Here is a 57671-nt window from a genome sequence, read left to right on the forward strand (position 1 = left end):
GTACAGATACAATAAACAGCATCGTCAGCCAAATAGATAAGCATTTAACAACAATGAGTTTAAATTTTGGGGTTAAAAAGTTAGTTGTTATTAATGAGTTTTACGAATTAAAAGATAAACAATCTAAATTCAGAACAATCATTGAAAAAGAGCTTTATAAAAAAAATTGTCATTTTATATTCACCGCTAATGCAGTTGAAAAGGATATAGATTCCGCTGTAGTTTCAAGATGTATTGTCGTAAAAATGAGTCGACCAAGTCCGTGTGTTATCGCTACACAGTTGCATGAAATTGCTTGCGAAAATGAGGCTGACTATATTTCAAAACAAGATTTAGAAAATCTAGCATCAGAAAACCATTGCGACTATCGTAAAACTTTACAGGCACTAGAACGGTCATTACATAATTACAGTTAAACGTCGTGTAACACGACTTTTTAAATCAACTCAACAGCCGCTTTAAGCATGGCATCATTAACGTCAATATAGCGTTGTGTCGTGCTTAAATGCTGGTGTCCTGCCAACGTCATTAATACCTTCGCTGATACGCCTTTATGCGCTAAGTTTGTAATAAAAGTTCTGCGCCCACTATGGCTGCTTGCACCATCAATACCTGCTTGTTCATATAACTTTAAAAATACCTGACATAGTGAATTGCCTGAAAAGCCTTTACCTTTTTGCGAACGAATGAGCGGTAAAGTAATATTTGATTCAGATAGGTTATTTTCTAGATAGAAAAGCTCAAGCAGTGTTACTAGTTTTTTATTAAACACAACAGTTCGACTGTTACTACCCTTTGTTTGATTAGCAGAAAGTGTCACAAAATTATTTACTTTGCCACTGTCATTAAATAGATCACTAATATAAAGTGCTGCAATCTCTTTAACACGCAGACCTGCGTAATATGACAAACTCAAGGCCAATACATTTCTGCTGGCGTGACGGCTTGCACTTACAACAGCAATAACGCGCTTGAACTCTCTTTCACTTAATGTCTTTGCTTGCTTCATAACACCACCTTAAAAATATAATCTTTTGCTGTGTTAAGTATATTTTCTTATGTTATGAATGGGCGACCGAAAAAATGGATTGTTTTCTACACTGTAAATCAATAGGTTAGCGCATAATATAATCTTTCATACATTTGATTATATTTTTAACGATAGAGCGCTTTGTGGTGTGAAGGTGATATGTTGATACTTGAAGCAGAGAAGGAAAAGTCTAAATCCTTAATCTTTCCACTACTCTGGATGCTGTACATGAAAAGGTGCTAGACATTAAATCAGCTGATAACTGCGCAGCAAGATTTTTTATGCTGTGCAGTATAGGCGGTTTATAGTTAACTTCATAAGGGCAGTTTGAAAGCCTTAGCTGCCTTTCCAATTATTTAATATTAGTCTGTAAGGTTTAAGTTTAACTACTCATTTTCTTTATTAAGTTTAGCCCTATATTTGCCCATTTCACTCTCTGGGTAGATATCAGCATACCAAGCCAAACAAGTTTCATCTTTCACTTGTGCTCGAACAATCGATTCCCCCCATTTCTTTCCTTTCCAATGCAGGCACACATCCACTCTCAAGCGTTCGATGTTAGGATCTTCTTTTAAACTCATACATTTCGGAAGAGAGCCAACCAGTCCTATAAGAAGAAACAAACTTAAAATACCTTTTACTGTTTCCATAACTGTCCTTTAAGTCGTTGATAACCATATTACAAATATTCAATAAGAAGTTAAACATACAAAAAATTAAGTATTCATAAAATATTTTCATAATTATTTTAGATAGTAACTATGGAAACACTTCAATTCTTTCATTACCAATATAAACAATAGAAACGTTACTAGATTTATTCACCATTTCTTCAATAGCAGAGTTATGCAATGATTTTTTTCGGCCATCAAGGCATATAAAGTAAGCTTTTAAGTCCTTAGAGCCATTTTTACTTGCCATATTTTGCCAGTTTTGTAACTTGGTAATATCATCAAGGTAAATTTTTAAACGTGCAGAATCGCCTTTTTTATTCATTAAAGCACTTCCTTTTACTTCAAATATTGTATTTATATGAGCCATCTTATGAGCATCATTCGAGCAGTTTTTATTCCCGCCTTTATACAAGTTGAATTTACCGTCAAAATGTTGATTGAATATGACCATGTCGGGTCTGTCGTGCATTCTTGAACCATTGGTTTTAGCGAAAGAAAAGTATGTTTCAAGCGATAGTTGTTGGACACCAAAATTAGCGTCTCTAAATAATTGATAAAGGGCGGCAACAGTATTAGCCTCATGACCATTAATCTTTAGTAACTCGTTGCACATAGTAATAAAAGCAGGATTATCGATATTTAATATTGACTGTACAGGTGTATCGCTCCCGTAAGAATTACTAAGGTTGACCTTTTCATAAGATTCTTTGGTATCAGTAGGAGCGTTAAAAAAAGAATCTTCACCCTGACAGTAATAAGCAAATGATATATGTCTACTTTTACATTGAGCATATATATCAGCAATTCTATTCAGATTGATAGAGCGACCAAGCTCGGGCATATCAATGCAGATAAACCAAGACTCGACCCCTTTTAGAGCCTCTTTTTCTAGTTTGTCCATATCTGCACAGTAACCATTAGAAGATATCTCATCATGCAAGGCATTTCTGTTACCGTATGCCCCTCCCTTAACCTCGATAGCAGCCTTAGGTAAAAGATTTGATTGATAGAATTGCCCGTTTATTTGCTTATCAAATACAACAAGATCAAGTCTGCTTGAAGATATCGGTTGTTCTCTTGCTATTTGGATTGGAAGAATGCCAGAGCCTATTAAGCTACCATAAGTGATTGCGTGTATCACATCCTCCTTCCCACAAAATAGGTTCGTATTACTGAAAATAGATGCCAGAATAGTTCTAGATATCAACATTGTGGTTTCCTTACCTTATTTGATTAAGTGGATGATTTTTTCAAACCTCTTGGATGGGATTATATTCACATATTTTTGATGTATTTTTCCTTTTTTAACTATAGCTTCTTTACTACCAGTATCAGGATTAATTAAAAAGGACTTAATGTTTTGTTTTGCACTAATATTTTGTGACCAGCGTATGTTAAAAGCGGCGTTATTGTTGAAAAAACATATGTCAGTATAATTTGGTATATTTTCATGCAACCACCAAGCTAGAGATGGCCAGTCACCAGCTTTCTGAAAATATGGTAAAAATTTCGGGATAACAACACAAGCACTAGCCCCAATAAAACCTTCATTATCAGCAATATCCCAAATGTGAGCACCAAAATTACTAGCATTTGAGGCGCAATTCATATTGTTTTTATTACCAAATTCATTCACTTTACTAGACCTATAGCCTGAACGAATATATAGCCGCCCCCAGGCTTTTTGAATCGGTTCTAGTACCTGCTCACATAACTGAGTTCCAGCCTCTACAGCTATCGCTAAGTTATCAGGTAAATTGCTAATGTTATTAGCAATGGAAATTTCTGAATATAAAAATTCACGCATGAAAAAGTGTTCAGAAAGCTGAATACGTCCAATTTTTTCTAACTCATTAAATAGAGCCTTGTTCATCATTAACTCCTTTTAAATTGAAGAAATAAGCTTAATATAGCTAGCTTTAGGGGAATAACGGGTTAACTTTATTAACTCACTATACATTAAATGAAAACAATATTTGAATCTAACATAAGCTCATTACATGCCAACTCTAATTTTTTCACGGCTAGTTTATTTATTAGGTTCTTTAATAGGCGCGCGATGCGTAATTATGCCACTCGAACCAACATTAACTTCATCAATATAGTGAATAGCTGACTTTGCTTTATGACCAATATGAGATTTGTATTTGTGCTTAAAAGTTCTAAATTGTGATTCAATTACTTTAGGCACATCTTTACTAAACCCATTTGCCCAATTAGTTAAATGCTCAACACGGGTTAGGTCGTGCAATAACTCTTTAGGTTTGTCGCCTGATTCAAGTAAATCCATCATTTCAGATGAAACATCATCTAGGCCTTGATATTGGTAGCTGTCATTCTCGCCAATATTACTAGCAGGAGCACTAAACATTTCTTTATGAATAGCTTCTAACTGTTCATCACTAGGAGTAAGTATTTTAGTGTTTTTAATATCCAGCTTCTGATCAAAATTAAGCTCTGTCACACCAAGCTCTTTTTGCTTGGCTTCAGTTAACTTTTTACGCTCATAATCATAATAGTTCGATATAAGTACAGAACGTATAACAGGGTCGTCAGCTGGAGGTGCAATATCAACATTTTGTTTATTTGGTGGTTCTTTAATATGACCTTTAAATTGTTCAGCTTTAGTTAAAGATACAGGGTGCTTGTAAAAGTCGCCTAACGCGTTCCATGCGCCACCGTCAAAGGCTAAAGTCATAGGACTTCGATAGGCAACAATAGTGATGTTGTTGATAAAAGTAATAGTGAATTTAACAAGCTTCGCTTTTACCTGTTGGCAAATAACTTGTTTAACAGATAAGCGAACTTTTTCTTTAAGTTGCTGGCGTATCTCATGTTGATGATAATCAAGTACACGCTCGTCAACTTCCCCCCACTCAACTGTTTGAGTTAGTTCAGTAGCTCTATGATTTTTAGATGACTCAATAGATCTAGTTAGTTGCTGAACTTGATCTTCAAGTTCAGCAATTTGTTTTGGAATAGCGGCAGTCGTGACACCTGACATGATAACTTTTACTAAGTTATCTATCTGGACTTGCTTATCTGCGAGGTTTTCTTCAAGTCCTTTAATAGCTAGGTCAATGTCTTTTGATTTATGCAATGGTCTAAATATATGATTAGCCGCAAGTCTAACGACAACATCATCAAGCCATATTGCATTAAAACTCCAAGCGCGGCATTTACCTGTAGCATTTTGACCTGATGCGCACTTATAGCGGAACTTGTCGTATTTACCTTTTTCTTTATTTTCGTTAGTTGTGTGGCTTGTCATTTTAGCGCCACAGTGTCCGCATCTAATAATGTCTCGACCTAAAAACAAATAGACTTTATCTGTATGCTCAGGTTTTATATTACGATTTTGCCTAGCAGCTCTTAATTTATAAAAAGTATCTTCGTCACAGAGTGGAGGGTAATAATCAGTTAGTACATGCTCAACATCGTCAATGTTTACAACCTTCTCACCTAACAAAACACGCTTTTTAAGCATTTGAGAAATACGATTGAGTGTCCAAGTACCATCTTGTTTTTTTGAGCTAGTTAGTACGTCAGGGTATTTGTTGTTGAGAAACTTAACAATGCTATGAGTACCCATGCCTTCGTTAATAGCTAAGTTTATTATTTCTTTGGCTATAGGGAATAGAACAGGGTGGGGCTTAACACTGCCGTCTGAGCAATCAGACCACCACATGTTCGTGCCAACTGACTTAATTGCTATGGCATAACCATCAGCATTGCGTTCACCGTTATTATGTTTTTCAATAATACCTAAAGCATTGCCATAAGTTCGTTTAGATTTTGTTTTTGACTCTTCGTGAGCGCGAGCAAAAAGCATGATTGAATACATTAAATCCATTGGGTTTTCTGTAACAGATTTGCCGCTATAAATCTTTTTATCCATACCTGTAACAACAGTAATACCAAGCTCTAGGAGCTTCATAAACAGTCGCTGCGCGCTTAAAATAGCTTCACGCGATAGACGGTCTAAATTCTCAACAACTAACCAGCTATTATCAGGAATTAGTTTATTTTCTACGGCATCAATAAAACGACCAAGTTCACCGTCTTTGGCATTCTTACCTTTAAATGCACTAATGCCACTGTCTATCATTTCAACAAGCTCTAAATCTTGCTCGAAAGCAATCTCTTGTGCTGTTTTTAACTGGCGTGCAAGTGTGCTTCCGCTTGATTGTTTGTCACTCGACCAACGTATGTAGGAGTAGCATTTTTTCTTATCTGAGGGCATAAACCAGTGGGCATTATTAAAGTTTTTGTATTGCTTTAATGCTCTCATACTTGGCTTAGTTGAACAACGAACTGTTTAAACTTTTATAACGTACAGCAAATAAGTGCCTACCAAAAGAGGATGCACTAATTTTTAACTTTTCACATAACAAATAAAACTCAATAAGGTCGCAACACAGTAGCTTAGCAACAGCATGTGGTTCATCCTGTTCTAATAGTTTAATAGTTATTTGTGGTAACGGTCTAGTTGAGCGAATAGTGTTAATGGTTTGAGTTGATAGTATTAAAGGCATAACTTGGCTTATAGTTGTTAGTGATAAGCATAAGTTACAGTCGAGTTGGTGGTATGAGCAATCTAAATACTATTTTTTACCAAAAAAGTGGTTAGATAATTGCTTTAAAACAAAATGATAATATTTTGACATTAATTATAATAAACTCAGCCGTAATTTTTTTACGGCTCGTCATTTATTATGTTATAGTGCGTTTGTTTTTAATATATGAATAGAAATAAGTTGGAGAATCAACCAAATGTTGACAAGGTTTGAAGTAGCAAACTTTAAAAATTTTGATAAAAAGATAACTTTAGATTTAACAGATACTAATATGTACTTGTTTAATAAAGACTGCGTCAAAGAAGGGGTTGTAAATAAAGCATTAGTTTATGGTCATAATGGCGTTGGTAAATCAAACTTAGGTTTTGCAATCTTTGATATTATCTCACACTTAACAGATAAAAACTCGGCAGCAGAGTGTTATAAGAATTATCTTAATATTTCTAACGACTCTGATATTGCAGAGTTTGTTTTTACATTTCAGTTTGATGGGAATGAAGTGACTTATAGTTATGGAAAGACTGATTTAGAAACTTTAGTTTATGAAGAGATAATGATAAATGGAAATGTATATGCTTCCATTGACCGTAGAGAAAGCTCGGAAGCAATCATAAATGCAATTGGTGCTGAAAGCTTACGTTCAGATCTTGGAGAGTCCAAAATATCACTTGTTTCTTACATCAAGAAAAATTCTGTATTAGAAGATAACTGCGAAAACTTATGTTTCTTTAAGTTTGTAGAGTTCGTTAACGGCATGCTTTTTTTCCGTTCTTTAGATAGTAATAGGTATATAGGCTTCCAACAAGGCTCAAGAAGCCTTGGAAAGGATATTATTGAAAATGGTAATGTAAAACATTTTGAAAAATTTCTAAATAGAGTAGGGATTGAGTGTAGATTAAGTACGATTGAAACTAGTGAGCAAATTGATCTAGCTTTCGACTTTAATGGAAAAAAAGTTTCATTTTTTGAGATTGCTTCTCAAGGTACAAAGTCCTTGGCACTATTTTATTATTGGTACCAAAGGTTAAAAGGCGATTCAAAAGTAACATTTTTATTTGTAGATGAATTTGATGCCTTTTATCATCACGCATTGTCTTCTGCTGTTGTTGAGCTTATACGAGATATAGATGCACAGTCTGTAATTACTACTCATAATACTAGTATTATGAGTAATGAGTTGCTTCGCCCTGATTGTTACTTTTTAATGTATCCAAATAAGATTAGCTCATTAACTAATAATACAAGCAAAGAGTTACGTGAAGCTCATAATATTGAAAAAATGTATAAAGCTGGGGCGTTTAGTGGCTAATCACATTTTATTGGTATTTGAAGGAGAGAAGACAGAAAAGTTAGTTTTTCAAAGCTTTAAAGAACACTTTTTGAATGAAAGCGAAAATACTGTTGTATATGGTGTTTATTGTTCTGAAATATATAGCCTTTATCACAGGCTACATAAAGATCCAGACCTAGATTTTTTCTTTTATTTAAAAGAAAAACCTCAAAACACTGATTTATTGAAAGATGTTAAGTCTTCAGATGTATCAGAAATATACTTGTTTTTCGATTTTGATGGGCATGCAACAGCAGCTGATGATAAAAAACTACAAGCTATGCTTGAACACTTTGATGAAGAAACTGAAAATGGAAAACTGTATATTAGTTATCCGATGGTAGAAGCAATTAGACATTTATCAACGTCTGTAGAATTTCAAAACGTTGTCGTAAATGCTCGGAATAATATTAAGTATAAAGGATTAGTTCATAAAGAAGGAGATCAGTTATTAAGAGACTTGTCGGCTTTATCTTTTAGTCAATGGCAATATATTATTGATGAGCATTGCAAAAAATTAAACTATTTAGTTAATGATGTTTTTAGCCTCCCAACAGATTATATTTCTCAATCGTCTATATTTGAGATACAGCAAAAAAAATACTTAAATAGTCAAAGTAGTGTAGCTGTGTTAAGTGCGTTTCCCATTTTTATTGCTGATTATTACGGTTATAAGAAAATAAATGAGATATTAAAGAAATAGGATTGTCGGCTATTTTTTAATATCAATAACAGAATTGTAAAAATACCACTCAATAAATCTTTCCTGTATAATCCCGCGCATTAAACAACAGCCTCAGCAATGACATTGAAATTGCAATAAAGGCTGTTAAACCACCACTTATGATGCTTTAACCTATCGGTTTGAGTTTAGTTAGATCAGCAGAGCACAATATGACCGTAGAACAATTCGATCCACAAAACCCATCTAAATTAGCCACTAAAGCAAGCGATAACATTGCCAAGCAAACAACAACGCTTGAAACTCCAGCTAAGGTTTTAACAGAGCAAAGCAATGCTCAGCAAAATTCAGAACGCGCTGCAAAGGTAGGCTTCGTGAGTCTGGGGTGCCCTAAAAATCTAGTTGATTCAGAGCGAATTTTAACGCAACTTCGTACAGAAGGTTACGATGTAGTCAATTCGTATGATGATGCAGAAATGGTGATTGTTAACACTTGCGGTTTTATTGACTCTGCTGTTCAAGAGTCTCTTGATACTATTGGAGAAGCTCTGGCTGAGAATGGTAAGGTGTTGGTCACTGGCTGTTTAGGTGCAAAGAAAGATGAAATCATTGAGCTTCATCCTAATGTGTTGGGTGTTACAGGCCCACATGCGTACGATGAAGTTCTTTCACAAGTACATGAACACGTGGCAAAACCTGAGCATAATCCGTTAATTGATTTAGTACCTGATCATGGCGTTAAACTTACGCCTAAACATTATGCCTATTTGAAAATATCAGAAGGGTGCAACCACCGTTGTACATTTTGTATTATTCCGTCAATGCGTGGTGATTTAGATTCGCGCCCTGTGGGTGATGTGATTGGTGAAGCAAAGCGATTAGTAAATGCTGGCGTTAAAGAGTTATTGGTTATTTCTCAAGATACATCAGCATATGGTGTTGATGTAAAACATAAACTAGATTTTTACGAAGGTATGCCTGTTAAAACGCACATGCAGCAGCTTTGTGAAGAATTAGCAAAACAGGGCGTATGGGTTCGTTTGCACTATGTATATCCGTACCCGCATGTTGATAATATTATTCCATTAATGGCTGAAGGAAAAATTCTTCCTTATCTAGATATTCCTTTTCAACATGCTAATAAGCGTATTCTTAAGTTGATGAAACGTCCTGGTAGTTCGGAGCGGGTATTAGAGCGCATTGCTAAATGGCGTGAAATCTGTCCTGAATTAGTGATTCGTTCGACGTTTATTGTTGGTTTCCCGGGTGAAACAGAAGAAGAATTCCAAGAGTTATTAGACTTTTTAGAAGAAGCTCAGCTTGATCGTGTTGGTTGTTTTAAATATTCACCCGTTGAAGGTGCTACAGCAAATGAATTACCAGATCATGTACCAGATGACGTGATGGAAGATAGGCTGCAGCGTTTTATGGCAGTTCAAGCAAAAATTAGTGCTGATAAGCTTCAGGCGCGCATTGGACAAGAGTACCTTATTTTAGTTGATGAAGTGAATGAACTAGGCATAGTAGGCCGCTCATACATGGATGCGCCAGAAGTGGATGGTAAAGTATATTTATCTGATGACTATGACGCTAAACCGGGTGATCAACTTTGGGTACAAATTATCCATGCAGATGAGCATGACGTTTGGGGTGTAAGAGTAGAAGACTAGCTGGAATATAAGTAAATTATATCGATGATAAGTAAAGTTGGCCTGCACTAACGTAGGTAGGCCAACTGTTTGCTTGAACTGATTTAAAGGGCTTGGGTTAATATTTTTCGGCTTATCGCTAAAGAAATATCACCTTGTTCACCCAGTGCTATCATGCCATGGCTTTCTAACCTTGCAATAAGTAAATCAATATCACTTTCACTGATGTCAACATCTGATAAACGTGTTGGTACTTGCATTTGAATAAAGAACTGTTCAGTTAATTTAATCGCTTGATCAATACGTTCATTCTCATCTCCAGATTCAACTTGCCACACTCGTTTTGCGTATTGCAGTAACTTCGCTCTTTTTTGTTCTTTACGAACTTTCATTACCGCAGGTAATACGATTGACAATGTGCGAGCATGATCAATATTAAAGGCACCTGTTAATTCATGGCCGATCATATGGGTCGACCAGTCTTGAGGTACACCTGCGCCAATTAGCCCATTTAGAGCCATAGTTGCAGACCACATGATGTTTGCTCTAACATCTACATCTTCCTTTGTTTCAGGCTGTAATGCTTTTGGTCCTTCTTCAATTAATGTTTGTAATAAGCCTTCACTAAAACGATCTTGCACTTTACCGTTTACATCGTAAGTTAGGTATTGCTCGATGATATGAACAAAAGCATCAACGACCCCATTACTAATTTGTCTGTCAGATAGCGAAAGCGTGACATTAGGATCTAATACGGCGAATAAAGGTCTAACTAGCGGACTAGAAAATGGTAATTTATTACCATCGCGGGTGACTACTGAATTCCCGTTACTTTCAGAGCCTGTCGCAGGTAATGTTAATACTGCTCCTAAGGGTACTGCTTTTGTAACAGGTTCTTGCTTGGCTAAAATATTCCAAGGATCTTCTCCTTGATAATGTGCAGCTGCTGCTATGAACTTAGCACCATCTATTACAGAGCCACCACCTACTGCTAAAATATAGTCAATGTTATGTTTCTCGATTATAGCTTGAGCTTTCATTAATGTGTCATAGGTAGGGTTAGGCTCAATGCCAGAAAACTCAAACCAAGTATGATTACTTAAAGCATCAACAACTTGATCGTAAACACCATTACTTTTTATTGAACCTCCGCCGTACACAACGAGTACCTTAGCTTTTAATGGTATTTCAGTCGACAGTACTTGAATTTGTTTACTACCAAAATGAATATGTGTTGTATTTTGAAAATTAAAATTTAACATGAGTTCTCCGTTAAGTCTGTTGGCTTTGCCTTTAACAAATCAAGCAGATAATTGTGCTAATAATTTTTGTGCAGCAAGTTCTGAACTTGCAGGGTTTTGTCCGGTAATAATCAAGCCATCTTGTACAACAAACGCATGCCAGTCATCTGTTTTTTGATAGTCTGCTCCACGTTTGATGAGCTCATTCTCAAGTAGAAAAGGTACAACTTCAGTTAATTGAACAGCTTCTTCTTCAGAATTAGTAAAGCCTGTAATAGCTTTGCCATTGATGAGGTATTCGCCAGATGCTGATTTTACATTAAGTAATGCAGCACTAGCATGACAAACCGCTCCTACAACTTTATTTTCGTTAATGAACGCTTCAATTAATGCGATAGATGCATGGTTTTCTGTTAAATCCCATAAAGGGCCGTGGCCACCAGGATAAAAAATAGCGTCAAAATCAGCAGCTTTCACAGAAGATAATACTCCCGTGTTGGCAACTTTGCCCTGTGTCGCTTTATCATTATCAAAACGTTCTGTTGCCGGTGTTTTAAAGTCGTCAAGCTTACTATTTGGATCAATAGGTGCTTGACCGCCTTGTGGGCTTACTATCGTAACGTTAAAACCAGCATCAATAAACGTATAATATGGAGATGCAAACTCTTCAACCCAAAAGCCTGTTTTACTTCCCGTGTTACCGAGTTCACTGTGAGATGTTAATACCATTAAAATGTTTTTAGCCATGAGTTACTGTCCTAATTGAAGTTTTATAAACAGTATAGGGTGATATTTTCTCCTGAACAATGCAGATGTTTTGGATAACTTTGTATTAATTTTTGATACAATTAAAGCGTTAGAAAACTGAAGGAGAATTTTATGGATGTTTCTTTTGATCAACTAAAAAGTATGGTGGTGTTTGCTCAAGTTATTGAACAAGGTAGTTTAAGTGCTGCGGCTAAACATCTTGGCTTATCTAGGGCTGTAGTAAGTTATCATTTAAAGAAACTTGAAGCTCAACTTGAAGTTAAATTACTTAATCGCTCAACGCGATCAATTAAACTCACAGAGGCAGGTATAGCCTATTATGAGCGTTGTCGTGTTATTGCTGAACAAGCTAGCGCAGCAAACCAACAAATTGAAAACTTTAAAAATGAACCCGAAGGTTTATTAAAAATTACTTGCCCAGTTAATATGGGCCTACAAACTGTTATTCCTGCTTTGAATAATTTTAAGAGTGTATATCCGAAAATTGCGCTTGACGTGATCTTAACTGATGAAGTTGTGAATATTATGAAAGAAGGGATGGATCTAGCTATTCGAGGGGCTCCTTTACCTGATAGTGGCTTACAAGCTATTAAGCTTGCTACGCTAAGCACATGTATATGTGCTTCTCCACAGTATTTTAAACAGTTTGGACGACCTAAATCACCGTCTGATTTAAGTCATCATGAATGGGTTACTTATAAATTAACTTCTGGGGAATTAACTCTTAATAAAGCAGGGCGTTCATATACTGTTAAAACTCAAGGAAGTATAAGTACAAACAATGCCGCAGCGCGTACCTCATTTGTTGAGGCTGGGCACGGGTTAGGAAGAATTCCTATCTATGATGCATGGCCTAAAATAAAAGCCGGCTTACTTGATACTGTGCTGGATGATTATACCCTTGCTGATATAAATGTATTTGGTGTTTTCCCTCCAGGTGCGGCAAATTCTAAAAAACTACGCTTGTTAATTGATTATTTAAAAGAGTACTTTAGTAGTCGTGCTACATTAAATTATCTTCAAAAACCTTGAATTAAATTATGATTATCTGCTTTACATTGTTGATAATTTAATAATAACAATAGGAATAACCCGATAAATGTTCTAAATTAAAGTAAGGGATGATGAATAGATGACTCAAAAAAACGTAGGGATGAAATAAAGTATTAGAGAGAGAGTATGTCTAATAACACCCTCAAAAAATTTGGCAAGTCTAAACTATTTTATCGATGGATAGTTTTTCTTAATGTCATCATTGTGTGTTTAGCGCTATTGCTTGCTTATTGGGCTGTTGAACAAAACTACCAAAGCACACAAAAAAATTGGCAATCTAACTTATCGACAATTCGTGCAACGACTCAAGAAGTACTTGATATTTGGGGCTCAAATCAAAAACAAAAAATTAAAAGTATTGCTTCTGATCCTAAAATTCATCAATTAGCGCAAGACCAACTTGGTTTGTATATGGCAGGTAGAGATATAACGAATAGTTTTGAATTGCATGAATTACGTAAAATTTTCAAAAGATTACAAGATGTTAGCCAGCATAAGGGGTTTTTTCTTATTGCCCCCGATGGTACCAATATTGGCTCTATGCGAGATAGTAACCTCGCGCTTAAAAATTTAGTTTACTTAACTCGTAATGAAAACTTTAAACAGGCCCTTAAAGGAGAAACTGTTTTTGTATTGCCGATGGTATCAGATGTTATTATTGCCAATACACCCAATATAAGTGGTCAAAATTTTCCTTCGACCATGTTCATTTTAACACCGTTAATTGTCGATGGTGGCAATGTTGTAGGTGTACTTGCAGAACGTTTAGATCCACTTGGAGAGTTCAGTAAAATTTTAACTCTTGGTCGTATTGGTGATTCAGGTGAGACTTATGTTGTGAATACTCACGGAAAAATGATTTCAGATTCTCGTTTTTCAAAACAATTGACTGCTTTAAATATGATTCAACCTGTATCGCAAAGTATTTTATCGATTGATATTAAAGATCCTCAAACACATAAGCTGACACATGCTGCGCAACAGGCTTTAAATAAAAAAACGGGAAGTAATGTTCAGGGTTACATAGATTATCGAGGTGTAGAGGTTATTGGAAGCTGGGCTTGGAGTGATAATATTCAAGCGGCAGTTATTACAGAGGTCGATAAAGTAGAAGGTTATCAATCATTTTCCATTGCTCGATTTACGATTTTGTTAATTTTATCGGTATTAGTGCTAGTAAGTATTGGTATTTCATTATTCATTGTCGCAATGAGTAATAAAGCGAACAAGGTCTTAGCCAAGGCAAACAATAGTTTAGAAGCGCGAGTCAAACAAAGAACTCAGCAGTTAGAATTTTCTCAAGAACAGGTTATTGAAAATGAGCGCAAGCTGCAAATTGTTTTAGATAATATTTCTGCTCTTATTTATTTAAAAGATTTACAGGGTGTTTATCTGCTCGTTAACAAAGAGTGGGAGACAACCTTAGGTTTAAAAACAGAAGATGTTGTAGGTAAAACCGATCTGCAAATATTCCCTGAAGAAATTGCACAAAGCTTCATCTCAACCGATCAAGAAGCAATTCAAAACGTAAATACGGTGCAAATAGAGAATATTGCACCTGATACCCTTGGTAATATAAAAACTTATTGGACTAGTAAAATTCCGATTATCGGAGAAACGGGTCAAGTGACTGGGGTTTTAGGTGTTTCTGTAGATATCACTGCGAGAAAAACTATGGAAGCTGAACTCATTAATGCTAAAGAATTAGCAGAGCAAGCCAATGTGGCTAAAGGTGAGTTTTTAGCGAGTATGAGTCATGAAATTCGTACTCCAATGAACGGTATTTTGGGGATGTTAGGTTTAGTCATCGACAGTGAGCTAAATCAAAATCAGCGTAAGAAATTGGAAATAGCACAAGATAGTGCAAATTCATTGCTGACAATATTAAACGACATATTAGACTTTTCAAAAATTGAAGCGGGTAAAATAGAGATAGAACAAGTTGATTTTGACTTAAGAGAGTTATTTGAAAAAATAATTCGCTCTTTTGCTTTTAGAGCCGAAGATAAGCAAATCGAACTCGTACTTGATTTAAGTAAAGTGAAGCAATCGCGAATAAAGAGTGACCCAACAAGGTTACGCCAAATTGTGACGAATTTATTAGGAAATGCTATAAAATTCACTAATACAGGTGAAGTCGTGTGTAAGGTCTCATTGTCTTCAGTAAACAATAACGCGTTAATATTAGAAGTGGCGATTAAAGATACAGGAATTGGTATACCACAAGAGAAGCTGACTCAATTATTTGAATCGTTTTCACAGGTAGATTCATCAACAACTAGAAAGTATGGTGGCACAGGGTTAGGTCTGGCTATTTGTAAAAGGTTGAGCACATTATTAGGCGGTGATATACACGTTGAAAGTGATTATAAAGTGGGTAGTTGCTTTACCATTAATATTCCCGTTCAGGAAAGTGAAAGTAAGAAGCACTATTTGCCTTATTTAGATATGAACAACTTATCGGTGCTTGTTGTTGATGATAATAATACCAACCGAATGGTTTTTGCTGAGCAACTCGCTGCATGGGGGGCAACTGTTATTCATGCAGTTGACGCCAAAGACGCGCTCGACATAATTCGACAATATGGTCAGCAAATAAATTTAGCCTTAGTTGATATGCATATGCCGAAAATGGACGGCTTGACGCTGTGTCGTAAAATCAGAGCGGAGCAGGAAAATAATCATATTAAATTAATTTTGATGACATCGTTAAGTGAAGTGGAAGATAAATCAAACCTAGTTAATATTGGTATTAATGGCTTTTTTACTAAACCTGTCACCACTTCAGATCTGCTTGATGGCTTGTCAGTTGTTGTTAATGAGGGCAATGATATTCTCAATGAAGGGCAGTTAGTCACATCTTCTTTCTTGAATTCTTACGATCATCATGTTGATGAAGATAAAACTAACATTAATGGCAACGCTAATGAAAAAGTAGTTAAAGGAACTAAAAAAGCTAATATCTTAGTGGTTGAAGATAACCGTGTTAATCAAATGGTTTTAAAAGGGGTCTTAGCTAAACTAGGATTAACATGTGAAATCGCACAGCATGGCATTGATGCGCTAGATAAACTTAATGCATACCCAAACAAGTATTATGATCTTATTATTATGGATTGCCAAATGCCTGAAATGGATGGCTACCAAGCAACTCAAGCAATAAGGCAAGGAGAGGCAGGTGCTCATAATATGGGCATAAATATTGTAGCATTAACGGCTCATGCAATGGCTACAGATAAAGAAAAGTGTATTTCAGCAGGTATGAATGATTATTTAAGAAAACCTGTAGAAAAAGAGGCATTAATTGAAGTGCTAAATAAATACCGAATAAGTACCGGATAAGTTGGCATTAATTCGTTCAATGTATTTAGGTTTTTAGACAAGGAAGAAGGCTCACTGTTCACGGAACGATTATATGTCAGTGGTCTAAAAACACAGTAAGCCTGAGTGAATTTACTTTGATTGTATGGTTAATGCCACTTAAAGAATATCCGTAAGTGCGATACCTAAGCCAAAGCGTGTTTGGTTATAATTATAATCGATTAAACTTTCACCATAGCCACTACTAAATTGCGCATAGCCTTTTAGTTTCCCCCATAATGGGAAAGTGACGCCAACTTCAGCATAACCATTGTGAGTTGCAAAGTTTTCTCTTCCTTTGAATGAAATTTCAAAGTTGGGGCTGTACTTATATATTAAGGTTAATTCAAAGTGTCCCATGTAATCGAGAATGTCTGGGTTGTCATCTCCTTCATCATAAAAATCACTCTTAGTTTCTTCTTTAATTCGATACCAAGGCTTAAAAGAAAGTGCAAAATTTCTTTTTTCATATATGTAATTGAAATAAATTCGGTTCCAACTACGAGAAAGGTGTTGAGAGCGACCATTTGATTGATGCTCCATGCCAAAAGTAAAAGCTGAATTTCCACCAAAAGGGTGTAAATCTAACGGAGCAAAGTAAAAGAATTCAGGTTGATAATTGGTTTCTCTAAAGGGTTTAGAGATATTGTCAGAGTATAGTTGCCACCACGATTGTAACGTAAAAGCAAAGAAAATTTGGTCACCTTCAATCAGCCAGCTACTTTCCATCAGAGGTACTTTAATACTGATTTGAAACTTAGCTTCAGTGTCGGTTAAATTTTCTTCCCAGTTGCCATTATTTTGATAAGCTTCACTGTTAATTTTATTAGTTATATGAACGGGTAAAATATAGTTCATTCTATGAGGAGTAATAACATACGGGTTAAAAGCAGTGCGTCTTTCTTTGATAATTCTATTAGCTACAGCCCCTAATTCAACATCATTTTTCTCTAAATCTTCACTTTCTCGACTGATCATTTCAGTCATTGTTTTTTGTTCGCATAAGTTTTCTAACTCAGCTAATGTGGCGCTTTTTTTGGCACGCTTTATTTCATTAAACATGCATTGCTCAAAGTATTTTTTACCCGGGTCTAAGATGACTTCTTCCTGAGCTTCCTTATCATCAGCAAAGGCTGTGATGCTAGCCGTTAATAAGAAAAAAACGGTGAATGTTTGTGAGAGAAACTTGTTCATATGTAATTGCTTAAATTGAATTTTATCGTTTGGCTTGGATTATAACTTATTCGGTATATAGATAAAATTGCTAAGTGACAAAGTAATTGCGTCACTTCTTGTGAAAGTGTGTCGTTTTATGTCTGACTATTACAAAGAATTTCATCTACGTAATTGGTCGTATTTAAGTTTCGGTTAATCGCAATCAAGCTATCTAATTTGTTATCTAGGCGTATCTTTATAAGCAACTTTTGTATGCTGGTTAAGGAATAACGATGAATTTAACAAAGAGCGCATTAAGAAGCCCTGCGGCGGTAGCTGTTGGCGTTGCGTTAATACTATTGGTGGGAATGCTGAGTTTATTCAAGCTGCCTGTACAACTCTTCCCTGATATTGAAAGACCTCAAATAGCAGTGCAAACGTTTTGGCGTTCAGCATCACCTAAAGAGATAGAGTCTGAAATTATTGAGCCTCAAGAACAAGTACTGCGCGGTATTCCAGGCTTAACCTCTATGAATGCTTTTGCTAACCGAGGCGCGGCTTATATTAATTTGTCTTTTGATGTTGGGACCAATATGGAACAAGTCCTAATTGAAGTGATAAGCCGAATGACTCGAGTTGCTAATTTGCCTAGAGATGCGAGGCCACCGCGCGTTATGCTCGGTGGTTTTGGTGGTAACACACCGGCGTTAACCTTCTTCTTTTTACAGGCATTACCGGGAAACCAACAAGATATTTCAAAGTATATTGATTTTACCAATGATGTTATCCGTCCACGACTCGAAGCGATCGAAGGTGTTGCAGGTGTACAAACCTTTAGTGAGCAAAATCGAGAAGAATTACAAATTCGTTATGATCCGATTAAAGCGGCAGAATACGGTATTCAAATTCCTCAGCTAATTGCGCTAGTAAATGGCAGTGATGATGTTTCAGGCGGGTTTGTTGATGTAGGAAGAAGACAGTACACATTAAGGTATAACGGTAAATATGGAGTTGATGAATTATCACAACTAATGCTGGTTGCTCGTGGCGGCAGTAATATTCGCTTAAGTGATATTGCTAAAGTTGAAGTACGTCGAAATGATCGCCAAGGATTAGCTGTGCAAAATGGTAACCCAGCCTTTTCAATGCGAATTGACAGAGCTAATGGCGCCAATGTGCTTGAGACACTTAATCGAGTTAAATCAGAAGTTGAGTTAATGAATACTGAAATCCTTGCTGATAAAAAGCTGGTTATGGTGCAGTCATTTGACGCCTCAGTATTTATTTATCGCGCCATTAATTTAGTTACTAGTAATTTATTTGCCGGAATTATTTTATCGCTATCGGTTTTGTGGTTCTTTATTAGAAGAATGCGAGCAACTTTAATTATTGCAACGGCTATCCCTGTGAGTTTACTCAGTACCTTTATTGTTTTAGAGATTACTGGTCGCTCGCTTAATGTTATTTCCTTAGCAGGCTTAGCGTTTGCTGTAGGCATGGTATTAGATGCAGCCATTGTGGTACTTGAGAATATTCTTAGGATGCGAGAAAAAGGTCTAAATGAAGAACAAAGTTCAGAGCAGGGTGCCCAACAAGTTTGGGGAGCATTGCTTGCTTCCACTGCAACTACTGTAGCCATATTTTTACCTGTATTCTTTTTAAAAGATATTGAAGGACAGCTATTTGGTGATTTAGCGTTAACAATTGCCATCGCTGTATCTGTTTCTTTGATTGTAGCGGTAGTGCTTTTACCCGTATTAGCGAAATATTTACTGCAACAGCAAAAAGTGAATGACCCCAATTTAAAACTATGGCAACGCATCACTCGCTTTGTGATGAGAGCAACCAATTCTCGAGTTAAGCGTATTTCACTTGCCAGTGCATTGCTGATTTTACCTGTGATTGTCACTATTTTGGCTATGCCAAATTTAGATTACTTACCGCCAGTAAAACGTGATGCAGTCGATGCTAATATTCAGTTTCCACCTGGGGCTAATGTTCAAACTGTTGAAGAAGAAATTATCGCGCCTATTGTTGAACGCTTAAAGCCTTATATGGATGGTACAAAAGAGCCCGCATTAAAAAATTACTACCTTTTTGGCGGTCCTTTTGGCGGAAGTTTAGGCGTGAGAGTTAAAGATCAAAGTCGTGTTGAAGAGTTACTTGAGATTGTAAGAAATGAAATATTGATCGATTTACCTGATACACGGGTTTTTGCAAGACAAGGGAATTTATTTGGCGGTTTTGGTGGTGGTAGACAAGTGCAAATATTTTTGCAGTCTAAAGATACTAAAGCACTACAAAATGTCGCTAGACAGGGTATGGACTGGGTTAAAGAAGCCATAGAAGGCGCCAGTGTTAATGTTAATCCTTCCTTATCTATGTCTGAACCTGAAATACGCCTAACGCCTAATGATCGAAATATTTTAGAGCAGGGGTGGAATCGTCGTGATGTAGGTCGCGTGGTAAGAACTTTAGGTGACGGTTTATATGTGGGTGAATACTTCAACGGTAGCAAGCGTTTAAATATGATTTTAAGGGCTGAAGGGTGGGATGATCCTGACAATTTGGCTGATATTCCTGTTACAACAGGCAACGGCAGTGTGATGCCAATTTCAAGTTTAGTTAACATTGAACGTACTGTTGGACCAAGCAGAATCACACGTATTGATGGTCATAGAACCATAAGTTTAAATATAAACCCGCCTAATGGTTGGTCGTTAGAAGAAACCATCAGCGTACTTAAAAACCAAGTAGAGCCTAAGTTAAAAGATGTTATGCCATCTGACGGTAACATTCTTTATGGCGGCAGTGCTGATCAGCTAGAGAAGGCCGTTAAGGTTATGGGTGAAAACTTTGCTTTTGCACTCGTGATTTTATTCTTATTAATGGCAGCATTATTCAGATCGATAAAAGACAGTTTATTAGTGGTTATCACCATACCACTAGCCACAGTTGGTGGGATTTTAGCGCTTCAATTGCTTAATTTATCTGTATTTCAACCATTAGATTTACTGACCATGATTGGTTTCATTATTTTGCTTGGTTTAGTGGTAAACAATGCCATTTTATTAGTCCATCAAACACGAATAGGGCAGAAAAATGGCTTAGCTCGTGTCGAAGCCATTGAGCAAGCGTTAACACTTCGTTTAAGACCTATTTTTATGAGTACGGCAACAAGCTTTTTTGGCATGTTACCACTACTGTTAATGCCCGGCGCAGGTAGTGTTATTTACCGAGGTTTAGCAGCAGTTATTGTGGGTGGTTTAGCCTCTAGTACTTTATTCACCATAGTGTTATTACCCTGTTTGTTACGGTTAGGAAAAGCTGATTTTGTCCTTAACCTTAAGAAAAACAGTAAAGTAGAACAATTGAAACCGGCAAGAGTTAGCGCTAATAACGTGTAAAAAAATTGCAAAGCAACATAAATTTAAAGAGACAGTTTAAGGAAGAAAAATGAATATAATGAACAATGAAAAAAGCTTAAATAAAGCAACATCTTTATGGTTTAAAGCAACGTTATTTGTATCTATGTCGACATTGCTTTGTTTGCCAGCTCAAGCAAATAATAATGACCAAGACAAAGGGCATCTTGTTAGCGTTGATGTAGTGAAAAAGGAACAAGTTAATCCAAGTATTTGGTTACCAGGTAACGTGATCAGTCGTAAAAATGCGCCTATATCTGCTGAGCAAACAGGTCAGTTATTGTGGCTTGAGGAAGTGGGTGTTGATGTAGAAAAAGGTGATGTTATCGCAAGAATAGATGCACGCCATTTAACCTTACAACTTGCTCGTCAAAAAGCGCAAGTAAAGAAAGCACAAGCCGATGTTGATTATTTACGGGTACAAAAACAACGTATTGCTAAATTAACAGAAAAAAATAACTCGGCGGTCAGCGAGTATGAGAAGGTCACTAAAGATCTCATTGTTGCGGAAAATGATGTAGTCGATTTATCTATTGCAGTAGAGCAAACATTGTTAGCCATAGAAAAAACGACCATAGTGGCACCTTTCACCGGAAATATTAGCCAACGATTTGCCCATGAAGGAGAGTTAATCACCTTAGGTAGGCCGTTAGTGCAATTGGTTGATACGCAAAACCTTGATATTAAAGTTGCTGCTCCATTAACTATTGCACCATTTTTAAAGCGAAATGCAACTGTGATGGTTAAATGGCAAAATCAATTAATCACTTTGCCGATTAGAACGTGGAGTCAAGCAGGAGAGCAGTCTTCACGTACCTTTGATGTACGTTTAGCTGCTAGTGGTTTGAATATTCTATCAGGCACTCCAGTAACGGTTTCATTACCAAAGCAGCAAGCAAAAGAAGCACTGTTAGTACCAAGAGATGCATTAGTGCTACGTGAGAATGAAACTTATGTGTTAACCGTAGATAAAGAGTTGCAAGCGCAAAAAGTCTCAGTGCTTGTTGGGCAAGGTGTTGATGATTGGGTGTCAGTAATGGGCAATTTATCGGTAAATGATTCTGTTGTTGTGCGGGGTGGTGAACGTTTACAAAGTGGCCAAAAAGTTCGATTTAATAATGCGTTAGTTGCAAAATTGTAGTGGTTAAATCAGAGCCGTAAAGCTATAGTCACTATACTTTTCTAGTAAAAAGAAAGTGGCTAAATATTCAAACATTGTTACCTTAAACAAAGTACATAAAAGCCGAACACATTGTTCGGTTTTTTTTCTGTTTCTTATAATAGATATTTTGGTTATGTTAGCTATGTCATGTCGTTGACATCGTCGATGAACACTTATCAATATCTAAAGTAAACTTTGGGTAAGAATGATTCAATAGTACATAGAAGTTATTGAATTTAATGTAAAGTGATTCATTCAAAGAGTGTAATTGGTGAAGTGGAAAAATTATGAAGTTAAATTGTGATTTAGGTGAAAGTTTTGGATCATGGAAGATGGGGGTTGACGATAAAGTTATGCCATTTATCGATCAAGCAAACATTGCTTGTGGCTTTCATGCTGGCGACCCATTAACTCTATTAAATACGTTAACTCTGGCTGATAAGCATAATGTCGAAATAGGTGCCCATCCAAGCTACCCAGATTTAGTCGGCTTTGGCCGTCGAAGTATGCAGTGCAGTGACGCAGAACTTAGTGCTATGTTACTGTATCAAATTGCTGCAGTAGACGGTGTTGCTCGTAGCCAATCATTGACTTTATCCTATGTGAAACCTCATGGTGCTTTATATAACGATATGATGAAGCATGACGCTATTCGCCAAACTATTTTGCAAACTATTGCTCAATATAATCAATCAGGTGATCGGGCATTAAAATTAATGTTACAAGCAACCCCTGACCTTAGTATGTATCAAAAGGAAGCCAAGCAACATAAGGTTGAACTACTGGCTGAAGCCTTTGCAGATAGGTGCTACGATGATGATGGCAGTTTGCTATCGCGCCAACACAATAAAGCAGTGCATAGTGAAGAGGCAATGCTAGAACAAGTACAACAATTACTTGAGCACGGTACGGTAAAGACGTTAAATGGGAATGTTATAAGGTTACATGTTGATAGCTTGTGTGTTCACGGTGATAACATGGCAGGGGTTAATGCCATTGAAAAAATCAGACAGCTGTTAACTCCTTTCAGTGGTTAACCGAATGATTAACTTGTGTTAATTGAGCAAAGCTAAGTCGATGAAATTAAATTTATAAATAAAGATGAATGACATAAACCCAGTGCCGAAAAGAACAATTCAAATTGCCGGCGAAAATGCCTTAATTATTTATTTTTCCTCACAAGTGAGTGAAAAAACTGCGAATGAAATAAAGCTTGCTACGCTGAAAATTCAGCAAACACTTTCACATTACCTGCTCGATTTAACGCCTTCTTATGCCTCTTTATTAGTGACCTTTGATATGAATAAAGTGGATCATCACCACTTAAGAAATGAGTTAAGAAAGCTGCTGGCAACAATTGAGGAAGTACAAGAGGCGCATGAACAGCGCGTTATCGAGTTGCCGGTTTGTTATGACATTGATTTTGCACCAGAGTTAAACTTAATTGCAAAGCATGCACAAATCAGCTGTGATGAAGTAATAAGGCTTCATCAATCCATGATTTATAGTGTATATGCGATTGGTTTTGCTCCTGGCTTTGCTTATTTAGGTGAGGTTGATAGTAAAATTGCAATGCCCCGTTTAGCAACCCCGAGATTAAAAGTACCTAAAGGTGCCGTCGCTATTGCCGATAGACAAACGGCTATTTACCCTAATGTATCACCGGGTGGGTGGAACATCATTGGTTGTAGTCCAGTTAATATGTTTGATCAAAACGCTACACCGACTATGCCTGTTAACGTCGGTGATAAAGTTAAATTTAATAGCATTTCAAAAGAAGAGTTTTTCGCCTTAGGTGGCGAGCTTCCAATATTTAATGATTAATAATCAGTTTTATTCACATGACTAATCAAAATAATCAAATTGATCGAAGTAAACAAAGACGTGGTTTAGCACTTGGCTTTTTAGTGAAAAAACCGGGGGTATTATCGTTACTACAAGACAGTGGGCGTTATGGATATGCTCAAATGGGGCTAACGCAAGGTGGACCTGCTGATAAGGAAGCTTTTTATTGGGCAAATCGCTTATGTGAAAACAATGCAGATGCTGCTGTTATTGAAGTGAGTGTTGGCGGTATAGAACTTCTAGCACAGTTAGATACTGTACTTGCTGTTACTGGCGCAGTGATGAAGTTGTGTATTAATTCACAAGAAATGGCGCTCTGGCGAAGCCATCATATTAAGGCTGGCGATACTATTACCTTAGATTATGCTCAAACAGGTTTGCGTTGCTATGTCGCGGTAAAAGGCGGTTTTATGGTAAAAGCATCTTTTGGCAGTGTTTCAACGGTATGTCGAGAAAGTATAGGGGGCTTATCTGGGGATAAATTATCAAAAAATGAGATATTGCCTTATGTTGAGCATAAAGCTTTGGCTAATGAAACTTTATGCCTGCTACCTGAGCAGCAAATACCCCAATATGGTCATTCTGCCATACTAAGAACTATCCCTAGTTATCAACAACATCACTTTAGCGCTTTTGAACAACGTTTGTTTTACTCAAGCGAATATACCGTATCCTCTGATTGTGATCGTATGGGCTACCGACTTCAGGGCAGGGCAATTCACAGTGAAGTATCAGGTATTTTGTCTGAGGGCATTTGTCATGGAGCAGTGCAGATACCAGCTGACGGGCAGCCTATAGTGCTAATAAATGATCGCCAAACAATCGGTGGCTACCCCAAAATTGGTTCAGTTATCTCTTCAGATACTAATAAATTAGCTCAATTGCGCCCAACTGATAAAGTACGTTTCACACCCATTTCTATGGAAAAAGCCCATAACATATTTCATTTAGCATGCAACAAAAGTCACAAAATCGAGCTTTTAAAATGTAAATAATCAGCTTTTTATAGAGCTTGAATCTTTTAGTCTAATAATATCAATGCATTAATGATTTTAACGTGCTTTTAATTAATCCCGTTTATGTTTTAATTGCTCTTAAAAAATAACATGTGCAAAATATTTTATACAATATATTGGATCTTGAGTTCTTTTTGAGGTATAAAAATTACAAGCAAGGGAAAATGCATTAATAAAAAACTAGGACGTTAAATAATTATAAAACCTAGGAAGTGACATGAATATGAAGTTAGCAATAATCCCAAGCGTAATTTCTGCGGCAATGATGTTATCGTCAACAGCGTTTGCTGGCAAACCAACTGAATCATCAGTTCTCCCTCTTACACACACATGTAGTAGCACATTAAAATTTAGAGCACAGGATATGACTTCAGCTCAGTTTGCTGACTCTTGTGCACAAGTTGGTGCTGAAGAACAATATTTCCATCAACGTCTAGAAACAAACGGCTTACCTGTTGATAATGATCTAAATGAAGATCTTAAAATGGTTATCTTTGACGATTACGATCAATATAACCGATATGGTGGCCGTATTTATGGTATCGGTACCAATAATGGTGGTATTTACATTGAAGGGGATGCTACTGACTCTTCCAATCAGGCAGCTTTTTACGCACATGAAGCTGATTGGTTAAGACCTGATTTTCATATTTGGAACTTAAAGCATGAGTATGTCCATTATTTAGATGGTCGTTTTAACCTTAAAGGTAATTTCTCTGATTACCCATCAACAACTGTTTGGTGGGCAGAAGGCTTAGGTGAGTATATTTCACTTGAAGATAATAATGATGATGCTATTGCATTAATTAATGTCGCAGGATCAAACCGCACTTTATCTGAAATATTTTCAACAACATACAGTAATAGTCAAGATGAAATATATCGCTGGGGTTATTTAGGTGTTCGCTTTATGTTTGAAGCGCATATGGATGATATTCGTACTTTACGCTCAACGGTGCGTGCTGCTGACTGGAGTAGTTATCAAGCCGACCTTAATGCATGGGCATATAGCTATGAGCAAGAGTGGCAAAACTGGTTAATTACACAAGCAGGTGGAACTACAGATCCAACAGACCCAACGGATCCACCAACAGAGCCAACATCTGAAGTATTGCTTGATACCACAGCAAGTGCTTCTGCTCGCAATTGGGTTTACTATGAGGTTACTCCACAAAGTGCAGGTAGCTTAACAGTAACTATTTCTGGCGGTACTGGTGATGCAGATTTATACGTTAAAGCAGGTTCGCAACCAGCGAAGCGCTCTTATGATTGCCGCCCATATAAAACGGGAAGTGAAGAAAGTTGTCAAATCAACGTGTCTGCTGGCGTAACCTATCATATTGGTTTAAATGCCTATAAGACATTTGATGGAGTAAACTTAAAAGCAACATTAAACTACTAAGCTAAATTATTAAGTTAAATTAATGTTCTTGATTATTGTTTTGGCATGAAAATGCCAAAACAATTGTCTCTCCGCTTTTATTTGAGGTTTACTATGAAGCAAAAATTAAGCTTATTTTTGACTTTGCTATCAGCTTTAGGAACTGCTCCATTAGCACAAGCAATAGACTTATCGGCCATTAAAGAACAAGGAAAGATCGTTAGTGAAAATTTTTCTAGGGTGTATCAAACAAACTTAATAACAAAGAATTTTGCTATTAATGATATATCACATCAATATTTGTTGGGTTATGGTCAAGTATTTACTATCGAAACAAATATCGATTTCTTACCTATTTTAAATAATATACCGTCACACCAAAATGAGCATTTGGCTACTGAAGAACCCCAAACAGAAGCTCATAAGCAACAACTTAACAATAAAAAAGAGTTAGAAGCGCTTCAACTTGAAGAGCGAAATCTCGCACATCATGAGTTTTCATTAGATAAAAAAATAAAATCAATGCAAAAGCGAAGTAAAGCTTCAAATCAAGAAGCTGAGCTGCAAAAGCTTGATAAGAGTATTAGACAATCTCAAACAGAGCTTGATGAACTTAGAGATAAAAAACAACTCATAGCAGTCCGAATTAAAAATAAAAAAATGGCAAATACTATGCAACAGTCAAAAGAAAAGCCAATACAGGGACTATCAAGAAAAGCTATATATCAAACAATGCTTAAAAGGACTTACGAGTTAGTTTGTACCGAAAAATTATTATCAGCACTACCTGAGAGTGAACAGTTAACGGTTATTTTTAAAGATCTTGGTGAAGAACAAAATGATGACTTTAAGGATGAAGTATGGGCTATCAATATGGGTGATGCTTCACAATGTCAAAGAAAAGAGCTATCGATTAAGCAACTCGATGCTAAGGCGAAAAAATACCAGTATTAACTTGAATGAATTTAGTAAAGGGGTAACCTGACAAAGACAGTGCTTAACCGAAAAGCTTAATAGTGATATTAAGTTTTTTTTAATGCTTAATTTATGAAAAATTCCTCTGTTACAATTTTTTCTAAATTTTTTTCTTATATTTATAAATCACCAGATGAATAAATATCTTTTTTGATGGGTATTCTATTCAAATCACATATAACTATTTTTTACTGCACAGTTTTGTATACATTAACTTTATCCTCTTTTTTTCTAAATTTTGTAACAGAATAATAATAGTCGTATTTATCATACAATACCATTTAATCCTACTTATCGTATGGCCTGTAGGCTTTTAGGGTGTTGACATAACTGTTGTTAAGTATATTGTATACTTTGAGAAATAAGTAGAAATACAGCAAATGGATTTGCTTTCAAACATAAAAATTACATTAAAAAACTTGAGGAACTTATGTTTAAATTGAAACCAATTAGCATTGCGTTATTAGCTTTTACTACATCAACTTATGCTTTAGCTGAAGAATCATCAGAACAGGCTAATGCTGAAGAAACTGAGAAAATTGTTGTAACAGGTTCTCGTATTGCAAGACCTGGTGTAGAAACAGCTTCACCAGTTGTATCTATTGATGTTGAAGAGTTATCTATTACAGGTAGTATGAATGTTGCCGAAGTTCTGGCAGTTTTACCACAGTTTGCTGCGGGTATTGAATCATCTAGCAATTCATATAATCCAGGAAATGCAGGCTTAGCTACTGTGAATTTACGTGGTTTGGGGTCTCACCGTACGTTAGTATTAATAAATGGGCACCGTCCTACACAAATGGTTGATAGCTCAGGTCGTCTTGTATCGGATATGCAAAACATTCCAGCCTCATTGATTGATCGTGTTGAGGTACTAACCGGAGGGGCTTCGGCTGTTTATGGTTCTGATGCTGTTGCTGGCGTAGTTAATGTTATTCTTAAGAAAGATTTTGAAGGGTTTGATGCCAATATTCAGGCTTATTCGACAGAAGAAAGAGATGGTGAAACTCAGGCCCTATCTTTTAGCTATGGTACAAATTTTAATAATGATAAAGGCAATGTGGTAATTAGTGCTGATTATTATAATCAAGAAGCGATGACATATGCGTCGCGTCCAGGGTCTAATGGTCAAACAACATACATAAATAACCCAGATGGCGACATTCCTAATGAAGTTATTTTAAATAATGTGGGGTGGGCCGACTACAACATTCCTACTGACAGACCAACATTCATGTCTGGTAACAGCTATGACTATTTTCAATTTAACCGAAATGATGATGGTACGTTAGGTGAAGGCTATCGAGCCATTTTAGATTCTGAGTTACATGATTATTATAAACAATCTCATGATTTAAACCCAAATATGTATTCTAGTGTTGGTCCTCAAAACTCTATTACTCCATATGACCGATTAAGCGTTAACTTACGTACTGGCTATGAGATCACAGATAATATTTATCTAACCGGTGATGTAAGTTACAGCAAAGTTTCAAGTGTAAATACTATTGATCCAGAGTTTTTGTTCTCTTGGAATGGCTGGGTTAATGTTTACGATGCTCCTTTTGACGTACCACAAGTTGTTATTGATGCTGCGGAGTCAGACAATACTAGTTGGATTGCAATACCATATACCTTCAATGATTTGGGCAATAGAACGACAGAAGTAGATCGCGAATATGTTTCTGCATCTTTTGCTTTAGAAGGTGATCTTAATAACGGTTGGAATTGGGATGTTTATCTAGCAGGCGGTAAAACCTCTGTTGATGAGACTTCAATGAATCGTATTAATACCGATCGTTGGTGGGGGTTTGAATTATTTGGTGAATGTGAAGAAACCAACAGTTGTGCGGTTATGAATCCATTCGAGCCACTTTCTCAAGAAGTGGTTGATTATATTAAATTGGATCCATTCACTGATACATCTGAAACACATCAGTATACTTTAGCAGCCACGCTTGCTGGCGATATCATGGAATTGCCTGCAGGTGATTTAATGTTTTCAACAGGCTTTGAAATTAGAAAAGAAGGCTTAAAAGTAACACCGTCTCAAGTTTCTTTAGAAGGTACAAACCGAGGTAATACTAAAGGTGCTACTGATGTAGATCGTGACATTCAAGAAGTTTATGTTGAATTTATTGCTCCGCTCGTAAAAGATGTGATGCTTGTTCAATCTCTTGAAGCAGAAGTAGCATATCGTTATGCAAACTATACTTACGCAGGTAGTAATGATAGTTGGAAAGCAGGTTTAAATTGGGCTGTTGATGATAACCTTCGAGTGAGAAGCAATTATTCTAAAGCGGTTCGTGCACCTCAATTAACAGAGTTATTCAGACCTGAAGAAGTTATTTTTAGCCGTTATATGGATCCATGTGATAGTGAAGAGCTTGATAATGGCGCAAATGATGAATTACGTAGAGCAAACTGTGCCGCTTTAGGTTTACCTTCTGATTTTGAGTCTGAGATGCGAATTACTGGTGGTTCATACACAACTGTACAGGGTAATGATACGTTAACTGTAGAAACAGCTTATACCTTAACGACAGGTATTGTTTTTACACCAACCTATATTGAAGATTTTAGTATATCTATTGATTATTTCGATATTGACTTAACTGGCGGTATAACAAAATTTGGTGCGGCTAATACAGCTGAAATGTGTGTTGATGCTAACTCGATTGATAATGTCTTTTGTCCGCTAGTTACGCGTAAAGAAGATGGTAACATCAGTAATATTTTTGATACTTACGTAAACGCAAATAAAATGCGTCGCAGAGGTTTAGATATTCAAAGTTACTACTCACAAGAAATGGGTGATTATGGTGAAATAGATTTAAACCTATACGCTACTCATTTACTTGAAAGTTCATTTACTGAATCAGAGTTAGCAGGCGCTGATAAAAGAGAATGGGTCGGTGTAAATGGTACGCCAGAGTGGAAAGCATCATTCAGTGTAGCATACACGCTAAGTGACTTTAGAGCATCATGGCAAACTAATTACTCGTCAAGTGTACTATATGCTAGAAATGCAACTGCCGAAGATTACTCACAATATAAATTACCAGCTTCAACGCTACATAATGTAAGGTTTAGCTATGATTTAACAGACCAAACAAATATCTATTTTGGTATTAATAATGTGACTGATAAAGATTGGTTAGGCATACCAGGTGCGAGTATGGGTGGTTCAACTTACCCTATCTCTGGTCGAGGGTACTACGCGGGTGTTAATTTAAATTTCTAAAAAAAATTAAATCCTAATAAAAGCATAAGCATCGCTTATGCTTTTTTTTTTGTTTATTATTAACTGAGTCGTTAATAATGTATAAGGGAGTATGTCTGTTATCTATTGTGATATTATTAAAAGCACTGAAGAAAAATGAGTTAACACCTTAAATGAAGTTTACGATTGGTTTTCGTAATGTTAAACACGATGATCTAGATTTTTTGGTAAAGCTACGCAAAAAGTCTATGAATAAACACTTGCTAGCAGCAGGCATTAAAATGTCTAATGAACAGCATATTGAACGAGTGAAAGAGGCTTTTTATGAAAGCCACATTATTTTGTGCGATAGAAAGCCGATAGGTGTTGTTAAGTTTGGCGTAATTACACAAAAAGTAACGGAAAAAAGTTTACATATTAGGCAATTTCAAATTTTACCTGAATATCAAGGCAAAGGTATTGGTAGTAAAGTACTTAATGTTGTTAAGAAAAAAGCCTTACAGCTTTGCCTACCCATCACCCTAAACGTGTTATTAAAAAACCCTGCTAGAGGGTTATATTTACGTCATGGCTTTCAGGTGGAAGGGAAAAATAAGTTTGAATACCAACTGCGCTGCCCACTGGAAGTGATTGCCGCTTAGACAAAAAGCATTATTTTGAAGGGAGGTAAAGTGAATAAGTTTTAACTGTACTGTCAGGTTAGATTTATTTGGCTTTATTAGTTCTTATAGTCGTATGTGTGCCAATAGCAGACCTTAGTGTTACATAACAAAACTACTTCTGATGGACAGCTCTACTACCAAAGCGGTCATTCCCATCATTGTATTAGCAGGTACAAAAATTTCAGTTACCAAAAAATAGATTAAAACAAGCCAGAGCCAATCAAGCACCTTTTTAGATTCCTGACATAGGCAAGGCCTTTCTATATCGGCTTATTATTTGGTTCAATCATATCTTCAGGTACAATCCACTCCTTAAATTGCTCTGCTGTCACTAATTCAAGGGCAAGTGCAGCATCAAGTAGCGTCGAATTATCTTTATGAGCCTTTTTAGCAATTTTGGCTGCATTGTCATAACCGATGTAGGGATTCAGTGCTGTAACCAGCATTAATGAATCATCCCTTAACTTAGCGATGCGCTCTTCATTGGCAGTGATACCTGTGACACATCTCGCGGTAAAACTCTGGCAACCGTCGGCAAGTAAGCGAATCGACTGTAAAAGGTTATATATCATAACTGGCTTAAATACATTGAGCTGAAAATGGCCATTTGAGCCAGCAATCGAAATCGTTAAATTATTTCCCATTACCTGAGCGGCAATCATGGTCAACGCTTCACATTGAGTAGGATTAACTTTACCGGGCATAATTGACGAACCGGGTTCATTTTCAGGTAAATTAATCTCTCCAATACCACAACGCGGTCCTGAACCGAGCATACGGATATCGTTAGCAACTTTCATTAAGCTAACAGCGATTGTATTTAATACACCACTGGCCTCAACTATGGCATCATGAGCCGCGAGCGCTTCAAATTTGTTTGGGGCTGCTTTAAACGGGAGTTTTGTTATTTTTTCTACTTGCTTGGCAAATTTAATATCAAATCCTTTGACACTGTTAAGCCCTGTTCCTACGGCTGTTCCTCCCTGTGCTAATTGGTACAAAGCTGGAAGCGTCGATTTAGCTCTGCGGATAGCATTATCTAGTTGAGTGCTGAATCCAGAAAATTCCTGCCCTAGTGTCAATGGGGTTGCGTCCTGTAAATGCGTTCTACCTATTTTAACTAAGTGATTAAATGATATAGACTTTGTGTGCAATTCATCGCGCAAATATTGTAATGCTGGTAATAGACTGTGTGTTATTTCTTCAACCGCAGCAATATGCATTGCCGTTGGAAAAGTATCATTCGATGATTGGCCCATGTTGCAATGGTCATTAGGATGAATCGGATTTTTACTCCCAACAGTGCCATTTAGCATTTCAATAGCACGATTGGAAATTACTTCATTGCAATTCATATTTGTTTGAGTGCCCGAGCCTGTTTGCCATATCACTAAGGGAAAATGTATATCAAGAGAGCCATTCATCACCTCTGTGGCCGCCAATATGATAGTCTGACCAATAGTTTTGTCCAGCCTTCCTAAATCGACATTGACTTGTGCTGCGGATTTTTTAACTATACCCAATGCTCTAATTAATGGCCTAGGCATTTTTTCCTCTCCAATAGGAAAGTTTATTAATGAACGTGCTGTCTGAGCACCAAAGTAGCTATCTTCTGGAACTTTTAATTGACCAAATGAATCACTTTCTAATCGATACTTAGTCATAATCTTCTCCTAAAAAATCAACGTATCTCACATTGCTTTCATTACCAAGGCAGATGCTACTAGCCCTATCAGTACCATTAGATTCTTCCTTGCCACACTTTAAAGGCAACATCATTTTTTTTATTATTTTTTACTGTATACATAAGGTCATCAGCAACTTTTATCGCTTCTTTTATATCCGCAGGTAAAGTTTCAAACGTGACAATGCCAACACTAAAGCTCACATCCCATCCTTTTTTTAGCATTTTATTTTTTAGTTCTTCGCTGGCTTTGGCAAAAGCACTCTTAACTTCTCCTTGGCTAGTTTCTGGAAATATAATGGCAAATTCATCACCACCCAACCTCGCTATGATGTCTGTTTTCCGTAAGCTAGAGAGTAAACATTTTGCAACTGAAATAAGTAGTTCATCCCCTTTATAGTGACCAATGGAATCATTAATGTTTTTAAAATTATCTATGTCTAAATAGGCCAATGAAAAAACATGTTTATACCTAATCGAACGAATGATTTCATTGGCTAAGTCTAGGTAAAAACTTCTATGATTTAACAGACCTGTGAGACTATCTGTACTAGCCATCACAAACTCTGCATTGTGGACGTTTCTAAAATTAATGATTAAAACAGAGGATAAAATATAGGTTATTAGACGTAAAAAAGTATAAATAGAATATTCTAAAGAAAAGGTAACTGAGCCTAGCACCATAAAATTAATAAATAAGGTTAAAGAAACAATAAAAACACTTAGTAAAATTCCTGCGCTTCGACTTCCATACCAGCTAAGAACTAAAATAGGTAAAAAAAATAGTGGTTCAAATAAAAGGAAGTGATTAAAGTAAAATCCCGTAAATGTGATAACACTCACAGCTAAATAGCAGATGAAAATAACAAATGATGTAGAACAAGTATCTAATATACTGAGCGTCGTTTTCATTGCTTTACAATAATCATCATTTAATTCCTTCTATTTCATAGCCATTAAAAATGAGAAGAATATAAGTCAACTTAGCTTTTTCGTTGCCCAAGCATAATATTATCAACCAACGGATGGCCTGTCGCTTCATCACAAAAAGAAATAAAAACTGATATTTTCAATTTAGCAGAGTTTAGAAATACAGAGCGAATATCGTTACGCATTCTATTTAGTTTCTCATAATTAACTTTCCTATGAAGTTTCTTTACTAAAAGCATATTGTTACTACCACACTTGGGGTTTTTAATGATAACAGGTATACCTTGTTCGGAAAGTTGAAATGAAAATGAACCATCATCGTTATACTGGACAAAAGACACCCTTCCACTATATAGCTCTTGCCCAACAGCAGTAGGTATTAAAAGAGTAGTAGTTAGCAAAAATAAAACGCTAAAAGAAATGAAAGAAAGCACTCTAGCTCCCTTATTATTGACGAGTATTTCAGGCATCAACTTTGCTCATAGAACGGTGGGGCTTTAAGTATAGACAATATAATGTGAGAGCGCTCGGATAAAGGAAGTATCTAGAAATCGACAACTATTTTTTCAGTGACGTAAAGTAGCCATAATAAGCCATAGTTTACCAAGTGATGTCAGGCTGCTAGGCTTAAACTTACCTATACTACTATGGCCTTTTCAAGTTTTAAATCACAAAAGTCATTTTGAATTTAAATACGGTTAACAGCGCTTTTTGCTCATCATTAACACCAATTAATGGATGCTCAACGGCAGCATTGAGCTTGAAGCGGCCCATTGAAATTATAAAGCTAACAGTCTGCTTTTAGCTCATATCGGTCTGACGAATAGAGTCTTAACTATTTGATTAACAATGAAAATTAGATATACATACTTCAATTTACTTTGTGAATACCAAGCGATTTGATTTTACTGGGGGAATATTTAAACCAAAGCAAAGGTATTTGCCATTGCTTTGGTTTAGTCGATTAAAATTGCTAGGTAAATAGCAGTTGTAGGTGAACCGTTTAGTAGATTAGCCCTTTATTTTTAACTTTATTCGGGTCAATACGTGAAGGTGTTATTTTTCCTTCAATTAACGGTGTTGTTGCAATGGCTAAGGTTTTAATAACTTGGTGCATAGATGGTAAGTTCAAGCTATTAATGTCGTCACTGGTTTGATGGTAGTGTTCATCTTTATCAAGCTGTGTACTACTAAAGCTATGTGCTGGCACGCCTAATCTCGCTAGGGTTGCATTATCTGAACGGTAGAATAGGTTTTGTTTAGGATATGGGTCACTATGAACCTTTAACGTGTTGTTTTCACTTGCTGCTAACGCTACGTTTAATTGCTCACCTAAGCTTGAACGCTCCATGCCCGTCATCCATACCGTACCTTCACCAAATTTAGAAGGCTTACCAATCATTTCAATATTTATCATGGCAGTAATTGAATCAGGGTTAAGTTGCTTGGAAAAATATTTTGAACCAAAACCGCCAATTTCTTCGGCACTAAAAGCGGCAAACATAATCGTTCTTTCATTTGATTGTGTTCTACTAAAGTGCTCAGCTAGGTTGATGATAGCTGACGTACCTGATGCGTCATCATCTGCACCGTTGAATATTTCACTTTCTCCTTGCTTACCTAAATGATCATAATGAGCAGAATAAAGGACAATTTCATCGGCTTTAGATTTACCTGGTAGAACACCAACCACATTTTTTAATACGGTTTCTTTTACTGTATTAGTGGCTTGTACAGAAAATGTTTTAATATCAGTTTCGTTCGTTAATACCAATATAATACTACCGCCAGTTATTTTATCGCTTGGTTTAGCTGTGGTTTCGAGTTTGGTAATACCGTGATTAAAATAGTTTTGATAGCGGTGAAACATTTTTTCATGAGCTAAATTGAGTAAAACAACATGCTTGCCGCCTTGATGATTAATTTTTTGTAATGCCGCGCGCATATTATCGGCTTCACCAATTGTGTGTAAGCTAACAGAATCATCATTTTTCCAATCAATATCAGTGCTGTTACTTGCAATCGCTAAATTGTCTTTTAAAACACTTTGTTGGTTTAACGTAACATTAAGCTTTTCAGGCGTTACGGTTTTGATTCGATACTCTTGCAAGAAACTTTTTGTGTCATCAGCTTCACCTGATTGGCTTTTTAAACCGATGGTTTGAAAACGCTCAGCAATGTAATTTGCTGCGGTATCGATATCTTTAGTAAAGTTACTACGACCTTGCAACTCGTTACTGGCAAGAAAAGTCACATCTTTAGTTACTTGCTCAAATGAAATATTCGCATCGACTTGGCTTTCAATGCTTTGTTGTGTGCTGTTGCAGGCCGTTAACGCTGAAATGGCGAATACAGAAGCCGCTATAATTGATATGTTGAAGTGCTTTTTAATTAACATAAGGTTCACTTTATTTCTTTTTAAATTATACGTTACGATGACTTTAATGTTTTAGTTTCAATGAGCAGAGTTTCATCATTGCTCGTAAGCCACATTTGACCATCTTGAATACTACATTGAAAGTCCATTGAACGACTAACAAATTTGACCAATGCATCACAGGTCTCTTGTTCAAAATACTCTACAGTTAACTTGACGAATTTATTGAGCGCGTTTTCAACTTGTGGCCACCAAGTGTTGACGCTAGAGCCATAAGCATAAAGCTTAACGCGCTCTGATTTATTGCAGGCTTTTTTAAGGCGCTTTTCATCAACTTGACCTAATTCAACCCATAAATTAATTTCACCACTGTAATTGACCAGAGAAATTGCTGCTTCCTCTTCATCACTAACACCTTTACCAAAAGCTAAATCAGGATGAGCATTGAGCATAAATGCCACTAGCCTCACCATCATTCTCTGATCGGTTTCAGATGGATGTTTCGCTATGGTGAGTTGTAAACTGTCGTAGTAGTTTCTATCCATATCTGCTAATTCAATATTAGCTTTATAAATTGTTGATTTAAGTGCCATAAAAGGTAAGTTATTAATAATTAGATAAGCTATGTTATCAGGTATCTTGAGCGATGAGTAAGTTTATGCGTCGGTTAACTAGGTTATACCGTTAAATTAATGTTTGAATCCGCATGCATTAATTTGGTGAATACTTAGGATAATAGCAATTAATTTAATAAATAATACTGGCAATGATATGTTAACTTGTACTAATACATTACCTAAATACCCTGTGTATTGTTTTTAATGAGGTCACTATGACAATTCAATCTTTTATACCGCCACAACGCACTTTAATGGGGCCTGGACCTTCTGATGTAAGCCCTAGAGTTTTATCTGCATTAGGAAGACCTACTGTTGGTCATTTAGATCCAAGTTTTGTGGGTATGATGGATGAAGTTAAGTCACTACTGCAATATGCGTTTAAAACAAACAATACTTATACGATGGCCGTTTCAGCCCCTGGTTCAGCGGGAATGGAAGCATGCTTTGTTAACTTATTAACGCCAGAAGATACTGTTGTTGTTTGTCGTAACGGTGTTTTTGGCGCACGCATGATAGAAAACGTACAGCGTATTGGTGCTAAGGTCATTATTGTTGATTGCCCGTGGGGCAGGGCTGTTGACCCACAAGCCCTTGAAGATACCTTAAAGCAAAACCCGCAAGCAGGTTTTGTTGCCTTTGTTCATGCAGAAACGTCTACCGGCGCTTTATCTGATGCTAAAACCTTATGTAGCATTGCCAAAAAGTATGACTGTTTAACCATTGTTGATGCTGTTACGTCATTAGCGGGTGTTGAGTTAAGAGTTGATGACTGGGGTATTGATGCAATTTATTCTGGTAGTCAAAAGTGTTTATCTTGTGTACCTGGTTTATCACCCGTAAGTTTTAGTGATAAAGCAGCTGAAGTGATTAAAAACAGAAAGTTACCAGTACAAAGTTGGTTTTTAGATCAGTCACTAGTGATGGAATATTGGTCAGGACAAGGTAAGCGAAGTTATCATCATACCGCGCCGGTTAATTCGTTATATGCATTACATGAATCATTAGTGATGCTACAAAATGAAGGACTAGAGCAAAGTTGGGCACGTCATAAAGCACAGCATGATAAATTAAGTAAAGGCTTAAGAGATTTAGGTCTCGATTATATAGTGCCAGAGCAAGAGCGTTTGCCACAATTAAATTCTGTGTATATTCCAAAGGGCATTGATGATGTAAAAGTCAGACAATATTTATTAAATGAATATAATTTAGAAATTGGTGCGGGCTTAGGGCAGTTTGCAGGCGAAGCTTGGCGGATTGGTTTAATGGGCTATGCAGCTAGATCGGAAAATGTAGCGCTTTGTTTAGCTGCACTTAAAGATGCCTTAACACAATAATTATATTAATAAATACTTAACCAAAGCCTTTTGCCCCTGTATAGCTTAGGAAACATTTGAATTAATAACGTGTTAGTTAAATTGAGAGCGAATTATATAACTTGTGTAATACGCTCTCAAAATTGATAGATATTTTATGTCTAGCTAGTCTCTAGTTTTCCAAGTACCAGTATTCGTAAATACTAATATTACCAACTACCAATGTTTTCCATGCTTACCCAGGGTTTTTGAGGGGCTAAAGGTTCACCTTTTTGTAATAACTCAATTGAAATATTATCGGGGGATTTCACAAAGGCCATTTTGCCACAACGTGGTGGTCGATTAATGGTGACGCCAGCTTCTTGTAGTTTTTGACAGGTTTGATAAATATTATCGACCTGAAAAGCTAAGTGGCCGAAATTTCGCCCGGTGGTGTAATCTTCTGTAGATCCCCAATTGTAGGTTAACTCTATTTCGGCTTCACCAACTCCAGCGGCTAGAAATATTAAAGTAAACTTACCAGCAGGTACTTCGTGTCTGCGCGTTTCGATAAGTCCTAGTTTGTTTATGTAAAAATCTAATGACGCATCTAAGTCATGTACTCTTACCATTGAATGTAAAAATTTCATTGAGTGACCCTAATAACTTCTTTGTAGGTTGTATTGATGATTTCTTAGTTAAGATATCAAATGTTTGTAATATTGACATCAACTTATAAAGCAAAGCTAATTTTTGCGATGCGTACATCAAGTGCGCATTAACATGGGCTATTAAGTTAACGCCTGTTGCCTGTATTGATTTGGGGTGAACCCTGTAATCAGCTTAAAAGTACGGGTAAAAGGGCCGACAGAGGCAAAACCACTTTCTAAGCCAACGACAAGGATTGACCAAGCTTTTTTGTTAGGATCTGATAATATTTTTTGAGCATGCTTTATGCGTAACTCATTAACATATTGATTAAAGTTTTTCGCTTTTAAATGATGTCTTAAAACGTGGCTAACTTTGTATTCAGAAACATCAAGTTCCCGTGCTATATCTGCAACCTTTAAATTGGCCGTTAAGTATAAAGATTGCTTTTTCAATAACGCTTCTATTTTACTAGCAAGTTCTTGTTCTACGGGACACGGTTCACTCATTTTGTTCCCGTTTTGAACGGTAATTTTTTTGTCACTTGCAAGCTGACTTAAACAAAGCTCATTATTATTGCTATCAGTAGTTTGTAATTTTTCTTTTTTAAATCGCCAAATCATTAATATTTGAGTATTCGTTAGTACAAATAAAATAATTAAGGCTGACAAAAGCTCTTTTGTCTCAGGAGAATTAACGAGCATGCCTTGTGAAAGCTTACTTAGTCCAACAGCTAAACCAAACGTCGCTAAAAAAAGTAGTCGCTGTGATTGACCTTTTTTGCTGTCAGAACGAAACCCACGACAGCCTTCCCAGAAAGAGAGCATGATGACCGTAGAAGATAATAAAATAGTTAATTCATTAATAAGGTGTGGAGCCACGTTATTTTCAGATGAAATAAACGCATTACTTTGCACAAATAAATAACCCTGACTTGCCATGATAAGTAAACCAATAGCTATTGCGAGAAACAGATGAGGTGCTTGAATAGCATCTTTTGTCCTAAATAGACTTCTCGATAGTAGCCAGTAACCATTGCATGTAGCACAAGCTCCCATGCCTATTAAGTATTGGTAAGCGCCAATGGTTTCTCCTGATATTTTTTTGGTTGCCATAATTGCAATAGAGCCACAAAACAAAGCAAAAAGAATATGGCTCGTTTGTTTTTCACGTACAAAAACTTGGGCAATTAAAAACAATAAACTTATAAAAAGGATGGCTGTGTAAGTATTAGATACTTCCATTTTTAATTACCTAGGGCTGATGAAGAGGGCAAATGTTAGCAAGGCAAAACTCTTTATTCAATGTTCAATATATTAAGAAATATGTCAAAAAATAGTGTGCCGAATTTCAAATTTGGTGCGATTTTAGATGTAATAAATGCAAAAGTAGCACTGAATCAATAAGTTAGTATATAAAGGTTATGTATGCAGGTTTTATTAGAAAAAATGAGCGTCCCTTCTTTTTCAGCTGAGCAAGCCCTTAATAATATTGTTAAGTGTTGGGTTGTGGTGGCGTTAATAGGGCAGTGGTTATTTGCGGCCTATATTTTAAGTGTTTATGCTTTTCCAACATTGCTTGGTAATACCGCGTTAACATTATCCTTGTCACCGGGGCAGGGGGCAAAAAGTGAAAGTGCTACTGATACTTTGATATTTTTTGCGCATATTTTGCCCGCAGCGATCATGGCAATGAGTGGGTTGTTGCAACTAATTCCAAATATAAGACGAAACTATCCAAAGTTTCATAAATACAATGGTCGAATGTTCTTTATATTTGGACTTTCTGGTGCATTTACTGGTTTGTATTTAACTTGGGGAGCAGGTTTTAGATTTAGCGATTTAGGTTCATTGGGCGTTACATTAAATGGGCTATTAATTCCTATTGCTATTTATTTCGCTTGGAAAACAATCATAAATAAAAAGCTGAAATCTCATCAACGCTTTGCAATTCATAGCTTTATTTTAGTGAATGGCGTTTGGTCGTTTCGCTTATACTTAATGGCTTGGTTTGTTTTAAACCAAGGAGCCAATGGAAATAGTAGAAACATTGACGGACCTGCAGATATTGCGCTGTCTTTTGCATCTTATTTATTACCTATGTTGATCGCCGAAATAATTTTTTGGGCGAAGCGAAGTGAAAGTAATAAAGTTAAATGGTCTGCAGCAAGTTTTGCTGCAATAGGCACTATAATCACGACAATTGGAGTTTTTGCGGCAGGAACAATGATGTGGTTTCCGAGAGTAATGAAGGCATTTGAAGGACTCTTTTAGTTAAATACCATCGTCGTTATAGTGTGTATCTTAATAAAGAATGTATAAGAGTAGTTATCAATGGATTAACTACTCTTTTCTTATTTGATCTTGATTTTCTACTTAAGCCCTAGCTTTTTAACTAAATAATCACTCGTCAAGTGCTTAACTACATCAAATGGTTCGCAATGACTTCCTTCTTCATTAAAGTCTATAGGCCCTAGTTGGTGAGCAAGTGATAAAGCCGCTTGATTAAGGGCTACACTGCGCTTGCCAATGCCCATTAAAGCGCCACCCATAGCAAGTTGTACCGATTTTGCTTCTTTAGCAAAATTGTTGGCAATATCGGTAATTACCAACATAAAAAAATCTTCGGTATAGATTTTAGATTTTTTCTTTGAAAACTCATAAACGAGTCCAAAAGCACATTTACGTCGATTTAAATCATTACTGTTGAGCCAGCGTTGTGCAAGTTCAAAGGCAATGGGTGATTTAGCTAAAGTGGCATCACATGATGAGAAAACATGGCTTAACATGCCTGAGTTTAACTGGTCTACTTGCTGCTCTGCTTGCTCAACTGTGATTTGTTTAGGATCGTCAATTAGTAACGCTATCACTTTGGCATCATAACAACTAGATAACCATAGTGTTTGAGCGAGTTCACGATTCCTACCTATTTGCTTGGCTAGTTTTCGTTGAATGGTTAAACCAATACCATAACATGTTAGGTTATTGGTATTACTCATTTTATTCCAGTGCTCAATACCACGAATATTCTTGTTCTGTTCTAATAACTCAAACACTTGAGCTTGGTTCATCTTAACCTCTAAGATACTGTTAAGCATTATTGATAACTAAAATAATAGCACTATAAACTCACTTCAAATGAAAGCACTGTTTTACATAATAATGTAAGAGTGTGTTGTGCACCTCGTTGTAATTTTAACTATAAAGTAGTCTGTTTAACTACTTATTTGCCTGCATAGAAAGTAGTATTATTAGGATTTTTAGTAACTTATTGATATGTTTTGTTATTTTGCTTGGTCTGCATTTTGCAAATTCACGTTTTTTTAAATGGAGAATGATATGAAGTTCGTGAATTTACTTTTCACTTTAATAATTGGTTTTGGACTTGTTGCAGGGGCTGAGGCTAAAACCGAAATAAATTTTAATGAAGAAAACCATCAATTCAGCGTGGAGGAGAAACTCCTTATAGAAAGCATCGTTAAACAAGCGGAAGTTAAAGTCAGACAATTACTTCCTGATTTGGATGAAAATATCCAAGTTAATGTGGTTACAACTACCCGTAACTTAGATATTGTTGGAGGTGTTTTTGGACGAGCTGATGCCCCAGGAGTAATAGAGGTGACCCTTTCAACAGCTTCAAAAGGTGGTGTTTCAGGCTCAGCAAACTCTGCTCTAACATCAAGCCTTTTTCATGAAATGCATCATTTAGCAAGAGGGTGGACGATAGCAGAAAACCATTATGGTAGCCAACCAGGTATTCCAGTTGCCACTGTTAATGAAGGCTTAGCAAGCATTTTTGCAGAAACTTATACTGATGAGTATTTTGCAAAAGCATATGATTACCCAGATGAAGCAGCTCAGTGGCTTGATGAAATTATGAAGTTGCCTAAAGATGCTAACTACTCTCATTGGGTGGCTGGCTTTCATCCTGATGGGCGAAGTGTTATTGGCTATCGCATCGGACGATATGTTGTTCACCAAGCAATGAAGAAAACGGGCAAAGACATTATTGCGTTGAGTCAACTTCAGCCAAATGAAATCTTAACTATTGTGTTGGAAAAGTAGAGCCATTTTAACAGCAGCGATGCAACATAATTGCATCGCATAATGGGGGAGCCAGCCAGTATGATAACTACTCTGTTTTCTATTCCTACAAGTATTCAGAGCTACCTTTAGTTGTTTTTGATTTATTTATATTTCATTTTGATTCATGGCAATTAAATAGCAGAGATATAAAACTAAATGCTGCATTAGTGCGAGCTTATCAATAGCCGACGTACGTAATTATTTGTCCGTATTAAATATGTCGTTTTTATTCAATACTTGAATTTTTCACTTCATTAAAATTGTCTTCATTGAAGCGTAGTGAGAGCAATTTTAGTGAAAACTACGACATTTATATAATACAAGTAGGATTGATATGATGCTTATTATCAAAAAAGTAACACAGTTAAGTGAATTAAACGATTTAAAGGAAGCTTATTTTAAGGCATCTACAAGCCCTTTAGATGGCATGTGGCATTTTGGGTTTGTTTCCATGGCAGAGCATTATGGTTTTTATGAAAATGAATGCTTGGTCGGGTTTTGTTGTATCAATAGTGAGCGCTATCTTTTACAGTTTTATTTGTCTGAAACAGCAATATCATCAGCTACAGAGCTATTTATGTTAATTGCGCACAGTAATAGTGCTGTGATTGGCGACGTTAAAGGTGCCTTTGTTAGTACAGCAGAGCCACAGTATTTATCAATGTGTTTGGATAATACGTCATCATTTACTGTTAATGCGATTATGTACCAATATAGTGATAATTTGAGAGGGAGGGTTGAAGAAAAAGCCAAACTAATATTGGCAGATAGCGAACAACTTGAATTATTGGTAACTTTTGCTGTTGAAGCTATTGGAGCACCGAAAGAGTGGCTTACGGGCTATTATGATAATCTAATTAAACGTAAAGAATTATGGTATTACTCATTAGATGATAAAATTGTCGCAACAGGTGAGTGTAGGCACTTTGATAAGTTTCAAACTCAATATGTTGACTTAGGAATGATTGTATCGCCTGCCTATAGAGGTCAAGGCATAGCTACAAAAGTATTAAACCAACTTGTCAATCTAGCTAAGGAAAAAGGGGTGAAAGCTATTTGCTCTACTGAAAGCAGTAATATAGGTGCGCAAAAAGCAATTGATAAAGCAGGATTTTTAGCTTTGAATAGAATCGTGCAATTTGACTTCTCAAGGGATTAACCTCAAAACATAGACTCCCTTTTATTATCTTGAATAAAAGGGACTTGAATGTAATAAATAATAGTGATTAATTGATATAACTAATTCACGGCTGATAAAACTATGATCCAATGGTTACAACAACCTAAATGTCCTGTAGTTTCAACATTTGTTGAGTGTTATTGGTTGATTGAGAGATTAGACGATTCTGGTAGTTTTCAGTTTCCAAAATTAAACCCAGATCCTAGTGGGCATTTAATTATTTCACCTAAAAATCAAGAGTATAGTTATGAGTCTGGTGGTGATCTGGCAAGAGGTGTTGGTTGTCATTTACTCTTTCCACATTTGCAAACTTTACATCTTGATCACACCAAACCTTTTGTTCACTTAGGTGTTAAGTTCAAAGTCGGTGCCTTATATTCAATCAAGTCATTTACACCAAAACATCCTATTTTAGATAGAGTTACCTCTGTTGATATGCATAGCTTACTTGGTAATGGTGAACTAGATATATTAAATTTATTGTTCATTGCTCGACAAGATGGTGCTATGTGTCGGGACCAACTTGATGGCTTGCTGATGCTCTGGCTTTCTCAATTTCAAAAGGATAAATACAGTAAATTAGTATCGAGAGCGCTAGAAGTAATAGATGAAACAGCTATTGCTAAATTAGGTGATAAACTACATTGCACTCAAAGAACATTAGAAAGAGCATTTAATAGAGTTACAGGTTTTACGCTTAAGCAATGTCAATCAATGAATAGACTTGAAGCAATGCTTGAGCACTTGTACTCACTTCATAAAGATGAAATTGATTGGGTTGAGATCGCATTTAAATTTGGTTTTAGCGATCAACCTCATTTAATACGATATTTGAAAGCACACCTAGGTTTAACCCCAAATACTTATGCCAATAAAAGAAATTTAACGATAGATCTGTACGGTGGCGTCTCAACTCACGTAACAAAAGTTTGATATCTTTGCTTATTTGGAAGCTGTAGCGGCCAACATAAATAGACGTACCTCAAAAGTAAATTTTCATTATTACAGAGCTTATCATGACTGCATTGCAGTATATCTACCAGCATTTGTGAAACTAGCTCGTAGGCATTTCTACTTACCACTAAGTTAGCTAAGTGAAAATAATCTTATGTTTAATAACTTGACAAGAGACCGCTGGTCTTTTATATTTCACATAAGAGACTGGCGGACACTTAAGTGAATGGTATGAATTGGCAGCGTGCTAGAACAGACGAAAAAAAAACTGAGAGAAAGGCAGCTATTTATCAAGCGGCTTATACGCTTTTCAGTGCAAATGGTTACGATAAAGTTAGTTTTAATGGGATTGCAGCAGAGGCTGGGTTTACCAAATCGAATATGTATCGTTACTTTAGTTCAAAAGAAGAAATTTTCTTAAATGTCTTTGCTAAGCTATTTGAACAATGGTTTGAAGATTACAACCACCGTTTACAGCAACTTAATGAAAACGAAAAAGTAGAGATTTTTGCAAAAACTTGGGTGGATTCATTCTTAGCACATCCTAAGCTGATGGATTTAATGCCAATACTTTTCACATCCCTTGAAAGTAATAGCTCTTATCAACAATTACAATCGTTTAAGCGTTTATCAAAAGGCTTATTGTATCAGATTACTTTGGAAATCAGTCGAATTTATCCACAGATACAGGGAGATAAAGCTTTTCGATTTCTCTCCCTAGGATATGCGTCAACGGTCAATTGTTGGACGGCAAATGCACAAAATGAAGTGCTTAAAAAGCTCTATCAAGAAGAAGAGTTTAAAGATTTGAAGCCTAATTTTGATTATGACTTAACAGAGTCAATTGTAATAGCCATTCGGGGCTTAACAGTGAGCTAGTGAAATAGCTTGATTACTTTGATATGCAGCAAAGCTGCTATTAACTATCTATCACCTTTTAAATACGGAGAAAAATATGTCACATCACACAGAAAAATCACTTAAAGTAAATGTACCCGCAAACAAAGTATGGCAAGTTCTGGAAGACTTTGGCAGTATTGAAAAATTTTCAACAACGATTAAATCATCTCCAATTGTTGGCGATAAAGCCTGTGGTTTAGGTGCAAAACGAAAGTGTATTTTCGATAACGACTCAAGTTTAGTGGAAGAAATTATTGAATATCAAGAGGGACAGGGATATCGAATGGCAATTTCTGAGCATTCATTACCACTTAAAACTATGTACGCTGAAATGAGAGTGACAGCCATTGACAATAACCAATGTGAAATTTATATGTCTGCTGATTTCGTTGTTAAAGGTGGCCTATTTGGTAAGTTGATGGGGCACTTATTAATGCGACCTATGATGAAAGGAGTATTTACTAAGGTGATGAGCGGCTTGGCTTATTACAGTATGACTGGAGAGAGTGTTGGTTCAAAGCTGCCTAATAACAGTGAATTCAACCGCATCATACTTAATTAGTTTACTCTGTATTATTTTTTGTCATTTACAAATATCTTCAATGATACTTGCCCCGTTTAGGGGCATGCGATCTACACAGGGATAACAGCCGTGTGGTATGGCCTTGATAGCAATTAACCTTAACCCCTTAAGTATAACTATCAATAATTTCTGCTCAACTTCTAACACGTTTTTCTTTGGCGAACGCTGTCCCGTTTGATACGTGAAGAATGTAAGCTTCGACTGCTATAGTTGGGCAGCCGAAATCTAATGAAAGTTGAAATGAAACTATGCTTTAGCAAGGGGGTATAAAATGCTAAATGTATTCATAGCGTTATATTAAGAGCCATTATTGCTATTTTCAGGAATTCTAATGCCTTTTGTTAATAGCCAAATACCTACGCCAAGCTCAAACAGGGCTCCTGGAAACATTATATACATCACCTCACGAGGTAAATCAGCTATCGTAAGTTTAGCGACAGGGTACAAAATCAAACTTGTATAAGTAATTACTCCCCAGATTGCCCAAAAGGTTGGTATATAACGCGCTCTAAAAAGTAAGTAAAAAGTAATAATCCCAGCAACCCCCATGAATATCCAGCTGTATTCATATGCCGGAACGATCACACTTGATGTTATGACAATAAGCGTATGTATTTGTTCTACGTTAAACATTTCCGATAAATAGACTTTGTTGGATATCGCTAGCATTGTCATGCTGAAGACAACGGCTACACTTCCAATAATAATTTCAACTAATCTAAAGCATAAGGTAGTTTTAGCCAGACGAGCGTTAACAGGTTTAAGTACAATGAAAAATGAAATTGAGGCAAGAGTTACGGCCACAAACATGAAAATTTCTGCGAAAATACCTAGTCTAAATTGCAATTCATTTTCAAATAATCCGTTTATGGGGATAGCACTAACGGCTGAGAGCTGAGTATTTAAAAAAAAGTTTTTAATCAAACCAGCAACAGTAAATAGAATATAAGATAGCCCTGCTAATTTAGCGTAAAAATATTGAAGGTTTTGAGTTGTTTTAGTATTCATAAAAAAGACCAATAGTTATGTGATTCAATCGTATTGGTAAGCACAATGCCTGTAAATGGCATTCAAGTCGTTCAGATGGGCATAGTTGAACGTATTTTTTGAATAAATTAGATATCAACACTTAGATGATCGGCACTAATTTAATTAATCGTGTAAAAAGAAAGCTATTGATGTGATGCTGAGTAGATTCAAGCATTACTAAATTATATACTCATTTCACTCTTCAAAAATTCCTATCGCAGGTATAAAGATGGTTAACCTTTTTCCGACAATTTTATATTCTTGTATGATCGGAATAACATTATTTGCCTTATTTGATGTTTTACAAAGACCCAAAAATAGGCAGAGTCTTTTCTTGAAAGCGTTACTTCTATTGCTGCTGATACATTTAGGCGGAGAGCTTTTCATATATTCTGGTGCTTATGTGTATGCGCCATATTTAGCAGGAGCACAATTTCCGTTTAGGGTGCTGCTTGGTCCTGTTCTTTATTACTATGCCTATGAGAGTATGTCACTAGAGAAAGTTATCGATAAAAAAGTAGCTGTAATCACTTTGTTGGGTCCTATTCTGGTATTACTGGTCATGTCTCCGTTTATATTCCTAATAAGCTCAGAAGAAAAGCTAGCGTTAGCTAGCCCTGAAACAAGAGATCCTGAACTATGGAAAATAGCTTTGTTCACTTGTACGGCGACAACCTTATTATTTATTTCCTATACAATAGTATTCTTAGGAATGGCTTTAAGGCTTCATAATTCACATCACCAACAATTGAAGGAACGCTTTTCAAATATTGAGCAAAAGTCGTTAGAGTGGTTTAAACCCATACTAATTGTTTGGGGCATGGTGTGGCTCATGTATGCAGTCGAGTTTTTTCTTAATGCATTGAAGCTTCGCTGGTTCGGCTCAGGAGTGGCCCTTCCTGTGATTGAGGTGATTGCGTTGGCTACGTTTATCCAAAAAGCGTTACATCAGAAAATATTAACTCAGTCTGACAAAGGAGTTCCACATTCTAACAAAAGTAGGACTGCCTTAATTTCTTCAGAAAAAATGCAATTAATTTCCTCAAAATTAGAGCGTATCATGAAGGAGGATAAGTTGTTTTTGGATGAAAATTTATCTTTAAATAAATTATCTGAAAGCATTGCCGAAACAGAAAACCATATTTCAGAAACACTTTCTCAATATTTAAATACAAACTTCTTCCAATATGTGAATAGCTTTCGAATAGAAGAGGCTAAGTTGGCACTAAAGAATAAAGATAAGCTGATTACAACTATCGCATTTGAAGTAGGTTTTAATTCTAAGACGACGTTTAACACGGCCTTTAAAAGAATAGTGGGGAATAGTCCCACTGCTTATAGAAACTCTATTTAGGGTTTTCCTCTATGAGTTGGAGCTAGTTTTTTGCAACACAGGTCTATCGACCGTAAAGAATTATACAATGATGCAGGTCAACTACAATTCTGTAGGGACGATGTTAAGGCGTTCTGGTTTAACTCCACTACACTTTATCCAAAGCAAGTTTGGCGCAGTTTGAAACGAGATCATTCAATTTGTTCATGGCTATAGTAGCCCAGCCAAATAAAAAACCGTAGTTATTAAAGCGGTGCCCTATAGGAAGAGCAGGATGCTCCTCATCTTACGTGTTTTTTTCTTTTCCCTTAGCTTAACGCATATTACAAACATTGTTACAAATCTTCTTTTTATAAAACCAGTATATCTATTAATATAAGCAAGGGGTTTCGCAAGTATTTGCGGATTATTTTGATTTTCAGAAAGAGTCTAATTAATGACAAAAGAATCGCGTTTTAGTAATCAAATAAAATCAAATTATGCTTTTTTGGCAAAATCTGTTTTTGACTTGCATTGTCTAATACAAAACCAGTCTGAAGAGTTATATGTCGAAAAAGAAATGGGTTTCCCTGTATGGGCTTCTTCTGCATTGATGTTTTTAGCTAGCGTGAAGAGGGCATCTATTATGCAAATTTCTCAAGCATTAAATTTGTCACATCAACTTGCTTCTCAGCGGATAAAAATTATGCTCAAGCTAGAATTAGTCGAAGGCATAAAAGACGATGATGACAAGCGGAGAACTTTGTATCATTTAACATCTAAAGGGCAAGAAAAGTCAGCGGTATTAGATTTGTATTGCAAGGATGCGGCACAAGCATTTCAAGACTTGTCTAACGAGGTAGGTGTAGATATTCAACAGGTTTTGAATTCCGCTATAACAGCACTCCAAGCCAAATCTTTTAATAATCGATTTCCTCAAAACCAACAATCTTATAAGCAACGAGTTGCTATAAAAAATGAAGAGAAAACCTAGCATGAGTTCTACAAAAGAAACATATATCACGATTGGAACCTTTTTAATTTTTGTTATTTGCTTTTATGTTCTAGGTTTTTGGCTAATTTTTAGAATGGGACAAGCAACACCGCTTATGTTGTCGGTGGGAGCAGCAACGATTTTAACCTGTGTAGTTAGAAAGAAAAGCTTAATTGATCTTGGTTGGAGATGGGGGAGTTGGAAGATTCAATGACAGAGCTATTTGATACCTTTTGCTATTGCGTTAGTGGCATATTTAATTGTTTGGTCTTTCGGTGGCGGTGACTTATACAATAGTGAATTTTTAGCGAGTAAAAAACAAAGCTATAATTTAAATGAATGGAATGACTTAAGTATATTTCTGTTCCATTTATTTTTAGTGGCATCTGTTAGTTTCATCATTTCAATTCCATCCATTTTAGGAGAAGAAATTGGATGGAGAGGGTTATTAGTTCCTGAACTTTCTAAAGTCACTACTTTTACAGGGGTCGTGTTAGTGAGTGGCGTACTTTGGTCTGCGTTTCATTGGCCGTTGATCTTACTAGGTTTGTATTGGAATAACGATACGACGATTTATTATCAGTTAATCTTCTTTACTTTATTCATTACTTCTACCGGAACAATCATGGCATATATTAGGTTAAAGACAGGTAGTGTTTGGACAGCAGTAATGTATCACGGAGCTTCAAATATATTTATCCAAAAAGTCTTTACGCCTATTACCATTACCAATGAAAACTCTAGTTATTATATTGATGAATTTGGAGCTATTTTGGCAATAGTAGCCACTGTTGTAGCGTTTTTCTTTTGGAGAAAAGGTGTTAAGGAGTTTCCTTTATTAACTAAAAAAATATCAAAATATAATAGTGATAAATAATGAGCAAAGGTACTTAATGAATAAGCTTGAAAAAATTAATCCGTTTTATCTTTAAACTCACATAAATCTTCGATAATACATGAACCACATTTTGGTTTTCGTGCCACACAGGTATAACGACCATGAAGAATAAGCCAATGGTGAACATCAACCTTAAATTCTTTTGGTACAACCTTTAAAAGCTTGTTTTCAACTTCTACCACATTTTTACCCATAGCAAATTTAGTGCGGTTTGATACACGATCGATGTGTGTATCTACCGCTATTGTCGGCCAACCAAAAGATAAGTAAGGTGGTTAAACAATATTTTTTCCTCGCAGGGCAACCGATTTAATACCTCATCCGTCTAAACGACTTTAAACATAATACAGAACTAAATTGAGGAAAAATAATGAAGCACGTACTACGAAGAGTTCATTTAATTTATTTACTTTCCATTTTTTTAACAACTAACTCTTGCTTAAGTATCGCAAGCACCGAAAAGGAAAAAGCATACTCTAAAGCATCGAATGAAGTATTGATTAGTCAAACAGAAGAAATCATTAAACAGTATACCGATCCCGGTTGGTTTTCTGGTAGCGTGGTGATTTTTAAAGGTGACAAGGTTATTTATGACAAAAGCTTTGGTTTGGCCGATATGGAGAATCATATTAAGAATACCTCTGCAACAAGAACCAGAATAGGCTCAATCAACAAACATTTTACTGCAACCCTAATTTTGCAAAAGGTTCAGTCAGGAAAAATAGCACTGGATGATAAGTTAGGGAAGTTTGAACTGGGCTTTCCTAAAGAAATTGCTGGAAAAATTACAGTGCGCCATTTATTGAGCCATACATCGGGTTTTGCTGACATCTTTAATAATGAATATATCAAAACATATCGCTCATTAAAGGATATCGACGACAAGCTACCGTTATTATTGAATAAACCGCTAATTTCCGAGCCAGGTAAAGAGTTCAACTATTCAAACTACGGTTATATTGTTTTAGGGGCTATTTTAGAAAAACTTGAGCAAAAAAGTTTTCAAACAATCATTAGTGAAAATATTTTGGATATTATTAAAGCTGATAACACCATATATGACTTGACTGAAAACGTAAAACATAAAGCTAAGAGCTACCAATTTTCTCCACTAGGGGGAAAAATTGATAAAACTGCTAGGCTGGAGAATCTAACTCCTGATGGCGGCATGTATTCAACCCCTTATGACTTGGCACTTTTTTATTCAAAGCTTTTTTATACTAATGAGTTACTCAATGACCAATCAAAAGCTGTGATGAAAAGTCATTACAAAAGACCAGTTAAACCATGGTCAGAATTCTTAGACAGTGACAATACGAAAGTGGTCTCTTATGGGGGTGGTCCAGGGGTGAGTGCTGCCGTAGAGATATTAATAAAAGATAAGTTTATGATAATCGTCTTAGCTAATACTGACGGTTTGGTAGCAGAACATATTACTCAAAGAGTCACTGATGTTTATCAAGGCAAGGAATATAAAAAGGTCCAATTACCTTTAGGTTTATTTGCAACCAGGTTGTTAAAGGCAAAAGGAGGTAGCTATTTTATCGATAGTGCTAAACGTGAATTTTCTGAAGCCGGGTATGATAATATTAATCCCAGAACATTAAATAAGTTAGGCTTTGCATTCATTAATAATAATCAGTTGAATGAAGCGATTAGTACTTTTATTGTTAATACCAAAATATTTCCACAAGAGGCAAATGCTTTTGATAGCTTGGCTTTAGCTTATGAAAAATCAGGTAACAGAGCAATTGCACTATTGAATTATAAAAAGGCACTTTCATTGGATGAAAATTTTGAATCAGCTAAGCAGGCTATTGCGCGATTAAGCCAATAATCTATTTAATGAGTGGTTCGACAAATAGTTAGTACTCAAATTATTAGTCGAGTACCTGATATTCATATAGGTATTTTTGTAGTTCAATTTAATATGTTGACTAATTCAACCTGAAAATGGTTAGGAAAGATTTACACCTCGTTGGGCAACCGTTTAATCTAATTGTCCGTCTAACCTATTTTAAACATACATAACGCTGGAATAATGCTATGAACACTGTTTTGATTTCCTTCATTTTGCTAGTCGCTTTATGGCTAGTCGTTAAAAGTATCAACACCCACTTAAAACAACAAAAGCTGATTAAAGTTAGAGAAATGCTACATACAGAGCGAGTAAAGAGCTTTGAGACCGATGCAGAACCAATAGATATAAACTTTGAAATGGAAACAATGGAACAGATGATGAGCCAATCTGTTACTACCTCTACAACTTTTATAAGAATATGGCATCAGTTGAGCTTCAGGTTGGGGGTGTTCTTTATTGTAGTTAGTTTAATGGGCTTGACCTTTGTATTAGTTGCACAAATAACAAATATAGAACTCAGGTTTGGTACGGTGAGAATGGCTTTTGCTCCTTTATTTATAGGTATTCCACTACTAGTGACTAACTTTCTTAGTAATAAGTACTTAAAATAAGTATGTCAGGAAAAGTAGAGTATGGCACTGAACAATCGTTGGTCACCGATTTTCTAGCATCAGGCGATGATAAAACTTTCAATCAGCTGCTAAAAAAGCATGAATCACCTATTAGAAGTATTGTTATTGCCACACTTGGTGTTCATTTTAGAAGTGAAGCTGATGATGCTTGCCAGGAAGTCTATATCAAGCTTTATGAAAAGGCTAATAGTTACTCGGGGAAAAGCAAGTTTAGTACTTGGTTATATCGCTTAGTAAAAAATGCTGTCATTGATTATCAACGTACACATACACGTCATCTTGCGACCCAAGCATACGAAGATGAGGAAATGATAGACTGGCATATGCCCAAAGAAAAAATCAATGAGCAAGTCAATCAGTCTATTAATGAATTTGTAGAGAGGCTCCCACTTCAGTATCGGACGGTAGTTTATATGTATTACTGGCAAGGGAAAACAACCACGGAAGTATCGAAACATTTATTGGTTTCACAAGGGACAATAAAAGGGTATTTGCACAGGATAAGAAAGCAAATTGCTATAATAATCGAAGATCATGACATTTAGCGCAATACCAAATTTGGGATGCGCTAAGTTGAGTTATTATAAAAACATTTGTTTTATTGTTGCTTTAGGTATTTAATCGACTGAAAAATCATTCAGTTTTATCTTTATACTCACATAAATCTTCGATAATACATGAACCACACATGGGTTTTTGTGCAACACAGATATAGCGACCGTGAAGAATTAACCAGTGGTGTACATCAACTTTGAACTCCGCAGGAACAACTTTAAGCAACTTCTGTTCAACTTCAACAACATTTTTGCCCATGGAAAATTTTGTACGGTTTGATGCGCGATTTATGAGAGTGTCTACCGCTATTGTCGGCCAACCAAAAGATAATCAAAGTAGACGTTAATAAAAATCAGGTAAGGGCAAAAGCTACTTTTTTCATAGTTTGTGGCAATTAACTTATCATGTTATTTATCACTTCAATCAGCTCATGATCTTGCCAGTCATCTAACGCGTCTCCTATTTGAATTTCAATACGACAGTTATTGTCGTCTGTTTTAATAATTCTATCGAATAACCAAATCTTGTCACGTTTAGCGAGGGCAAGTGCTTTACGTTCTAATACATCAGCCTCAATAGGTAGTTCAATTAAGAAACCATTACACTGCACTGGATTAGGAATAGCTTTAGGCCCAAATGCCCGTTTAATGGAGTGACTCAGTTTTAGTGCTCGTTTGTGAAACTCTGGAATTCTAGGTAAATAATTTTCTATTCCCCATAAAGCGGTCAATATATAAGGAAAAGCAGTAAATAGCTCTCCTCCCAATCGACTTCTCCAAGGCTCTAATTGCTCTATGAAGTCTGAATTTCCTGCAATGATTCCTCCAGCCGCTGCGCCGAGTGTTTTATATAAAGATATGTATACAGAATCTCCAAGTGCTGCAACTTCATCATATGGCCTATCATAATGGCACGCTGATTCAAAAAGTCTGGCTCCATCAATATGCAGTGGAATGTTATTTTCTATTGAGAATTGTTTTAAATAGATGAGCGATTCCCATGTTGGTAGTTTAAATCCAGCTCGCCTAGTAGGTAACTCTACGCATATAGTAGAGAGGTCTTTAGGTAGGTTTTCTATATCTTTGGTGTCAATCGCTTTATCAGGGTTTCCGAACATAACGGCGTCTAACCCTAACAGCTCTTTATAAGCAAATTTTTCGTCAACTTCCATATGAGATTGAGGGTGAATTGCCACTTTCTTGAAACTAGAAAGTGAAGACCAATGCAGTAAAGCACTATGTTGGCCTATCGTGCCTTTGGGGACAAAAAGTGCACGTTCTTTACCTAGAATAGTTGCTATTTTTTGTTCAAGTAGCTCTATAGTCGGCCCTGTGCCAAATAGATCAATATTTTGATCAAGCCCTGAACTCTGCTCCATTCTTTCAATCCACTGCTTATGACTAAGCGGCTTGTGCCGAGTTAAGAACTTATTGCATTCAGACATGAATGGGTGACCGAGTAAAACGCCTTTGTACATGTTATTTCCTATTTGTTTATGCATACATTAGTAAACGCATAAATGCTTGGTTAAAACTAGTGATTAAGGAGCACAATCCAAACGTTTTGCATCCTTTTGATTAACTTATTAAGCTTTTTAATTATTACTTCAGATTGACATAATACAACAAGTGCAATATATTGCGCAATATGTTGCGTAATTTGAGTGGTTATGAATTTGAAAAATATAGAAACAGATCGAAGGGGGTTTACTCCTAAGTTAGCGTTGGATTTTTCTTCTTTAATTGAGAAACAAGCAAAGCCCGTATATGAAAGAATGGGGTTGATGATTCCGGTAATAACGTCATCAACCGTCGTTTTTTTTATTGAGCATAAAACTGCTTCATTACTTGATATTGCGAGATATCTCGACATTCCTCATCAGTTAGCATCACAGCGAGTCAAAGCTCTTTTAAAACGAAATGTGATTTGCGCATATAAAGACACGTCCGACAAGAGAAAGACAAACTACCAGTTAACTGAATTTGGAATAGAACAGGGCAATATCCTCATGGACTACTTAGACAAAGCCGACTTTGTCTTTGAAGAGCTAAATAATGAGTTAGGGTTAGACTTAAAGAGTCTCCTAACCTTATTAAATAAGAGCTTTGAAATAACAACATTAGAACAAAGAGTTTTTAGGGGAGAGTAAAAGTGAATAAATCGATTTTATTTTTGATTGCTAGCGTGCTTTTTAGTCATGCTTTTGCAGCTGATAACAAGCAAGCCCTCTTGAAAGCGGCTGATGTAATCGAAGCTCAATTTTATTCGGAAAAGATCGCTCAAAGCTTATCTAGATATATGCGAGAAAAAGAGTTTTTGGAAAAATATTCTGAGTTGGGTGATAAGCAGGAATTCGCAGAAAAGGTATCGCAAGAGCTCCGAACTTTGTCAGGAGACAACCACATAGGCATTGTCTATTCAAAAAAGGATGTTAAGAGATATAAATTACGTGAACAAGCCAAATCAAATAAGCAAGCTGAACGAGAAAACGCTAAAAATTATCAGCGAAAGATGGCAGAGTCCAAAGCAGATAATTTTGGTATCCAGCAAGTCAGAATGCTAGAAGGAAATATTGGGTATATAGAATTTAGCTATTTTGATGGCTTTGTTGATGAAAGCACTCCTGTCTATGACGCAGCGATGAATTTTTTAGAAAGTTCGGAAGTGGTGATAATTGATCTAAGAAGAAACGGTGGCGGTAATAGCCGGATTTTACCCCTAGTGTTAGGGTATTTTTTAGGGCCGGAACAAATTCATTTCGCCAATAAAATTGAAAGGTGGAAAAACCAACAGACGAGGTTATTAACAATAAACTCTGAAAATGGAGCAAAGCATTTTGATAAGCCTCTGTATATTCTGACAAGTGGAACTACATTTAGTCTAGCTGAACAGTTTACTTACCATTTGAAAGCGTTTTCTCGTGCAATCATTGTTGGTGAAAGGACATATGGCGGTGGTAAGGCCTTTGATCCCGTTGTGTTAGATGATGAGTTTTATTTAAGACTTCCAAGAATAGAAATAAACAATGTAATTACGGGCAAAACATTTGAAGAAGGTATTGGAATCTCTCCAGACATAAACACAAGTGCAGATCGCGCATTTAATACCGCCTATTTAGATGCTTTAAAAGTATTAAAAAATCAAAATACTGACGAAGAGAAGAAAAGCTATTATAACTGGCTATCAAGGGTTGTAAATGCAAGAGCCAATAGAGATTCTTTACAGTCCAACTTACCTAATTTAGCTAAAATTCACAAGTTTGGTGAATTTGTCTTTGAAGCGAAAGCTGGAGAATTATGGATGTCTTTTCGTGGTTTACCGATGGTTAAATTGATTAATTTAGGTAAGGGGTATTTTTATGACGATAGATCGATCCAAAGGCAGTTCTTATTTAAAGAGCATAATGAACAATTAGAATTGCATGTTTTCAGGCTTGGGCATCAACCCAGAGTCCTCGTTGAAAAATAATAATACCTACTTAAGGAGAAATGCTGATTACTCAGTTTTCTCCTTAAACTCACACAAATCCTCAATAATACATGAGCCACATTTCGACTTACGTGCAGTGCAAGTAACAAAAGGAGAAATAATTAGTCATATTATGTTTAAAAAAATTATTATGTTTATGGGAGTATTAATGTCATCGAATAGCCTAGCAAGTCAACCAACAAAAACAGAGACGGTTTTAATTAACGGAAAAAATATTTATTACGAAGTTTATGGCAAAGGAACACCACTAGAGGAAGTTTTACGAGCGAGAAAATACCTACCTAATTCTGAACTTTGGATTATCCCAGATACTGGTCATGGTGGTTATGACCAAGAAAATAAAGAAGCATTTATACGTATGAGTAAATCCTTTCTCGCTAAAGGTGAGTCACGTTAATGTAGTAGCTTGATAGTGTATTTGATCTTAACATCGGATAACA

The 57671-nt window shown here is 36.2% G+C and carries 50 protein-coding genes and 3 pseudogenes (1 of these 53 cut by a window edge); 32 read left to right on the forward strand and 21 right to left on the reverse strand.

Annotated elements, in window-relative coordinates:
* Positions 1 to 416, forward strand: the 3' portion of a protein-coding gene (locus EPA86_RS12535) for an AAA family ATPase (RefSeq protein WP_140604102.1). 220 nt of this gene lie to the left of the window's left edge; 416 of the gene's 636 nt are visible here — the last part of the coding sequence; the start codon falls outside the window, past its left edge; its stop codon occupies positions 414 to 416.
* A gap of 20 nt (positions 417 to 436) precedes the next feature.
* Here EPA86_RS12535 and EPA86_RS12540 read toward each other — a convergent pair whose 3' ends face one another.
* The 5 genes from EPA86_RS12540 to EPA86_RS12560 all read right to left on the reverse strand — a co-directional run bounded on the left by EPA86_RS12540 (position 437) and on the right by EPA86_RS12560 (position 5995).
* Complete coding sequence (locus EPA86_RS12540; protein WP_140604104.1) at positions 437 to 1009, reverse strand: tyrosine-type recombinase/integrase; 573 nt, start codon at positions 1007 to 1009, stop codon at positions 437 to 439.
* 407 nt (positions 1010 to 1416) lie between these two features.
* Positions 1417 to 1680 carry a hypothetical protein gene (locus EPA86_RS12545; protein WP_140604106.1) on the reverse strand — a complete coding sequence of 88 codons (264 nt, stop codon included), beginning with the start codon at positions 1678 to 1680 and terminating at the stop codon, positions 1417 to 1419.
* 109 nt (positions 1681 to 1789) lie between these two features.
* Positions 1790 to 2845: a hypothetical protein gene (locus EPA86_RS12550; RefSeq protein WP_140604108.1), complete on the reverse strand. Its 1056-nt coding sequence runs from the start codon at positions 2843 to 2845 to the stop codon at positions 1790 to 1792.
* 84 nt (positions 2846 to 2929) lie between these two features.
* Positions 2930 to 3577 (reverse strand): peptidase M15, encoded by a 648-nt coding sequence (locus EPA86_RS12555; protein ID WP_140604110.1) that lies wholly within the window; start codon positions 3575 to 3577, stop codon positions 2930 to 2932.
* Between the two features lie 156 nt (positions 3578 to 3733).
* Positions 3734 to 5995: a recombinase family protein gene (locus EPA86_RS12560; protein WP_140604112.1), complete on the reverse strand. Its 2262-nt coding sequence runs from the start codon at positions 5993 to 5995 to the stop codon at positions 3734 to 3736.
* Between the two features lie 482 nt (positions 5996 to 6477).
* Between EPA86_RS12560 and EPA86_RS12565 the strand changes: the two genes are divergently transcribed.
* The 3 genes from EPA86_RS12565 to rimO all read left to right on the forward strand — a co-directional run bounded on the left by EPA86_RS12565 (position 6478) and on the right by rimO (position 9963).
* Positions 6478 to 7590 (forward strand): AAA family ATPase, encoded by a 1113-nt coding sequence (locus tag EPA86_RS12565; RefSeq protein WP_140604114.1) that lies wholly within the window; start codon positions 6478 to 6480, stop codon positions 7588 to 7590.
* A complete protein-coding gene (locus EPA86_RS12570) occupies positions 7583 to 8314 on the forward strand; it encodes an RloB domain-containing protein (RefSeq protein WP_140604116.1) in 732 nt (243 codons plus the stop codon). Before EPA86_RS12565 ends, EPA86_RS12570 begins: the two co-directional genes overlap by 8 nt.
* Before the next feature lie 191 nt (positions 8315 to 8505).
* Positions 8506 to 9963: a 30S ribosomal protein S12 methylthiotransferase RimO gene (gene rimO, locus EPA86_RS12575; protein WP_140604118.1), complete on the forward strand. Its 1458-nt coding sequence runs from the start codon at positions 8506 to 8508 to the stop codon at positions 9961 to 9963.
* Positions 9964 to 10046: 83 nt separating this feature from the next.
* Here rimO and EPA86_RS12580 read toward each other — a convergent pair whose 3' ends face one another.
* Positions 10047 to 11204 (reverse strand): iron-containing alcohol dehydrogenase, encoded by a 1158-nt coding sequence (locus EPA86_RS12580; RefSeq protein WP_140604120.1) that lies wholly within the window; start codon positions 11202 to 11204, stop codon positions 10047 to 10049.
* 39 nt (positions 11205 to 11243) lie between these two features.
* Positions 11244 to 11930, reverse strand: coding sequence for a type 1 glutamine amidotransferase domain-containing protein (locus EPA86_RS12585; protein WP_140604122.1), 687 nt, complete (start codon positions 11928 to 11930; stop codon positions 11244 to 11246).
* A 132-nt stretch (positions 11931 to 12062) separates the two neighbouring features.
* On the opposite strand from EPA86_RS12585, the gene EPA86_RS12590 reads away from it, so the two are divergent.
* On the forward strand, positions 12063 to 12983 hold the full coding sequence (locus EPA86_RS12590) for a LysR family transcriptional regulator (RefSeq protein WP_140604124.1): 921 nt from the start codon (positions 12063 to 12065) through the stop codon (positions 12981 to 12983).
* A gap of 147 nt (positions 12984 to 13130) precedes the next feature.
* Entirely contained in the window at positions 13131 to 16346 is a 3216-nt protein-coding gene (locus EPA86_RS12595; protein ID WP_140604126.1) for a PAS domain-containing hybrid sensor histidine kinase/response regulator, read from the forward strand.
* A 138-nt stretch (positions 16347 to 16484) separates the two neighbouring features.
* On the opposite strand, the gene EPA86_RS12600 is transcribed toward EPA86_RS12595, so the two are convergent.
* Positions 16485 to 17558 (reverse strand): phospholipase A, encoded by a 1074-nt coding sequence (locus EPA86_RS12600; RefSeq protein WP_211664933.1) that lies wholly within the window; start codon positions 17556 to 17558, stop codon positions 16485 to 16487.
* Between the two features lie 254 nt (positions 17559 to 17812).
* On the opposite strand from EPA86_RS12600, the gene EPA86_RS12605 reads away from it, so the two are divergent.
* From EPA86_RS12605 to EPA86_RS12645, 9 genes are all read left to right on the forward strand, one after another.
* Positions 17813 to 20926 (forward strand): efflux RND transporter permease subunit, encoded by a 3114-nt coding sequence (locus tag EPA86_RS12605; RefSeq protein WP_140604128.1) that lies wholly within the window; start codon positions 17813 to 17815, stop codon positions 20924 to 20926.
* 49 nt (positions 20927 to 20975) lie between these two features.
* Positions 20976 to 22085, forward strand: a complete 1110-nt coding sequence (locus tag EPA86_RS12610) for an efflux RND transporter periplasmic adaptor subunit (protein ID WP_140604130.1) — start codon at positions 20976 to 20978, stop codon at positions 22083 to 22085.
* 308 nt (positions 22086 to 22393) lie between these two features.
* Complete coding sequence (locus tag EPA86_RS12615) at positions 22394 to 23143, forward strand: 5-oxoprolinase subunit PxpA (RefSeq protein ID WP_140604132.1); 750 nt, start codon at positions 22394 to 22396, stop codon at positions 23141 to 23143.
* A 64-nt stretch (positions 23144 to 23207) separates the two neighbouring features.
* Positions 23208 to 23930, forward strand: a complete 723-nt coding sequence (gene pxpB / locus EPA86_RS12620; protein ID WP_140604134.1) for a 5-oxoprolinase subunit PxpB — start codon at positions 23208 to 23210, stop codon at positions 23928 to 23930.
* Between the two features lie 17 nt (positions 23931 to 23947).
* Positions 23948 to 24946 (forward strand): 5-oxoprolinase subunit C family protein, encoded by a 999-nt coding sequence (locus EPA86_RS12625; protein ID WP_140604136.1) that lies wholly within the window; start codon positions 23948 to 23950, stop codon positions 24944 to 24946.
* Positions 24947 to 25184: 238 nt separating this feature from the next.
* Complete coding sequence (locus EPA86_RS12630) at positions 25185 to 26369, forward strand: collagenase (RefSeq protein WP_140604138.1); 1185 nt, start codon at positions 25185 to 25187, stop codon at positions 26367 to 26369.
* Between the two features lie 93 nt (positions 26370 to 26462).
* Positions 26463 to 27302 carry a hypothetical protein gene (locus EPA86_RS12635; RefSeq protein WP_140604140.1) on the forward strand — a complete coding sequence of 280 codons (840 nt, stop codon included), beginning with the start codon at positions 26463 to 26465 and terminating at the stop codon, positions 27300 to 27302.
* A 451-nt stretch (positions 27303 to 27753) separates the two neighbouring features.
* A complete protein-coding gene (locus EPA86_RS12640) occupies positions 27754 to 30567 on the forward strand; it encodes a TonB-dependent receptor plug domain-containing protein (RefSeq protein WP_140604142.1) in 2814 nt (937 codons plus the stop codon).
* A 152-nt stretch (positions 30568 to 30719) separates the two neighbouring features.
* Positions 30720 to 31187 carry a GNAT family N-acetyltransferase gene (locus EPA86_RS12645; RefSeq protein WP_140604144.1) on the forward strand — a complete coding sequence of 156 codons (468 nt, stop codon included), beginning with the start codon at positions 30720 to 30722 and terminating at the stop codon, positions 31185 to 31187.
* Between the two features lie 281 nt (positions 31188 to 31468).
* Here EPA86_RS12645 and fumC read toward each other — a convergent pair whose 3' ends face one another.
* The 5 genes from fumC to EPA86_RS12670 form a co-directional block, all read right to left on the reverse strand.
* A complete protein-coding gene (fumC, locus tag EPA86_RS12650; protein WP_140604146.1) occupies positions 31469 to 32872 on the reverse strand; it encodes a class II fumarate hydratase in 1404 nt (467 codons plus the stop codon).
* Positions 32873 to 32949: 77 nt separating this feature from the next.
* Positions 32950 to 33735 carry a GGDEF domain-containing protein gene (locus EPA86_RS12655; RefSeq protein ID WP_170309652.1) on the reverse strand — a complete coding sequence of 262 codons (786 nt, stop codon included), beginning with the start codon at positions 33733 to 33735 and terminating at the stop codon, positions 32950 to 32952.
* Positions 33736 to 33875: 140 nt separating this feature from the next.
* The gene (locus tag EPA86_RS12660; protein WP_140604150.1) at positions 33876 to 34292 is read right to left on the reverse strand and encodes a hypothetical protein; all 417 of its coding nucleotides are present in this window, start codon (positions 34290 to 34292) and stop codon (positions 33876 to 33878) included.
* Positions 34293 to 34825: 533 nt separating this feature from the next.
* A complete protein-coding gene (locus EPA86_RS12665; RefSeq protein WP_140604152.1) occupies positions 34826 to 36220 on the reverse strand; it encodes a M28 family metallopeptidase in 1395 nt (464 codons plus the stop codon).
* Positions 36221 to 36252: 32 nt separating this feature from the next.
* Entirely contained in the window at positions 36253 to 36792 is a 540-nt protein-coding gene (locus EPA86_RS12670) for a YaeQ family protein (protein ID WP_140604154.1), read from the reverse strand.
* 239 nt (positions 36793 to 37031) lie between these two features.
* Between EPA86_RS12670 and EPA86_RS12675 the strand changes: the two genes are divergently transcribed.
* Complete coding sequence (locus EPA86_RS12675) at positions 37032 to 38153, forward strand: pyridoxal-phosphate-dependent aminotransferase family protein (protein ID WP_140604157.1); 1122 nt, start codon at positions 37032 to 37034, stop codon at positions 38151 to 38153.
* Between the two features lie 188 nt (positions 38154 to 38341).
* Here EPA86_RS12675 and EPA86_RS12680 read toward each other — a convergent pair whose 3' ends face one another.
* Together EPA86_RS12680 and EPA86_RS12685 are read right to left on the reverse strand one after the other, a co-directional pair.
* Complete coding sequence (locus tag EPA86_RS12680) at positions 38342 to 38761, reverse strand: VOC family protein (protein ID WP_140604159.1); 420 nt, start codon at positions 38759 to 38761, stop codon at positions 38342 to 38344.
* Between the two features lie 141 nt (positions 38762 to 38902).
* Positions 38903 to 40003 carry a helix-turn-helix domain-containing protein gene (locus EPA86_RS12685; RefSeq protein ID WP_140604161.1) on the reverse strand — a complete coding sequence of 367 codons (1101 nt, stop codon included), beginning with the start codon at positions 40001 to 40003 and terminating at the stop codon, positions 38903 to 38905.
* Positions 40004 to 40186: 183 nt separating this feature from the next.
* On the opposite strand from EPA86_RS12685, the gene EPA86_RS12690 reads away from it, so the two are divergent.
* The gene (locus EPA86_RS12690) at positions 40187 to 41032 is read left to right on the forward strand and encodes a DUF2306 domain-containing protein (protein WP_140604163.1); all 846 of its coding nucleotides are present in this window, start codon (positions 40187 to 40189) and stop codon (positions 41030 to 41032) included.
* 98 nt (positions 41033 to 41130) lie between these two features.
* Here the strand turns inward: EPA86_RS12690 and EPA86_RS12695 are convergent, their stop codons facing one another.
* Complete coding sequence (locus EPA86_RS12695) at positions 41131 to 41829, reverse strand: DNA alkylation repair protein (RefSeq protein WP_140604165.1); 699 nt, start codon at positions 41827 to 41829, stop codon at positions 41131 to 41133.
* Between the two features lie 268 nt (positions 41830 to 42097).
* Between EPA86_RS12695 and EPA86_RS12700 the strand changes: the two genes are divergently transcribed.
* The 5 genes from EPA86_RS12700 (at position 42098) to EPA86_RS12720 (ending at position 46440) form a co-directional block, all read left to right on the forward strand.
* Positions 42098 to 42823 carry a DUF2268 domain-containing putative Zn-dependent protease gene (locus tag EPA86_RS12700; RefSeq protein WP_170309653.1) on the forward strand — a complete coding sequence of 242 codons (726 nt, stop codon included), beginning with the start codon at positions 42098 to 42100 and terminating at the stop codon, positions 42821 to 42823.
* 355 nt (positions 42824 to 43178) lie between these two features.
* The gene (locus tag EPA86_RS12705; protein ID WP_342777399.1) at positions 43179 to 44003 is read left to right on the forward strand and encodes a GNAT family N-acetyltransferase; all 825 of its coding nucleotides are present in this window, start codon (positions 43179 to 43181) and stop codon (positions 44001 to 44003) included.
* Between the two features lie 102 nt (positions 44004 to 44105).
* The gene (locus EPA86_RS12710) at positions 44106 to 44957 is read left to right on the forward strand and encodes a helix-turn-helix domain-containing protein (protein ID WP_140604169.1); all 852 of its coding nucleotides are present in this window, start codon (positions 44106 to 44108) and stop codon (positions 44955 to 44957) included.
* Positions 44958 to 45209: 252 nt separating this feature from the next.
* The gene (locus EPA86_RS12715) at positions 45210 to 45857 is read left to right on the forward strand and encodes a TetR/AcrR family transcriptional regulator (protein WP_140604171.1); all 648 of its coding nucleotides are present in this window, start codon (positions 45210 to 45212) and stop codon (positions 45855 to 45857) included.
* Positions 45858 to 45933: 76 nt separating this feature from the next.
* A complete protein-coding gene (locus tag EPA86_RS12720) occupies positions 45934 to 46440 on the forward strand; it encodes an SRPBCC family protein (protein WP_140604173.1) in 507 nt (168 codons plus the stop codon).
* Positions 46441 to 46758: 318 nt separating this feature from the next.
* Here the strand turns inward: EPA86_RS12720 and EPA86_RS12725 are convergent, their stop codons facing one another.
* Positions 46759 to 47469, reverse strand: a complete 711-nt coding sequence (locus EPA86_RS12725) for a DUF4386 domain-containing protein (RefSeq protein WP_140604175.1) — start codon at positions 47467 to 47469, stop codon at positions 46759 to 46761.
* 250 nt (positions 47470 to 47719) lie between these two features.
* Between EPA86_RS12725 and EPA86_RS12730 the strand changes: the two genes are divergently transcribed.
* The 4 genes from EPA86_RS12730 (at position 47720) to EPA86_RS12740 (ending at position 50673) form a co-directional block, all read left to right on the forward strand.
* Complete coding sequence (locus tag EPA86_RS12730; protein WP_140604177.1) at positions 47720 to 48844, forward strand: helix-turn-helix domain-containing protein; 1125 nt, start codon at positions 47720 to 47722, stop codon at positions 48842 to 48844.
* Between the two features lie 415 nt (positions 48845 to 49259).
* The gene (locus EPA86_RS12735; protein WP_140604179.1) at positions 49260 to 49796 is read left to right on the forward strand and encodes a MarR family winged helix-turn-helix transcriptional regulator; all 537 of its coding nucleotides are present in this window, start codon (positions 49260 to 49262) and stop codon (positions 49794 to 49796) included.
* 1 nt (position 49797) lies between these two features.
* Positions 49798 to 50010: a hypothetical protein gene (locus EPA86_RS18260; RefSeq protein WP_211664934.1), complete on the forward strand. Its 213-nt coding sequence runs from the start codon at positions 49798 to 49800 to the stop codon at positions 50008 to 50010.
* 9 nt (positions 50011 to 50019) lie between these two features.
* The gene (locus EPA86_RS12740) at positions 50020 to 50673 is read left to right on the forward strand and encodes a CPBP family intramembrane glutamic endopeptidase (protein ID WP_211664935.1); all 654 of its coding nucleotides are present in this window, start codon (positions 50020 to 50022) and stop codon (positions 50671 to 50673) included.
* Between the two features lie 35 nt (positions 50674 to 50708).
* Here EPA86_RS12740 and EPA86_RS12745 read toward each other — a convergent pair.
* Positions 50709 to 50957 (reverse strand): annotated as a pseudogene (locus EPA86_RS12745) (endonuclease III); the annotation flags it as partial.
* A gap of 107 nt (positions 50958 to 51064) precedes the next feature.
* Between EPA86_RS12745 and EPA86_RS12750 the strand changes: the two are divergent.
* The 3 genes from EPA86_RS12750 (at position 51065) to EPA86_RS12760 (ending at position 53732) form a co-directional block, all read left to right on the forward strand.
* Entirely contained in the window at positions 51065 to 52531 is a 1467-nt protein-coding gene (locus EPA86_RS12750; protein ID WP_140604181.1) for a serine hydrolase domain-containing protein, read from the forward strand.
* Positions 52532 to 52740: 209 nt separating this feature from the next.
* On the forward strand, positions 52741 to 53166 hold the full coding sequence (locus EPA86_RS12755; RefSeq protein WP_140604183.1) for a hypothetical protein: 426 nt from the start codon (positions 52741 to 52743) through the stop codon (positions 53164 to 53166).
* 2 nt (positions 53167 to 53168) lie between these two features.
* A complete protein-coding gene (locus EPA86_RS12760; protein ID WP_140604185.1) occupies positions 53169 to 53732 on the forward strand; it encodes an RNA polymerase sigma factor in 564 nt (187 codons plus the stop codon).
* A gap of 88 nt (positions 53733 to 53820) precedes the next feature.
* Here the strand turns inward: EPA86_RS12760 and EPA86_RS12765 are convergent.
* Together EPA86_RS12765 and EPA86_RS12770 are read right to left on the reverse strand one after the other, a co-directional pair.
* A pseudogene (locus tag EPA86_RS12765) lies at positions 53821 to 54069 on the reverse strand (endonuclease III); the annotation flags it as partial.
* Positions 54070 to 54136: 67 nt separating this feature from the next.
* Entirely contained in the window at positions 54137 to 55219 is a 1083-nt protein-coding gene (locus EPA86_RS12770; protein WP_170309654.1) for a threonine aldolase family protein, read from the reverse strand.
* A 192-nt stretch (positions 55220 to 55411) separates the two neighbouring features.
* Between EPA86_RS12770 and EPA86_RS12775 the strand changes: the two genes are divergently transcribed.
* Positions 55412 to 55891, forward strand: coding sequence for a helix-turn-helix domain-containing protein (locus tag EPA86_RS12775; protein ID WP_140604189.1), 480 nt, complete (start codon positions 55412 to 55414; stop codon positions 55889 to 55891).
* A gap of 2 nt (positions 55892 to 55893) precedes the next feature.
* Positions 55894 to 57210: a S41 family peptidase gene (locus EPA86_RS12780; RefSeq protein ID WP_140604191.1), complete on the forward strand. Its 1317-nt coding sequence runs from the start codon at positions 55894 to 55896 to the stop codon at positions 57208 to 57210.
* Positions 57211 to 57237: 27 nt separating this feature from the next.
* On the opposite strand, the pseudogene EPA86_RS12785 reads toward EPA86_RS12780, so the two are convergent.
* Positions 57238 to 57315 (reverse strand): annotated as a pseudogene (locus EPA86_RS12785) (endonuclease III); the annotation flags it as partial.
* Positions 57316 to 57379: 64 nt separating this feature from the next.
* On the opposite strand from EPA86_RS12785, the gene EPA86_RS12790 reads away from it, so the two are divergent.
* Positions 57380 to 57628: an alpha/beta fold hydrolase gene (locus EPA86_RS12790; protein WP_140604193.1), complete on the forward strand. Its 249-nt coding sequence runs from the start codon at positions 57380 to 57382 to the stop codon at positions 57626 to 57628.
* Positions 57629 to 57671 lie beyond the last annotated feature (43 nt).

This window comes from Litorilituus lipolyticus, assembly GCF_006439335.1.
Lineage (GTDB): Bacteria > Pseudomonadota > Gammaproteobacteria > Enterobacterales > Alteromonadaceae > Colwellia > Colwellia lipolytica.

Excerpts from the sequence above, each read along its gene's own strand:
- EPA86_RS12540 (WP_140604104.1), bottom strand. The coding sequence starts at position 1,009 with ATGAAGCAAGCAAAGACATTAAGTGAAAGAGAGTTCAAGCGCGTTATT.
- EPA86_RS12545 (WP_140604106.1), bottom strand. The coding sequence starts at position 1,680 with ATGGAAACAGTAAAAGGTATTTTAAGTTTGTTTCTTCTTATAGGACTG.
- EPA86_RS12555 (WP_140604110.1), bottom strand. The coding sequence starts at position 3,577 with ATGAACAAGGCTCTATTTAATGAGTTAGAAAAAATTGGACGTATTCAG.
- EPA86_RS12560 (WP_140604112.1), bottom strand. The coding sequence starts at position 5,995 with ATGAGAGCATTAAAGCAATACAAAAACTTTAATAATGCCCACTGGTTT.
- EPA86_RS12565 (WP_140604114.1), top strand. The coding sequence starts at position 6,478 with ATGTTGACAAGGTTTGAAGTAGCAAACTTTAAAAATTTTGATAAAAAG.
- rimO (WP_140604118.1), top strand. The coding sequence starts at position 8,506 with ATGACCGTAGAACAATTCGATCCACAAAACCCATCTAAATTAGCCACT.
- EPA86_RS12580 (WP_140604120.1), bottom strand. The coding sequence starts at position 11,204 with ATGTTAAATTTTAATTTTCAAAATACAACACATATTCATTTTGGTAGT.
- EPA86_RS12585 (WP_140604122.1), bottom strand. The coding sequence starts at position 11,930 with ATGGCTAAAAACATTTTAATGGTATTAACATCTCACAGTGAACTCGGT.
- EPA86_RS12590 (WP_140604124.1), top strand. The coding sequence starts at position 12,063 with ATGGATGTTTCTTTTGATCAACTAAAAAGTATGGTGGTGTTTGCTCAA.
- EPA86_RS12595 (WP_140604126.1), top strand. The coding sequence starts at position 13,131 with ATGTCTAATAACACCCTCAAAAAATTTGGCAAGTCTAAACTATTTTAT.
- EPA86_RS12600 (WP_211664933.1), bottom strand. The coding sequence starts at position 17,558 with ATGAACAAGTTTCTCTCACAAACATTCACCGTTTTTTTCTTATTAACG.
- EPA86_RS12605 (WP_140604128.1), top strand. The coding sequence starts at position 17,813 with ATGAATTTAACAAAGAGCGCATTAAGAAGCCCTGCGGCGGTAGCTGTT.
- EPA86_RS12610 (WP_140604130.1), top strand. The coding sequence starts at position 20,976 with ATGAATATAATGAACAATGAAAAAAGCTTAAATAAAGCAACATCTTTA.
- EPA86_RS12615 (WP_140604132.1), top strand. The coding sequence starts at position 22,394 with ATGAAGTTAAATTGTGATTTAGGTGAAAGTTTTGGATCATGGAAGATG.
- pxpB (WP_140604134.1), top strand. The coding sequence starts at position 23,208 with ATGAATGACATAAACCCAGTGCCGAAAAGAACAATTCAAATTGCCGGC.
- EPA86_RS12625 (WP_140604136.1), top strand. The coding sequence starts at position 23,948 with ATGACTAATCAAAATAATCAAATTGATCGAAGTAAACAAAGACGTGGT.
- EPA86_RS12630 (WP_140604138.1), top strand. The coding sequence starts at position 25,185 with ATGAATATGAAGTTAGCAATAATCCCAAGCGTAATTTCTGCGGCAATG.
- EPA86_RS12635 (WP_140604140.1), top strand. The coding sequence starts at position 26,463 with ATGAAGCAAAAATTAAGCTTATTTTTGACTTTGCTATCAGCTTTAGGA.
- EPA86_RS12640 (WP_140604142.1), top strand. The coding sequence starts at position 27,754 with ATGTTTAAATTGAAACCAATTAGCATTGCGTTATTAGCTTTTACTACA.
- EPA86_RS12645 (WP_140604144.1), top strand. The coding sequence starts at position 30,720 with ATGAAGTTTACGATTGGTTTTCGTAATGTTAAACACGATGATCTAGAT.
- fumC (WP_140604146.1), bottom strand. The coding sequence starts at position 32,872 with ATGACTAAGTATCGATTAGAAAGTGATTCATTTGGTCAATTAAAAGTT.
- EPA86_RS12660 (WP_140604150.1), bottom strand. The coding sequence starts at position 34,292 with ATGCCTGAAATACTCGTCAATAATAAGGGAGCTAGAGTGCTTTCTTTC.
- EPA86_RS12665 (WP_140604152.1), bottom strand. The coding sequence starts at position 36,220 with ATGTTAATTAAAAAGCACTTCAACATATCAATTATAGCGGCTTCTGTA.
- EPA86_RS12670 (WP_140604154.1), bottom strand. The coding sequence starts at position 36,792 with ATGGCACTTAAATCAACAATTTATAAAGCTAATATTGAATTAGCAGAT.
- EPA86_RS12675 (WP_140604157.1), top strand. The coding sequence starts at position 37,032 with ATGACAATTCAATCTTTTATACCGCCACAACGCACTTTAATGGGGCCT.
- EPA86_RS12680 (WP_140604159.1), bottom strand. The coding sequence starts at position 38,761 with ATGAAATTTTTACATTCAATGGTAAGAGTACATGACTTAGATGCGTCA.
- EPA86_RS12685 (WP_140604161.1), bottom strand. The coding sequence starts at position 40,003 with ATGGAAGTATCTAATACTTACACAGCCATCCTTTTTATAAGTTTATTG.
- EPA86_RS12690 (WP_140604163.1), top strand. The coding sequence starts at position 40,187 with ATGCAGGTTTTATTAGAAAAAATGAGCGTCCCTTCTTTTTCAGCTGAG.
- EPA86_RS12695 (WP_140604165.1), bottom strand. The coding sequence starts at position 41,829 with ATGAACCAAGCTCAAGTGTTTGAGTTATTAGAACAGAACAAGAATATT.
- EPA86_RS12700 (WP_170309653.1), top strand. The coding sequence starts at position 42,098 with ATGAAGTTCGTGAATTTACTTTTCACTTTAATAATTGGTTTTGGACTT.
- EPA86_RS12705 (WP_342777399.1), top strand. The coding sequence starts at position 43,179 with ATGATGCTTATTATCAAAAAAGTAACACAGTTAAGTGAATTAAACGAT.
- EPA86_RS12710 (WP_140604169.1), top strand. The coding sequence starts at position 44,106 with ATGATCCAATGGTTACAACAACCTAAATGTCCTGTAGTTTCAACATTT.
- EPA86_RS12715 (WP_140604171.1), top strand. The coding sequence starts at position 45,210 with ATGAATTGGCAGCGTGCTAGAACAGACGAAAAAAAAACTGAGAGAAAG.
- EPA86_RS12720 (WP_140604173.1), top strand. The coding sequence starts at position 45,934 with ATGTCACATCACACAGAAAAATCACTTAAAGTAAATGTACCCGCAAAC.
- EPA86_RS12725 (WP_140604175.1), bottom strand. The coding sequence starts at position 47,469 with ATGAATACTAAAACAACTCAAAACCTTCAATATTTTTACGCTAAATTA.
- EPA86_RS12730 (WP_140604177.1), top strand. The coding sequence starts at position 47,720 with ATGGTTAACCTTTTTCCGACAATTTTATATTCTTGTATGATCGGAATA.
- EPA86_RS12735 (WP_140604179.1), top strand. The coding sequence starts at position 49,260 with ATGACAAAAGAATCGCGTTTTAGTAATCAAATAAAATCAAATTATGCT.
- EPA86_RS18260 (WP_211664934.1), top strand. The coding sequence starts at position 49,798 with ATGAGTTCTACAAAAGAAACATATATCACGATTGGAACCTTTTTAATT.
- EPA86_RS12750 (WP_140604181.1), top strand. The coding sequence starts at position 51,065 with ATGAAGCACGTACTACGAAGAGTTCATTTAATTTATTTACTTTCCATT.
- EPA86_RS12755 (WP_140604183.1), top strand. The coding sequence starts at position 52,741 with ATGAACACTGTTTTGATTTCCTTCATTTTGCTAGTCGCTTTATGGCTA.
- EPA86_RS12760 (WP_140604185.1), top strand. The coding sequence starts at position 53,169 with ATGTCAGGAAAAGTAGAGTATGGCACTGAACAATCGTTGGTCACCGAT.
- EPA86_RS12770 (WP_170309654.1), bottom strand. The coding sequence starts at position 55,219 with ATGTACAAAGGCGTTTTACTCGGTCACCCATTCATGTCTGAATGCAAT.
- EPA86_RS12775 (WP_140604189.1), top strand. The coding sequence starts at position 55,412 with ATGAATTTGAAAAATATAGAAACAGATCGAAGGGGGTTTACTCCTAAG.
- EPA86_RS12790 (WP_140604193.1), top strand. The coding sequence starts at position 57,380 with ATGTCATCGAATAGCCTAGCAAGTCAACCAACAAAAACAGAGACGGTT.